Source organism: Rhizobium sp. 01T444 (assembly GCF_056398305.1).
In genome coordinates this window covers 1-56744 of the sequence record NZ_JBFTPD010000022.1, presented here as the reverse complement: position 1 = coordinate 56744, position 56744 = coordinate 1, and the positions used below count along the sequence as shown (strand labels likewise).

Here is a 56744-nt window from a genome sequence, read left to right as displayed (position 1 = left end):
CGTAATAGAGCCTGCGGATGCGGGCGAAGGAAATGGCCGCCGCACACATGGTGCAAGGCTCCAGCGTGACATAGAGGTCGGCGCCGGCAAGACGTTCCTGGCCAAGCTTTTCGCAGGCCATGCGAATGGCGGCGATCTCGGCATGGGCGGTGACGTCGTTGAGCTCCCGCGTACGGTTTCCGGAGGCGGCGACTGCCGAGCCCTCGACGACGACGACGGCGCCGATCGGCACTTCGCCGCGCTCCCCGGCAGCGCGGGCTTCCTCGAGCGCCATCTCCATAAATCGATTTGTCTTCACGTTCGCAAGAATTTCCACTTAACCGCAGGTGCATGACCTGATAGACAGGCCGAAAAGGCAGGCAAACAACAAATGACACCCAAAGACAAGCCAAAACGCCCCGGCACCAAGGCCCCCGCGCGCGAAGCCCGGTCCAGAAGCGGCCCGAAGACCGGCAGCGAGAAGCCGTTGAAGGCTGCTGCCGCGAAAGTCGCTGCTAACGAAGCGGATGGCGATGCCAAGGCGGAACGCATCTCCAAGGTGATGGCGCGCGCTGGCGTCGCCTCCCGTCGCGATATCGAACGCATGATCATGGACGGCCGCGTCACGCTGAACGGCAAGCTCCTGGACACGCCCGTCGTCAACGTCACGCTCGAAGACAAGATCGAAGTCGATGGCGTGCCGATCCGCGGCATCGAGCGCACCCGCCTGTGGCTCTACCACAAGCCGCAGGGACTTGTGACGACGAATTCCGATCCCGAGGGACGCCCGACCGTCTTCGACAATCTGCCGGAAGAACTTCCGCGTGTCATGTCGATCGGTCGTCTCGACATCAACACAGAAGGCCTGCTGCTGCTCACCAATGACGGCGGTCTGGCCCGTGCGCTGGAACTGCCGACCACCGGCTGGCTGCGTCGCTACCGCGTCCGCGCCCACGGCGATATCGATCAAGATGCGCTGGACAAGCTGAAGGATGGCATTGCCGTCGACGGCGTTCTCTACGGCTCCATCGAAGCGACGCTCGACCGCACCCAAGGCTCCAACGTCTGGATCACTATGGGCCTGCGCGAAGGCAAGAACCGCGAAATCAAGAACGTGCTCGGCGCGCTTGGTCTTGAGGTCAACCGCCTGATCCGCATCTCCTACGGCCCCTTCCAGCTTGGCGAATTGCCCGAAGGTCACGTGGTCGAGGTGCGCGGCCGCACGCTGCGCGACCAGCTCGGTCCGCGCCTCATCGAGGATGCCAAGGCGAATTTCGATGCGCCGCTCTACAATGCCCCGGCCGTTGCCGCCGAAGAGCCCGAGGAACCGGCGCCGGAGCGCCGCGAGCGTCCGCGTCGCGACGAAGACAAGCGCGAACGGGCGTTGAGCCGCCTCGATACCAAGCGCGACGACCGTCGTGATGATAAGCGGGACGAACGACGGGATGGCCGCCGCAACGAAGATGACCGGCCGAAGCGTCCGGCCCTCGGCAGCCGCCGCAACGCCAATGTGTGGATGGCGCCCGGCGCCCGTCCGCTCGGCGAGAAGGCCGCCGCCAAGGCTGCCAAGAATGCTCAGACCGCACGCCGTCGCGGTGAAACGGCCCCAGTGAAGGAGCAACGCTTCGATCCTGCAGCCGATCGCCTGCGCCCGCAGATCAATCGCGTCCACGAAGAGGATGGCGAGTGGATCCGTTCGAGCGAGACGCCCAGCAAGCGCGATGAGGATGAAGGTTTCGGCCGCAAGCGTTCCTTCGGCGACAAGCCGCATGGTGAACGTCGTCCTCGTACGGACGGAGAGGAGCGCCCGCGTTCCTTCCGCGACCGTCCGCGCGAAGCGGGGGGCGAGCGTTCTTCGCGTCCGGCCAGAAGCTTTGGCGGCGAAGGCCGCTCCGAACGCCCCCGCGGCGACAAGCCCTTTGGCGACAAGCCGCGCGGCGAGCGTCGTCCACGCACGGAAGGTGAAGAGAACTCGCGTCCTTTCCGCAGCCGTTCGCGCGAAGAGGGTGGCGAGCGTTCTGCGCGCCCAGCCAGAAGCTTCGGCGGCGAAAGCCGCTCCGATCGTCCTCGCGGCGATAAACCCTTTGGCGACAAGCCGCGTGGCGAACGTCGTCCGCGCACGGAAGGGGAAGAACGTCCGCGTTCCTTCCGCGATCGGCCGCGTGAGGACGGAGGCGAACGCGCTTCGCGTCCGGCCCGAAGTTTCGGCGGCGAAGGCCGCTCCGAGCGCCCGCGCGGCGACAAACCTTTCGGCGACAAGCCGCGTGGCGAACGTCGTCCGCGTACCGAGGGGGAAGAACGTCCGCGTTCCTTCCGCGATCGACCGCGCGAAGACGGAGGTGAACGTGCTTCACGTCCGGCCAGAAACTATGGCAGCGAGGGCCGCTCGGAACGTCCCCAAGGCGACAAGCCCTTCGGTGACAAACCCCGCGGGGCAAAGAATTTTTCCGGCAAGCCGAAGGGCGATCGACCGGGCGGTGGTGGCAAGCCTTCGGGCGGGCCGTCCAGAGGTGGTGCGAAAGGCAAGGGAATGACGCGCGGTGCGGATCGTCGGCGGTGAGTTTCGCGGACGGCCGCTTGCCGTACCAAAATCCAACGACATCCGGCCGACTGCGGACCGGACGCGTGAGAGCTTGTTCAACATTCTGAGCCATGCCTATCCGGAATGCATCGACGGCACCCGGATACTCGATCTTTTCGCCGGTACGGGCGCGGTCGGCCTCGAAGCCGTCTCGCGCGGCTGTCGCCATGCGCTGTTCGTTGAAAACAGCGTGGAGGGCAGGGCGCTTCTCTGGGAAAACATCGATGCGCTCGGCCTGCATGGTAGGACGCGAATCCTGCGCCGTGATGCGACCGATCTCGGCAGCATCGGCAATCTCGAGCCTTTCGACATGCTCTTTGCCGATCCGCCCTATGGCCGGGGACTCGGCGAAAAGGCGCTTGCGGCGGCGGCCGAAGGCGGCTGGCTCAAGCCTGGCGCGATTACCGTTCTGGAAGAACGCGCGGATGTTGCCGTTTCGGTTCATCCTTCCTATGTTTTCCTCGAAAGCCGAATATTCGGCGATACAAGAGTACATTTCTTCCGGTATCAGCCGCAGTAGCGGGCGCGTTGGGGGCAGATCGTGCAGGCGGAAATCATCAGTCCGAAATCGCCTGCGATCAGCGACCTACCGACGGTTGCCGTCGCCTTCGGCGGCGGTGGCGCACGCGGCCTCTCGCATATCCACATCATCGAAACGCTGGATGAACTCGGCATCCGCCCGGTGGCGATCTCTGGTTCCTCCATCGGCGCCATTATGGGCGCCGGTATGGCGGCCGGCATGTCGGGTGCGGAGATCCGCGAACATGCGCTGGCAACCGTCGGCAACAAGGCAGCTGTCGTCAGTCGTATCTGGGGGCTGCGCCCGACGACCGTACGCGATGCCGTGGCCAAGGGCATCCGCATTGGCCAGTTCAATCTCGAACGCATCCTGAAAGCCTTCCTGCCCTCAGAGCTTCCGGCGCGCTTCGAAGATCTGCTAGTGCCGATGAAAGTGATCACCACCGACTATTACGGCCAGGCCGAGGTCATCGTCGAAGAAGGCCAGCTTTTTCCGGCACTTGCCGCATCATCGGCTATTCCTGCGGTCTTCATGCCGGTCAGGCTGCACGGCCGGGTGATGATCGATGGCGGCATTGCCAATCCCGTTCCTTACGAATGCCTGATGGACATCGCCGATATCGTCATCGGCATCGATGTCGTCGGCGCGCCCGAAGGCGACGGCACCCATATCCCGAACCGGATGGAAAGCATCTTCGGCTCCGGCCAGCTGATGATGCAGGCGGCGATTTCCCTGAAGCTGAAGCTCCTGCGGCCGCATATCTTCCTGCGCCCTATCGTCGGCCGCACAGGCGTCATGGATTTCCTGAAGGCGCGCGATGTGCTTGCCATGTCGGTTGGCGTCAAGGACGAGCTGAAATATGCGCTCGATCGGGAAATCGAGGCGCAGCTGAAGCGATAAACCGGTATCGCTTCAGGCGTCCGCCGTCACATCGGCCGTATTTGCCAGCGGATCGTTGTCGAAGGGACCGGGCGCACGCTTGGGCTTGACCAGCGGCTCCGGATGGATCGGCTTCGAAAACAGCAGATCCTGTCCTGCTTGCAGGCCCTCCGAAACCTGCAGCACCAGCCGCGCCTCGTCGCGCTTGCGAATGTCCTCGCCGATCTCGTAGGCATCGACTTCGGCGACACCGAGCGCCTCCAGTGTGCGCCGGCCGAAGAGCAGACCGGATTCCAGCGTTTCGCGCAGCTCGTAATCGACGCCCTTGTTGCGCAGTTCGATGGAGTGAATGCGGTCATAGGAGCGCACGAAGAGCGTCGTCTGCGGGTAGTCGGCCTGGATCAGTTCGACGATCTTGTCGGTGATTTCCCTCTTCTGGGTGCAGACGAGCACGATCTTGGCCCTATCAATGCCGGCCGAACGCAGCACATCCTTGCGGGTGCCATCGCCGAAATAGATGCGAAAACCGAAGGAGGACGCCTGCCGGATGCGGTCGGCGGAGAAATCGATGACGGTGACGCTGCGGCCGCCGGCAAGCAGGATCTGCGCGGCGATCTGGCCGAAACGCGAGAAGCCGACCATCAGCACATCAGCACCCGCACCCTCGAAATCCTCGTCCAACTCTTCGTGATCCTCTCCCGTCAGCATTCGCTTGGAGAGGGCGGCACCAAGCGGTGTCAGCGCCATGGAAAGGGTGACGATCGCAACGAGCAGCGAAGCCGTGCTGCTCGACATCAGCCCGGCGACAGCAGCCGTGGTGAAGAGGACGAAACCGAATTCCCCGCCCTGCGGCAGCAGGAAGGCGATGCGAACGGCATCGTTATGCGAAGAACGCGCCACACGGCAGAGCACGTAGATGATGAGCGCTTTCACCGCCATAATGATCGGCACGGCAATGATGATGAAGAGCACATTGTCGAGCAGCACCTGAAGCTGCAACGACAGGCCGACGGCGATGAAGAAGATAGCGAGCAGCACGCCGCGGAAGGGTTCGATATCGGCTTCCAGCTCGTGCCGATAGGAAGATTCCGCCAGCATGACGCCGGACAGGAAAGCACCCATCGCCATCGAGAGCCCGGCAAACTGCATCAGGCTTGCCGATCCCATGACGACGAAGAGCGCGGCCGCGATCATCGCTTCGCGCGCGCCGGTGCGGGCGATGATCTGAAAGAGGGGCGTCAGCAGGTATCGGCCCATGATGATCATCGCACCGACCGCCGCAACGGAAATGCCGAAGTCGACGAGTGGGTTACCGCTGCCCTTGTCGCCGTCGAGGATGGTGACGACAGCCAGAAGCGGCACGATCGCCAGATCCTGAAACAGCAGCATGGAGAAGGAGCGCTGTCCGTAACGGGTATTGACGTCACCGTCACCTTCGAGGATCTGCATGGCGAACGCCGTGGAAGAAAGCGCCAGCCCGAAGCCGGCGACGATGCTGCCGCGCCATTCGAGCACGCCGGAAAACCAGGCAAGTGCTGTCAGCGCAAAGCCCGTCACCACCACCTGCGCGGTGCCGAGACCGAAGATGTCGCGCCGCATCTGCCAGAGGCGGGTGGGCTTCAGTTCAAGCCCGATGATGAACAGCAGGAAGACGACACCGAGCTCGGCGACATCGAGGATCTGCTCGCCATCGGTAATGCCATGAAAGATCGGCCCGATGACGATACCCGCCGCCAGATAGCCGAGAACCGTGCCGAGCCCGAGCTTCTTGAAGATCGGTGCGGCGACGACCGCGCCGCCGAGCAGCAGGATCGTTTCGGTGAAAAGAGCGTTGGGTGCGGACATGCTTCATTTCTTTCGATGGCGGGGCAAGCAGGCAGCGAGGAAAAGAATCGGCATCCACGGCCTTGATGCTTTCGGGAGTGCACAATAAATGGAACGGGAAGGAAAGGCCAAATCATGTCCTCTGAAATCGATTCCTCGACACTTCTTTCCCGTGCAAGTCAACTGATCGATCTGGCGAAAAAGGCAGGTGCTGATGCCGCCGACGCTGTCGTCGTTCGCTCGCGCGCTCAATCGGTCAGCGTACGCCTGGGCAAGGTCGAAGGCACGGAGTCCTCCGAGAGCGACGACTTTTCGCTCCGTGTCTTCGTTGGCAAGCGGGTGGCAAGCGTTTCCGCCAATCCGGGTTTCGACCTGCAGGCGCTGGCTGAACGCGCTGTCGCCATGGCCAAGGTCTCGCCGGAAGATCCGTTTGCCTGCCTCGCCGATGAGAACAGGCTCGCAAAAACCTATCCCGACCTGCAGCTTCTCGACACGACCGAAGTCGGCGCCGATCAGTTGCGGGAAGCGGCTCTTGCCGCCGAAGCGGCGGCTCTTGCAGTGAAAGGTGTCACCAATTCCTCCGGCGCTGGCGCCTCTGCCGGAATGGGCGGGCTGGTGCTCGCCACCTCGCATGGCTTCGAAGGCAGCTATATGGCATCGCGCTTTGGCAACTCCGTCAGCGTCATCGCCGGCGAAGGCACCAGGATGGAGCGCGACTATGATTTCGACAGCCGCCTCTATTATTCCGAACTGGACGATGCCGCCGAGATCGGCCGCAGGGCCGGCGAGCGCGCCATCAAACGCGTTAATCCCCGGCAGGTGCCGACCGGCAAGGGTATTACCGTCATCTTCGATCCCCGCATCGCTCGTGGTTTCGTCGGCCATATTGCCGGCGCCATCAATGGTGCGTCGGTTGCCCGCAAGACGAGTTTCCTGCGCGACAAGATGGGCCAGCAGGTGCTGAAAGCGGGCCTGTCGATCACCGACGACCCCCTGATCGTGCGCGGCCCGTCCTCCCGTCCCTTCGATGGTGAGGGCGTTTCCGGCGAGCGGCTGGTCATGATCGAGGACGGGGTACTCAAGCACTGGTTCCTGTCGACCTCCACCGCAAACGAGATCGGCGGTCTGGAAACCAATGGCCGCGGCGTGCGCGGCGGCACCTCTGTCACGCCTGCCTCGACCAATCTGGCGCTGGAGCCGGGCGACATTTCGCCCGAAGAGCTGATCCGCAGCGTTGGCAACGGTTTCTATGTGACCGAGCTGATCGGCCAGGGCGTCAACATGATAACCGGCGAATACAGCCGGGGCGCGACTGGTTTCTGGATCGAAAACGGCGAACTCACCTTCCCGGTATCGGAGGTGACGATCGCCTCCAACCTCAAGGACATGTTCATGCGGCTGACGCTCGCCAACGACATCGACCGTAAATTCGGTGTGGCGGCTCCGACCTTCGCCATTGAAGGCATGACGCTTGCCGGCCGCTGACGAACGGATCGACGCGATGAGCGACACGGACAACCGCTGGCAGAGCGATCTCGCACTGATCGCCGATGCTGCAAGACAGGCGGGCGCCGTCGCACTTGGCTTCTTCAACAAGTCACCGGAAGTCTGGTGGAAGAATGAGGAACGCTCGCCCGTCAGCGCCGCCGATTTTGCCGCCAATGAAACGCTTGAAACCATCCTGCGCGGGGCGCGGCCGGACTATGGCTGGCTGTCGGAAGAGACCGACGACGATGCCGGCCGTCTGGAACACGAGACGCTGTTCATCGTCGATCCGATCGATGGCACACGGGCATTCCTCGCCGGCAAGGATCTCTGGTGCGTCAGCGTCGGCATCGTCCATCGCGGCCGTCCCGTTGCGGGCGCGCTTTATGCGCCGGCGCTCGATGAACTCTACGAAGCGACGGAAGGCGGCCCTGCGCTGAAAAACGGCGAGCCGATTTCCGTCTCCACGCGCGGCGAAGCCGATCTTAGCCAGCTTGCTGTCAGCGAGGAGCTGTTCAAGATTCTGCCGGCGGCGGTTCGCGAACGCAGCGAGCGCGTCAAATATATCCCCTCGCTGGCCTACCGCATCGCCATGGTGGCCGATGGCCGGCTGGACACGACGTTTGTCGGGCGGAATGCCCACGACTGGGATATTGCGGCAGCCGATCTTATTCTCGAACGTGCCGGCGGTGGTCTCGTCGACCTCTCGGGTCACCCGACAACCTATAATAGAGAAAAAGTCAGCCACGAGGCGCTCTGCGCTTCGCCTGTCCCGCGTCTCCGTGAATATCTGGACTTGTTCACTCAGCTAAGAGACGGTTGACGTTTCCGTCAAAATCCCTCAGATGAAGGGCCGGAGGAGAATAGGCAGAAAGAGAATAAAAATGACGGACTCCGGCGGTAAAAAGCAGCTCCTGCACCTCGTCTTCGGTGGCGAACTCGAAAACCTTGAAGGCATCCAGTTCCGGGATCTTGGGGATCTCGATATTGTCGGTATTTTCCCCGACTATGCCACGGCACTGACGGCCTGGAAGGCCAAGGCGCAGCAGACGGTCGACAATGCGCATATGCGCTATTTCATCGTCCACATGCATCGTCTGCTCGATCCGCAGGATACGACTGGGAGCAAGTGAGCCCTAGCAGCAAGCCGCTGGCCCTCCGCTGTCCACAGCGGAGGCCTTTGCGCATCGGTTCCTTGCCCTTGATCGACGCATTCTGAACAAATTGATCGGTCATTGCGGCCGCAACGATAATTAGGGAATTGGATTGATGTCGATCTGCATAGGTCGGAGGTCTGCCGAATGAGCTCCCGGATGGCGCGGATCGGTCTGAACGCGTACCGTCTGGCGGGAACTGTGGCGTCGCCGGTCGTCGGCCTCTACATCACCTACCGCACGGCCAAGGGCAAGGAAGACCGCGCCCGCCGTTTGGAGCGCTTTGGCTATGCGAGCGCCAATCGGCCGCAAGGCCCGCTTGTCTGGTTTCATGCCGCAAGCGTTGGCGAAACCAACGCTGTCATTCCCCTGATCCGTGAAATCCGCCGCCGCGACATCCATGTCATCCTGACGACGGGCACCATCACCTCGGCAAGGCTTGCAGCTGAACGTCTCGGCAATGACGCGATCCATCAATATGTGCCGCTCGACCTGAAACCTGCTGTCGGCCGTTTCCTCGACTACTGGCAGCCGGATTGCGCCATCATTGCCGAATCCGAAATCTGGCCCGCGACCGTGCTTGAACTTGGTCGTCGCCGCATTCCGCAGATCCTCGTCAATGCCCGCATGTCCGACCGCTCGTTCGCCCGCTGGCGGCGCCGCCCGTCGCTTGCCGAGGCGCTCTTCGAAAATCTGGCGCTCGTCATTGCCCAGTCAGATCTGGATGCAGAGCGTTTCCGCGATCTCGGCGCTGTACCGGTCATCACCTCAGGCAACCTGAAGGTCGATACCGACGCTCCGCCCTATGACAGCGCTGTTTTCGCCCGCTATAAGAAGCAGATCGGCGACCGCAAGACATGGGCGGCGATCTCCACCTTCGACGGCGAGGAAAATGCCGCCGGCATCGTCCATCGGGCGCTGCGCGACCGTGACAAGCAGCTGACCATTATCGTGCCGCGCCATCCCGAGCGCGCTGACGAGATCGAGGCAGCCCTCGTCAAGCAGGGTCTGAAGGTCGCTCGCCGTACGCGTGACGATGTTCTGACCCCGGATGTCGATATCTTCCTTGGTGATACGATCGGCGAAATGGGCCTTTATCTGCGTCTGACAGAAGTCGCCTTCGTCGGCCGCTCGCTTTTTGCCGAAGGCGGCCAGAACCCGCTCGAGCCGGCCATGCTCGGCTGCGCCATCCTGTCGGGCGGCAATGTGCAGAATTTCCGCGAGGCCTATCAGAAGCTCGCCCGCAGCGGCAGCGCCCGCATGGTGCGTGATACCGAGATGCTGGCGAAGGGCGTGCATTACCTGCTGACCAATGACGAGGCGCGCGGCAAGATGATCCAGGCCGGTATTGCGGCCGTGCATGAAATGCGCGGCGCGCTCAGCGCCACGTTGAAGGGGCTGGAGCCCTATATCAATCCGCTGACGGTGAAGGCGCGTCTGCTGCCGAAGGCCGTGGCGCAGGCCTGAGGAGTGGTCATGTCGGCAGAGGCGAAGATCAGGGGCATCCTCTTCGACAAGGACGGTACGCTGCTCGACTATGATGAAAGCTGGCTGCCAGTAAACCGCGAGCTTGCCTGCATCGCCGCCGAAGGCGACGCGGCGCTCGCCGATCACCTGCTTGCCGCATGCGGCATGGACCCAGTCACGGGCCATATCGTTCCCGACAGCCTGCTTGCTGCCGGCAATACCCACCAGATCGCGGAAGGCCTCGTTGCCGCCGGCTCGAAGGTCGATGTGATCGAGCTGACGATCAAGCTCGACAATCTCTTTGCCAATGCCGCAGAATTCTCTGTGCCGGTCACCGATCTCGCAGCCTTCTTTGGCCGCCTGCACAAGCGCGGCTTCAAGCTCGGCATCGCCTCCAGCGACAATGAGCGCTCGATCCGCCAAACGGCCCAGCGCTTCGGCATTTCCGACTATGTCGACTACATCGCCGGCTACGACAGCGGCTTCGGCAGCAAGCCTGAGCCCGGCATGGTGCTCGGCTTCTGTGCTGCGACGGGTCTGCAGCCGGAAGAAATCGCCATGGTTGGTGATAACAACCACGATCTCCATATGGGCAGGAATGCAAAAACCGGCCTGACGATCGCGGTTCTGACCGGCACCGGCTCGCGTGAATCACTCTCCGCCGCCGCCGATCATGTTTTCGATGACATCACCCACATCGAAGCCCTGCTGCCGGATTTGCAACTGGCCTGACGCGCAAAGACTTGCATTTTCACGCGTTTTGGCTTCTCAATCCGCCCCGGTCGATTTTGTGAGACCTCGCCTGGGGGGTGAGGGCAAGGGAAACGGGACGGCATCATGATATCCGAAGCGCCGCCTTTCTGGTGGAGGCGGGCAGGTTGGCAGGCATGGGCTCTGTCGCCCCTTTCTTTCCTCTATGGTCGTGTGGCGGGCTACCGCATGGTCCATGCGCGCCGCGCCTCGGTTCCGATCCCCGTCATCTGCGTCGGTAATTTCACGGTCGGCGGCGCCGGTAAGACGCCGACGGCAATTGCCATTGCCCGTGCCGCCAAAGCCAAGGGTCTCAAGCCCGGTTTCTTAAGCCGCGGTCACGGCGGCTTGCTGGATGTCACCACCGTCGTCGATCCTACCCACCACCGCGCGGTCGCTGTCGGTGACGAGCCGCTGTTGCTGGCGCAGGAAGCCCTGACGGTGATCTCCCGCAGGCGTGTCGATGGTGCTGTGAGGCTCGTCGAAGAAGGTGCCGATTTCATTATCATGGACGATGGTTTCCAGAGTGCGCGGCTCGCAATCGACTACGCGCTTCTGGTGATCGATGCGACGCGCGGTCTCGGCAACGGTTATATCGTGCCGGGTGGCCCGGTGCGTGCGCCGGTTCGCCTGCAGCTGCGCCAGGCGAATGCGCTTCTGAAGGTCGGAGATGGCAATGCGGCCGACCGTATCGTCCGTATCGCGGCGCGCGCTGCCAAGCCCTATTTTACCGCCGCGCTGAAAGTGTCCGGCGAGAATTCTCTCGAAGGCCTCAAGGTACTCGCCTTTGCCGGTATTGCCGATCCGGAAAAATTCTTCCGCACGGTCCGTTCGCTTGGAGCGACCATCGAGGTCGCGACCTCCTTCGGCGATCACGAGCATTTAAGCGAGGAAGAGATCGACGGTCTTCTGATGACCGCAGACCAGCAGAACCTGACGATCGTCACGACGTCGAAGGATTTCGTGCGTCTCGCCGGCCATCACGGCAAGGCGGAGCAGCTTGCGGCCCGCTGCCATGTCATCGAGGTGGAAATGGCCTTCACCGACCCGCTCGCCCCCGGTCTCATCATCGACCGAGCCTTTGAAGCCTGCCGTGAGCGGCGGCTGAAGGAGGCAAAGGCAAAAACTTAGCGCTGGGTCGGCAGAACGCCGGCGCGCCGGTCGGCTTCCAGTGCGGAGGCGACATCGACATAGGGCTCCTGCCGCGCCACGCTCCAGTAGCGAAGTTCGTCGAGCGGGACCTGTTTGCCTGTCAGTGCGCAGACGACATAGGAGCCGGGCGACAGAATCTGGAAATCGCCGTCGAGATAACGGATCTTCGCCTCGCGGTTTCCATGTCCTTCGAACAAGTTCATGCGCTCCATTCCCTGCAGTCTGTCATCTGTCTGCCATACTCCCCGAGAGGCCGTTTTGCCAGCTTTTTCAGCTACGGCCGAACAGCCGCTCGATATCGGCAAGCTTGAGTTCGATATAGGTCGGGCGTCCGTGATTGCACTGGCCGGAGCCTGGGGTCATTTCCATTTGGCGCAAAAGCGCATTCATTTCTTCCGGCCGCAGCCGTCGCCCTGATCGCACCGAGCCATGGCAGGCCATGGTCGCCGCCACATATTCGAGCTTGGTGGTGAGACCGGAGGCCGTATCCCATTCGGCGATCTCATCGGCAAGCTGGCGGATGAGGCCCTGCGCATTCACTTCACCGAGCATGGCCGGCGTCTCGCGCACGGCAATGGCGCCCGGCCCGAAGCGTTCGATCGCAAGGCCAAGCTCGGAAAATTCCTCGGCATGCGCGATCAGCCGGTCGCAATCCTCTTCGGGAATGTCGACGATTTCGGGGATCAGCAGCACCTGCGAGGCGAGCCTCTTGGAGTGTAAGGCCTTACGCATGGCTTCGAAGACCAGCCGTTCGTGAGCCGCGTGCTGATCGACGATGACGATGCCGTCATCGGTCTGGGCGACGATATAGTTTTCGTGAATCTGCGCCCGGGCAGCGCCGAGCGGATAGCGCGCCAAAGGTTCGGCGGCAGCAGCGGCAAGAGGCTGTGGTGCGGGCTGGAAAGCCGGTTCGGAACGGGCCGTCGGATGGACGAGCCCGTCGAAGGAAGCTTGCGGCCTCTCGCCGAAACCGGCACTCGGCTGATACGGCCGGGATGGGGAGGTTGCCGCCGACCATGGTGCCTGCGGCCGCTGTGGTGCAGCCTGGAAACCGGGGCGGAAGGCGCGCAGCATGTCGCTTGCGCCGGTCGTTGCCGCCCGGCTGCCGTCACGGGCAAGTGCTTCGCGGATTGCGCCGACGACTAGCCCGCGCACCAGTCCCGGATCGCGGAAGCGGACGTCGGATTTCGCCGGATGCACATTGACGTCCACCAGCGCCGGATCGAGCGTGATCGAAAGCACCGCGACCGGATAACGGCCGGCCGGGATCGTTTCGGCATAGGCGCCGCGGATCGCTGAGAGGATGAGTTTGTCCTGCACGGGGCGGCCGTTGACGAAGGCATATTGATGGGCCGAATTGCCCCGGTTGAAGGTCGGCACGCCGGCAAAGCCGGTCAGCTGTACATCCTCGCGTTCGGCGTCGATGGCGATGGCATTGTCGCGGAAGTCCTTGCCGAGTATCTGCGCCATGCGCGCCAGATGATCCTCGCCGGTTGCCGGAAATTCCAGCGTCGAACGGTCGGGGCCTGACAGCACGAAGCGCACACCCGGAAAGGCGATCGCCATGCGCTTGACGATCTCGGTGATTGCCGCCGCTTCCGCCTTCTCCGTCTTCAGGAATTTCAGCCGCGCCGGCGTCGCGAAAAACAGGTCGCGCACTTCGACGATCGTTCCCGGATTGCCAGCTGCCGGGCGCAGATGCACGATCTTGCCGCCGGCAACGGAAATTTCGTTGCCGGCCGCGCTATCACGCCTGCGGCTTGCGATGCTGAGCCGCGCCACCGAACCGATGGACGGCAATGCTTCGCCGCGAAAACCGAGCGTGCGAATGTCGTCGAGCGTCTCCGATATTTTCGAGGTGCAGTGCCGCTTGACGGCAAGTTCCAGATCGGCGGCATCCATGCCGGCACCGTTGTCGCTTACGCGCAGCAGCGCCTTGCCGCCGCCGGCGGTTGCGATTTCGATACGGGTGGCGCCTGCGTCGAGCGCGTTTTCGATCAATTCTTTTGCAGCACTCGCCGGCCGTTCGATGACTTCACCGGCGGCGATCTGGTTGATGAGCGTTTCGGAGAGCTGTCTGATGGCCATATCCCTATTTTCGAGGATTCGCGGCCCGGAGGAAAGGGTTTTCATTAGCCTGTGAGAGGACACCGGAGGCTTCTCCCCCAAATTTGGGGGTCATTACCGTTAAGCGGCTCTTAAGACAAAAACGGCATTTTATTCATACACCTGCGAAACTGCGAAAATCGGATAGATGTGGGACGTGAAGGAATGAGTGCCGGCTTCGAAAAGGCGGACACATCATCTGCGAGTGACGCACTGCCGCCTGAGGCTGACCTTCAGACGGTGCTTTTCGATGCGGTATGCGATAGTCTTTCTGCTGCGTTCGTCATCTATGATCGCAACGATCTTCTTATCTTTGCCAGCCATCAGGTCATGGAATTCTTTCCGGTGCCTGAGGATGTGCTTCGACCGGGCACCCGGCTTCGTGATTTCCTGGGTGCGGTCTACGACACAGGCTTTCGCGAGCAGACCCTCGTGCAACAACCGGGTTCGCTCAGTCGCGAGGACTGGTTGTCTCAGCGCATCGCCTCCCATTGGCGCGAACGTTTCGAATCCGTCGAGCGCCACGGCGCCGACCGCTGGGTGCGCTTTTTGAAGCGCCGCCTGCCGAACGGCTACGGCGTGACTATCGTCTCCGATATTTCTGAGGCGCGGAAGCGAGAGGAACAGTGGCGCTACGACCTGGAGCGCGTACAGCTCACCGAGGACATTCTCGACCATCTGCCGTTCCCGCTCTTCGTCAAGGATCGCAACCTCGCCTACGTCGCCGTCAACAAGGCCTTCCGCGAGAAGTACCAGACGACGGCGGACGAGGTTCTTGGCCGCAAGAGCGGTGATCTGTTTTCGCCTGACATTGCCAAGCGCTTCGAGGAAAGCGATCGTCACGTACTGGAAACCGGTGAAATGTCGGTCTCCCGCCAGCGCCAAATTGCCCGCGACGGCACCGAGCGCGACATCGTCAGCCGCAAGCACAGGATCGGCAAGCCTGGACGTTATTTTCTCGTCTCGACCATGCAAGACCTGCCGCGCGACGGCGACGATCTCGATGAATTTAATCAGGCCTCCGAGATCACCACCTCCAGCAACCAGACCTACCGCCGCGCCTATGTGCCGGTGCCGAGCGCATCGCAGCGTCGCGAGCCTGCGGCGATGGAGGCGATCGTTCCGGAAAACTTCTCCGGCCGAAAGATCCTCGTCGTTACCTCGGATCTCGCCGCCGAGGCTGCCGCGCTGCGCACGCTCGCCAAATACGGCTTCGAGGCCTGCTCGGTCCGTGGCGAGGATGAGGAGGAACGTTTCCTCGAGATTGCCAGCTCCTCCGGCATCTCGCTCGATCTTATGATCATCGATAACCAGATGGGCATGCGCTGCCTGGAGCTCACCGAACAATACGGCATTCCCGCTCTCGTCATGGATGGCTTCCAGATCGCCAACGAGCTGACCTTCCAGATCGCCCGCCACTTCAACCGCAGCGGACGTGGCGGCGGCACTGAAGGCGATTGGGAAATCACCACGACAGAAGAAACCGTAGGCTTGCAGGTTCTCGTCGCCGAGGACAACGACATCAACCAGATCGTCTTCACGCAAATCCTCGAAGGTCTCGGTTACCGCCATCGGATCGCAGCGACCGGCGAAGAGGTCGTTCGTCTCTGGGCCGAACACAGGCCGCAGATCGTGCTGATGGATATTTCGCTTCCGGTCTTCAACGGCTTTGAAGCCTCGCGCCTCATTCGCCAGATGGAAGAGGGACAGGGCACGCGGACCCCGATTATCGGTGTGCTGACACAGGCCTTCGAGCGCGATCGAGCGGAATGCGCCAAGGCCGGTATGGATGACGTCATCATGAAGCCGGTCAGCCCTGACATTCTGGAAACGGTATTTCAGAAGTACCTGCTAGATGAGCCGCTCAAGGCGCAGATCTAAATAAAATATCCGTCAACTCCCCAGAATTTGGGAATGCTTCGGGTTGTAGTTCCGTCGATCTACTATCGAATTGTTAAGATTTGGCCGTCATCTTCACCGGGGTGTGGAGGAAAATCTTGGGTTTGGAGTGATGGTGTCGGCGGAAGTACCATTCATGACTGTGAGTCAAAACGAACTCCAGTCTATGGCCTATACCGATCCGCTGACCGGATTGGGAAACCGCAATCGCATGCGGGACAAGGTGATACAGATTTCTGCCGAGCGGGCCAGCGATCCGGCGCCCTTCACCATCGGCATCGCCAATCTCGACAGCTTCAAGCCGATCAACGATCTCTTCGGCTCCACCGCCGGTGACGAAATCCTGTGCCAGGTCGCTCATCGTCTGAAAGCCTGCATTCCGGATGGTGCGGTGGTCACCCGTCATGACGGCGACGAGTTCGCCTTCGTCCTGCCGCTGATCTTCGAGCGCGCCAGTGCGGAAAAGTTCGGCCAGATGATCCGCGAGGTGCTGTCGGCGCCCTACGATCTCGGCGACCGCAATGTGCGCCTTTCCGCCTCCTTCGGCTTTGCGATCTATCCCTTTGCCGGCGAGGATTGCGAGGAACTGCTGAAGAGTGCCGAAACAGCACTCTATCGTTCCAAGCGCCGCGGCCGTGGGCAGATCACCGTTTATTCGCGCGAGATCGCGCAGGAGATGAAACGGGCGACCCAACTCGAACAAGCGCTTCGAAACGCCATCATTTCCGATGCGATCGACGTGCATTTCCAGCCGATCGTCTCGCTCGCCAACAATCAGGTGGTGGGCTTCGAGGCACTTGCCCGTTGGAACGATCCCGACCTCGGCTTCGTCTCCCCCGGCGTCTTCGTGCCCCTCGCCGAAGAGCGCGGTTTCATCGATGCCCTGTCGGAAGCATTGCTGCGCAAGGCTGCGGAAGCGGCGCTCTCCTGGCCGCGAGAACTCTTCTTGTCCTTTAATCTGTCTTCAGCCCAGCTCATGGATCCGGGCACGAGCAGCAGCATTCTGTCGATCCTCGGCCGCGTCGGCTTCGACCCGCATCGTCTTGAGCTTGAGATCACCGAGACGGCTGTCATGAGCTCTGCCGACACAGCGCACCGGATCATTGCCGATCTGAGAGCTGCGGGCGTACGCATCTCGCTTGACGATTTCGGCACGGGCCAGTCAAGCCTCGGGCGCCTGCGCGATTTCATCTTCGACAAGATCAAGATCGACCGCGCCTTCGTCTCGCGCATCAATTCCGACCGTGCCTCCGAGCACATCATCAAGGCGATCCTGGCCATGTGCGAAGGTCTCGACCTGGAAGTCGTGGCCGAGGGCATCGAGGATTATTCGGAAGCGGTCAAGCTGCGCATGCTTGGCTGCGGCATGGGCCAGGGCTACCATTTCGGCCGGCCGGCCGATGGCATCGCTACACTGCGCTTCCTGCACGAGAACTATTATTACGACACAAGCGCAACCGAACGCGCGAGCGCATAGCGGCAGAAGCAAAGAAACGATGGCGCCCATGGGACGCCATCGCTTACGCTCTACTCTCCGTACGGATTACTTGTTGGTCGTCGAACCTGTCGACGTATTGTCCGTCGGCAGGGCAGTGCCGGTTGCTGCCGGAGCCTTTTCAGCTGACTGCATGGCCAGCGTCTTGAATTCCGGAGCTGCCTTCAGGGATTCGGCGGTTTCTGTGGTCGTCAGCTTGACGGAGCCGTCCTGCGTATTCTGCGCAACGGTTACCTTCTCCATCGGAACGGCGACATTTTTTTCGCCAATGCCCAGGAAGCCGCCGACACCGATCACGGCTGCAACAAGGCCGCCGTCCTTCTTCATGATCAGGTCATTGACGCTGCCGATGCTCTCATTGTTGCCGTTATAGACCGATTGGCCGATATACGTGTTGGCGCTGATCTGGTCCGCGGCCTGCTGCGTCAGATAGCTGTCGCCATCTGCCTGAGCCGTATCAGTGCTCGGTGCCGAGGCCGGAGCCTGTGCGGCATCACCTGCGGGCGCCATCGGCTTGACCGGCTCTGCCGGGGCCGGGGCGGCCGGGTCGGCGGGCGCAGACTGGGTCGGGGCAGCAGGGTTCGCCGGCTGCGGAGCCGTCTGCGAAAATGCCGCCGGTGCGAAAGCCGTGGCAAACAGTGCGCCAGCGGCAACGGTCGTCAGAAGTTTGCGTGTCATTTCGAACCTACCTTCGTTCCTTGAGTGATCCCTGGCGTGGCAGCGCCCGTTTTTCAGGCATTCCTGCCGCGCCGGTTCAAGAGTGAAATGACCGATTTGCTTATTGGTTCCGGACGAAGACACGGAAAATTTTACGGTTTTTACGGAACCTTTACCGGGAGATAGGCCCGCAAAAGCAAAAAGGCGCCCCGGATTGGAGCGCCCTCGAGACTGCCGGCTCTGCCCGCAGTTCGTGCTTCAGATCACATAGGCGGGATCGAAAACGCCCTTCACGGCAACGCCGAGTTCGAGCAGGGCGCCGGCGCTCGGCTGCGTGGAGCGGGCATCCTCATCCAGCCCTTCCCAGGCGGTGGTCACCGCCAGCCGGTCGGCATTGGCGCCGATGAAGGCTGGGCATGAGGGCTGTGCGGCCGGTACCTTGTAGCGGGCAATGCGCAAGCCATCCGGGCTGTAGCGATCGACGACGCCAGCGCCCCAGCGGGCGTTCCAGATATAGCCGTCGGCATCGCAGACCGATCCGTCCAGGCCGCCCGGCTCATCCATGCTGTCGACCATGACGATCGGCTCGCCGGAGGGAAGGCCGGTCTGCGGATCGACCATCACACGCATCAGGCGGCTGAGGCGCGTGTCGGTGAAATAGCCGATCGTGCCGTCGGGCGAAAAGCAGATGGAGTTCGGGATGCTGATGCCGCTGAAGAGCTTCGTCACCTTGCCGGCAGCTACGTGATAGATCGCGCCGGCCTGGTTCTCGGCGCGCTTGCTCATCGTGCCGATCCAGAGTGCGCCCGAGGGATGCGTGCGTCCGTCATTTGAGCGGTTTTCCGGTCTATCGTTTTCGAGCGCCGCATAGAAAGTCAGGTTGCCGCTGGCGACGTCGCGCACGAACAGCCCCTCTTCGGTCGCCAGCAACTGGCGGCCGGCATCGATGCGGGCGAGCACGCTTGCCATCATCGGCAGCGAATGTACTTTCTTTTCATCGGTCGAAAGATCGAGTTCGTGCAGTTCCTTGCCAAGAATATTGAACCACCAGACCGTGCTGGTGCCGGGGTCGTAGGTGGGGCCTTCACCGAGAACCGAATTGGTATTACAAAGTGTTTTGCCCTCGAATTCATAAATATCAGTCATATGCCTATGCTCCTATGGCTGCGTCATAGGCTAAGATGGTTGCCTTGGCGCGCTCGGCAACCTCTGCATCAGTCATTCCCGGCTTGTAGATGCTGGTGCCGAGGCCGAAGGAGAAAATGCCGGCCTTGGTATAGTCGGAGAAGTTCTTGTCCGAGACGCCGCCGACAGCCGCAATCACCAGTTCCGGCGGCAGGATGGCGCGGATCGCCGTGATGCCTGACGGTCCCAAAACGCTGGCGGGGAAGAACTTGAGGCCGGTCGCACCCGCGCGAGCTGCCTGCAGCGCTTCTGTGGGCGTGAAGACGCCGGGCATGGTCACCATGCCATAGTCGCGGGCGCGAATGATGACGTCGGGCTCGACATTCGGTGTCACCAGCAGCTTGCCGCCGGCCGCATGCAGGCTGTCGACGGCCCCGGTGGTCAGCACGGTGCCGGCGCCTATCAGCACATTGTCAGGTGCCATCTTGGCGGCGATCTCGATAGACTTGAAGGGCTCGGGCGAATTCAGCGGGATTTCGATTGCCGTCAGACCGTTTTCGATCAGCGCGCCGACCACGGCTTGGGTCTCCTCGGGCTTGATGCCGCGCAGAATGGCAATGAGCGGACGCTTCATGTCGGGGAAGGGGATACGGTTCATGGGAGGTATCTTTCTCAGTTCGGCCAGATGGCTCAGTTTGGCCAAATGGCTTGGGCAGCGGCCGAAAGCCCGCCGCGAACGGCGACATCGGCATCGATGGCGGTGAAGGAAAGGGAGAGCGTGCGGAAGGCCTGCTCGTAAAGCGCCTGCAGGCGTCCGGAAGCGACAAGGGTAATGGCCGTATCCTTTCCGGCATTCTGCAGCGCGCCGGCGATTTCGAGGCCGATCAGCGTACCCGAGAGTTTGGCTTGGGCAGCGGCAGCCGAAATACCGTGCAGAAGCTGGCCGGAGCGGGCGGTGAAAATCAGGTTCGACGCGAGCGCCGGCCGCTGGAAGGCGGCTGCAACCGTCGCTTCGAAGGCGTCGGTGTCGGCCGGCTGGTCCTCGGCGCCGGCAACGGCATGCATGAGGATCGTATGTTTGGTGATGGCGTCGAACAGCTCACCGGTCATGAAAGTGGAGAAACCGGTGACCTTGCCATTCTTGACATGCACCCATTTGGAATGCGTGCCCGGCATGCAGACGGCCTGCGTACCCTGACTGTCAGGCCCGAGCGCGCCGAGAAGCTGCGTTTCCTCGCCGCGCATGACATCCGGCGTCGCTACATCGCGCTGGGCAAGGCCCGGCAGGATGCGTATGTCACGGCTTTCGCCGGGCACGGAGACCGCAGCTGATAGAATAGAGGAAAGCGAAGCCGGCACGTCTATATAACCCGCCTCCACCCAGCCCTGCCGCGCGCCTGCCATGCCGCAGACGATGACCGGCAGGTTGGCCAGCGCTTCAACTGCTGCAAGATGTCCTTCGAGTACCTGGGAAAAACCGGTCTTGGCGGCCGTCGTCATGCCTTCGCCGCTGCGACGCTCGGCAAGAATGCTGCCGTCGGCAGCGATAAGCCAAAGCCGGAAACTGCTGGTGCCCCAGTCCACCGCGACATAAGCGGGATTTGCCATTAGAGAACACCTCCATCGACGATAAGGGACTGCGCGGTCATGCCGGCTGCGCAGTCGGATGCAAGAAACAGAGCCGGACCGACAATCGCGTCAGGCTTCAATACGATCTTAAGGCATTGCCCCTGTACGGAGCGGGCAATGCTTTCCTCTGTCAGCCATAGCTGCATCTGCCGCTCGGTCACAACCATGCCCGGTAGGATGCAGTTGACGCGGATATTCTCAGGGCCAAGCCTTCCGGCCATGCCCTTCGTCAGGCCGACGACTGCCGCCTTGGCGGCGGCATAGGCGGGAAAGACGCCCATGTTCAGTTTGAAGGCAATCGACGACATATTGATGATCGCTCCGCCGCCCGCTGCCCGCATCGAAGGGGCAACCGCCTGCGAGGTAAAGAAGACATGGCGCAGATTGACCGCCTGATTATTGTCCCAATAGTCCTCGGTCACATCGTCGAATTCGTGCCGGTCATCCCAGGCGGCGTTGTTGACGAGCACCCGGATCGGCCCGGACTTTTCGACAACCTCGTTCACCGCGCGCCTGATGGCATCGATATCGCGCAGGTCGGTGTGGTAGAAGCTGACGGGATGCGCGGTCTCTCCAGAAAGCCGTTCCGCCAATTCCCGGCTTTCCGCCTTGGCGATGTCCAGGAAGGAAACCTTTGCACCCTGCCTTGCGAAACCTTCGACGAGGGCAGCGCCGATGCCGGAACCTCCGCCGCTCACCAACACCGTGCGATCCCGGAATTCGGGGAATTGTGCAGACATAGCGCTCATCGTCTCTCCTCCGGGCATGCTAATTATTCCATTATTTGGAACTTAATTTGACTATATGGAATTATCCGACTAGGCTGCCTTTCCTGTCAAGAGTAGGAAAGGCAATGAGCTCCAGCGGCGACAGCATGGCGCAGGCGGATGACAAAGGCGCGTCGGTTGATACTAGCGTGCCGCGTGACACCGGCACACTCGGCAAGCTTATGGTGCTGCTCGATCTCGTCACCCATGCCGATGCTCCCTTGCGTTTCACCGATATCCTCGCACTTGCCAATCAGCCGCGTGGCACGCTGCACCGACAGCTCGGCCATCTCGTGGAGGAAGGGCTCCTTGAACTTGACGCCGAAGGCCGTTATGCGCCGGGCCTCCGGCTGCTCGACTTCGCCTCACGAAGCTGGGCGCGCAACGAATTCCGCTTGATTGCCGCGCCGCATCTGGCCGCCCTTCATCGGGAGACGGGAGAGACCGTCCATCTCGGCGTGCTGCGCGGCTCCTCCATCATCTATCTCGACAAGGTCGAAGGACACCAGCCGGTGCGTATGTATTCACAGATCGGCAATGCCTCGCCCTGTTATTGCACCGGTGTCGGCAAGGCGGCCCTTTCAGTGCTGCCACTCGACAAAATCGAGGAACTGCTACCCGGTCTGCATTTCAACCGCTTTACCTCGGCGACGCATGTGAGCGCTGAAAGCCTGCTGGCGGAGATCGGAGAAATCGCCGCGACCGGTCATGCTTTCGATCGCGAGGAGCACGAGGCGGGCATCCGCTGTGTTGCCGCCCCCATCTGGTCGGACGACCGCTCCTTCATCGGCGGGGTCTCTGTCACCGGTCCCGCTTACCGGCTGTCGATGGAACTTCTTCAGGAATGGGCCGTTCCGGTTCAGATGACAGCACGGAAAATCATGGACGAAATGCGCATCCGCCTCGGGCCGAGGCGTTGAAACCGATTTGACCGTGGTCATTGCTGGACGTCGTATACATAGCATGCTTATGATGAGTGCGTTATTGAGATTTGACGGCGAATCACGCCAACTGGGGTCGTCCGCGAAATCATCGACAATTCACCGGCCGAACGCGCTGCACGCCGAGGCTGAATCCTATTGATCTGACGGGCGTTGTGTAACCCACCCTGTACCTGACCTTTTTTCCACACAGGCTGCCAGAGGTTTACCCAAAGCCCGGTTGAAGGCGAAAAAATCTGATGGCAAGCTTACCGCAAACTTCGGTGGAGGACGCCTATGTCCAGGAGGTCGCCAGTCTAAAGACGCAGTTCGACATTTTCCGCTTCATGAAGCGGGTGACGGAGGCCTATCGCAGCCGGGCGTTCATGGTTTTGAACCTGCCGCCGATTACCTCCTTCGATCTTCAGGGCAATACGATCATCACCAGCTGGCCCGCCGAACTGCTGTCCATCTACGATCAGGAAGGATTGATGGTAAACAGCCCGGTCCTGCGGCGGCTGCGCACGTCGACCCTGCCTTTCTTCTACGATACGTCGCGCACCAACTGGCCCCGCGACGACGGCAAGACAGGTGTCGTTGCAACCCTTTTCGAACGCTTCAAGATGATGCGCTGCGCCTATTTTCCGACACATGAACCGTCAGGCGCGCGCGGTGCAGTCTCCTTCGCCGGTGATCGCGAGCCTTTCACCCCGGTAGAGATGCGCGAGCTCAGCTACATCGCGATCCATGTCTTCGACCGGCTGGCCGAGATCCGCAATCTCGATACGCGCATGACCGACACGCTGACCGACCGCGAGATTGATTGCCTCAACTGGACTGCCGCCGGCAAGACCAGTGCCGAGATTGCCGAAATCCTCGATCTCTCGGAGCATACGGTCAATCACTACCTGAACCGCGCCACCAAGAAGCTTGATACGGTCAACCGCACGCAGGCCGTCGCCAAGGCGCTACGCATCGGCCTCATCAAGTAGTCCCGATTAGTAGGCATTGCCGGCCTAAAATATCGTCAGTCGCTGCCGCCGTGCTCAATATGTGAGCGCCATTCCCTTTGCTGGTGGCCCTGGACTGAACAATTATCATCCTTTTCACCGGATTCCGCAGTTGGCATGCTTCGTGCATCGTTATCAGCAGAGGTCCAGAGGGGACTTTGAAAACAGCGCCAGCTCAACGGCGCGACCGACACGCCGCCGTCTGATATCGCTGCCGCTTTTCTCCCGGCGTTCCGATATCGGCGGCGGTTGTTGCGTTTGGGCAACCACCTTTTGCCCTGTTCCGAAACCGGACGATATCGTTCATTTTTTCTGGCCTTTTTTCCGCTTGCTCTACTTCGCCCCGAATTGCGCCGGTTCTCGGGGAGTCCGTTGCGGTCATCAGGGCGAGAGCCCAGCGGACTTGATGACCGCAACGGAGAGAGAACGCGCTGCCTTTCCTTTAACGCAAGATGTGCCTGCCGCCCGATTTTGTTTGGCGAAGCTGCTGGCCTCCACTATTTACTGAAGACGAAAAAGCAGTGAGGGTGGAATGACCGAGGTCACCAAGGAACAGGTTCTGGAAACGCTGAAGACCGTGCGCGGGCCGGATCTGGAGCACAACATCGTCGAACTCGGCATGGTTTCCGATGTCTTCATCTCCGATGGCAAGGTCTATTTCTCGATCACCGTGCCGGCGGAACGCGCCAAGGAACTGGAGCCGCTGCGGCTGGCTGCCGAGCGTGTGATCAAGGAAATGCCAGGCGTGAAAGGCGCGCTCGTGGCGCTGACGGCAGACAAGAAGGCCGCCGCAAATGCGCCCGCAGCGCGCCCCGCTCCGCAGGCTGACCACGCCCATCACGGCCACTCCCACGCCCCGCAACAGCAGCCGCGCACCGCCAAGATCGGCGTTCCCGGCATCGGCGCCATTATCGCCGTCGCATCGGGCAAGGGCGGCGTCGGCAAGTCGACGACGGCGGTCAATCTGGCACTCGGCCTGCAGGCGAATGGTCTTCGCGTCGGCATTCTCGATGCCGATATCTACGGCCCCTCGATGCCACGCCTCCTGAAGATTTCCGGCCGCCCGACCCAGATCGACGGCCGCATCATCAATCCCATGGAGAATTACGGCCTCAAGGTCATGTCCATGGGCTTCCTCGTCGATGAGGAAACCGCGATGATCTGGCGCGGACCGATGGTCCAGTCCGCCCTCCTGCAGATGCTGCGCGAAGTCGCCTGGGGCGAGCTCGACGTTCTCGTCGTCGACATGCCGCCCGGCACCGGTGACGCTCAGCTCACCATGGCCCAGCAGGTACCGCTCGCCGGCGCCGTGATCGTCTCCACGCCGCAGGATCTGGCGCTGATCGATGCCCGCAAGGGCCTCAACATGTTCCGCAAGGTCGAAGTGCCGGTTCTCGGCATCGTCGAGAACATGAGCTATTTCGTCGCGCCCGATACCGGTACGCGCTACGACATCTTCGGCCACGGCGGCGCCCGCAGGGAGGCCGAGCGCATCGGTGTACCCTTTCTCGGCGAAGTGCCGCTGACCATGAATATCCGCGAGACTTCGGATGCCGGAACGCCGCTTGTCGCCTCCGATCCGAATGGCGTCGTTGCCGGCATCTACCGCTCTATCGCTGCCAAGGTCTGGGAACAGCTCGGCGAAAAGCCGCAGCGCGCAGCACCTGCGATCGTCTTCGAATAGCGCGAATCACTTGGCCGCTCACCTCGAATTGTGAGGGAAATGAGATGAAAGGGCGCAGTTCACGTAAGATGTCTTGATTATTTTCCGGCTTTGCTTCATATGCGCGCCGGCGTCATGATGGCGCGTCTGCAAATGCTCTGTGATGGCCGCCTGTCGATGAAGGTTCCGGCCTCCCTGCGTATTCGGAGTTGACTTGTCGATCGAAGGATTGGTGACTGCGATGCGGTGGAGCAACCCGGCCGATAAGGCCGGACATGACCGGAGTTGTATGAACTTTCTTTATCCGCTTCCGTTACGATCGATGGCAAGTGCGCCCTGGCGTCACCGCGCTCGCGTGGGCATGGAAGGACTTTCGATGAAAAGGGCTACGACGGCTGGGCGCTGCCGGCGCCGGAGATGCGGGCTGTGATCACCGCATACTGTTCCAACTGCAAGTCGGTCGAGATCCGTGATCTTGCCAATCCTCCGGAGTTTCCGGCGGATGTGGTATGGATCGACATGGTCGAGCCGACTCGCGAGGAGGAACTGCATGTCGAAACGATCCTTGGCATCGAAGTGCCGACCCGCGACGATCTCAGGGCGATTGAGCCGTCAGCCCGCCTCTATGTCGAAAATAACGCCGTATACATGACCGCTTCGCTGATATGGAAAGCGGAAACGGAAGCGCCGACCCTGACGGATGTCGCCTTCATTCTTGCCGGCGACAAGCTAGTGACCATCCGCTACGCTCATCCGAAGTCCTTCGCACTCTTCATCGCCGCCCTGCATCGCATACCGGAGCAGTGGCGCAGCGGCGCCGCCCTTCTTGCCAAGCTCCTGGAAACCATCGTCGATCGCACCGCCGAAGTTCTGGAAATGTCGGTGTCCCGCCTGGACATCCTGTCGGTGCACGTGTTCGGTGACCGCGCCAAGAAGGTGCGCAAGCCGTCGAACTATCTGGAAGAGAAGCTGAAGGACATTGCCGGCCATCACCGCATGATCAGCAAGCTGCGCGACAGTCTCGGCTCGCTCTCGCGCCTTCTCACCTTCTTCTATACGATCCCTGTCGTGCAGCACGATCAGGAAACCAAGGAACTTTGCCGGACGATTTCGCGCGACATCCAGTCCCTTTCGGAACATGCGTCCTTCGTTGCCGGCAACATTACCTTTCTGCTCGACGCCTCGCTCGGCCTCATCAACATTGAGCAGAATGCCATCATCAAGATTTTCTCGATTGCTTCGGTCGTGTTCTTGCCGCCGACGCTGGTCGCCTCCATCTATGGCATGAATTTCGAGTTCATGCCGGAGTTGCACCTGGCCGCGGGTTATCCTTACTCGCTGGGCCTCATGGTGATCTCCGCCGTCATTCCCTTCTTCTTTTTCCGCTGGAAAGGCTGGCTCTGAGGAGCCTGTAATTACTTCATGTCTGAAGAAAGCCATTCTCAAGAACGCAACCTTACGCCGCGCAAGCTCTTTTATCTTGCGCTAGGCTCCGTAGGTGTCGTTTACGGGGATATCGGCACGAGCCCGCTTTATGCCTTCCGCGAAGCGCTGAAGCCGGTCGCCCATGATGGTCTCACCCGTTTCGAGGTCATCAGCCTCATTTCTCTGATGATCTGGGCGCTGACGATCATCGTCACCATCAAATACGTGCTCTTTCTGCTGCGCGCCGACAACGACGGCGAAGGTGGCACGCTGTCGCTGCTTGCCCTCCTGATGAAGACCGCCAATGGCCACACAGCGCTTTTGATGCTGCTCGGCCTGATGGGCGCGGCACTCTTCCTCGGCGACGCGATGATCACCCCGGCGCTCTCGGTTCTGTCAGCGGTCGAAGGTATCAAGCTCGTCACGCCGCAGCTGTCGGAATATATCGTGCCCATATCGGTGGCGATTCTGGCACTGCTCTTCGTCGTGCAGTCGCATGGCACGGGGGCGGTCGCACGATTCTTCGGCCCCATCACGGCGCTTTGGTTCCTCGTCATGGCCGCCGCCGGCATCGCTCATATTTCCGATGACTACGGCATCCTCGCCGCCTTCAACCCTTATTATGCCATCAGCTTCCTGCTGCACGAGGGTTTCTATGGCGTCGTCGTTCTCGGCGCTGTCTTCCTGACGGTGACAGGCGCGGAAGCCCTCTACGCAGACCTCGGCCATTTCGGCCGCCGCCCGATCCAGTGGGCATGGTTCGCGCTGGTCTTCCCGTCGCTCACGCTGAACTATCTGGGGCAGGGCGCACTCGTTCTCGGCAATCCGGCAACGATGTCCGACCCCTTCTATCTCATGTATCCGCAGTGGGCGCTGTTGCCGGTCGTTATCCTCGCGACCTGCGCCACGATCATCGCCAGCCAGGCCGTCATTACGGGCGCCTTCTCGCTCGTACGCCAGGGAATCAACCTCGGCTTCCTGCCGCGCATGGAAATTCTCTTCACGTCAGAGACCAATACCGGGCAGATCTTTGTGCCTTCGGTCAACGCGGTGCTGTTCTTCGGCGTCATCTTCCTCGTGCTCGGCTTCAAGACCTCGGATTCGCTGGCGACCGCCTACGGCATCTCGGTCACCGGCGCGATGGTCGTCACCTCGATCATGGCCTTCGAATTCGTCCGCGTCCGTTGGAACTGGTCGCTTCCGGTTGCCATCATTGCGCTGCTGCCGCTCGTCCTTCTCGAACTGATCTTCTTGGGCGCCAACCTCCTGAAGATCCATGACGGCGGCTATATCCCGATCCTGATTGCGACGGCCTTCACCGTCATTATGTGGACCTGGCGTCGCGGCACGGCGATCCTGACGGAAAAGACCCGTCATACGGATATTCCGCTTGCCTCGTTCGTGAGCTCAATCGAGCGCAAGAGCGAGCATTCGCCGGCCCATGTTCCGGGTACCGCGATCTTCCTGACCAGCGATCCGGATTCGGCACCCGCCGCACTGTTGCACAATCTCAAGCACAATCACGTGCTCCATGATCGCAACGTCATTCTGACAATCCGCACGGTCAACAAGCCGCGCGTCTCGCCGCAGGAACGCTACAAGGTTGAGCAGATCTCCGAACGCTTCTCGCGCGTGGAACTGCTCTTCGGCTTCATGGAATCGCAGAACGTCTCTCAGGCGCTGGCGGCGCTGCGCAAGACCGGCCTGAAGTTCGACATCATGACGACCTCCTTTTATCTCGGCCGCCGCAAGCTGGTGCCTGATGCCAAGTCCGGCATGCCCTACTGGCAGGACCGCCTCTACATCGCGCTCGCCAATGCGGCCGCCAACCCCTCCGACTACTTCCGCCTGCCGGCCAACCGCGTGGTGGAATTGGGTTCGCACGTCATCATTTGACGGGAAGCAAGGAGAGGGCGCCATCTCGTCCTCTCCCATTTCTGTGACCGGCCGGGAATGAACGGGGCGAGATGCTCCATCTCACGAAAATGTCAGTCGCATTGGAATATGCTGAAATCCTCATGGGCATATTCCGGGACAGGTCGTTAACCAGCTATCAAGGTTAATGCGAGATTTTCTTGGGACTGTTCCCGCGTCCCATGCCCGGAGTCCGCGTTGCGTCGAAATGGCCGCTTCCGCAGCAAGCTGCGTCTCTTGCCCCAGAATTGGGTCTCTCCCGCGATCTTCGGCGTGGCCGGATGGCTGATCTTCCCGAGCGTCGCCTCCCATGCCGATCTTGCCACCATGCTCGCCGGTCTCGACAATGATCGCGAAAGCTGGCGCATGGTTCTGACCAATTCGCCCGCAGGCTCCATCCACCAGGTAGAACTCGCCTTTGCCGATCCCGCTGCTACCGGCTCGATCGCCGCCGGTGGGGGCATGGTGCTGCCCGACGGCCGCAAGGTTGCTTTCGTCTCTGGTGAGAAGGGCAATGACGGCATCCCGGACGAGGATCGCGTCAATCGCAATGCGAAGAAGGGCCGCGTCGTTGCCGTCGAAAGGGTGCAGCCGCCGAAGGATTTCTCCGCAGGCTCCATCCTTGAGCGCACCAGGCTCCTCTTCCGCCCGGTCTTCGATCTCAAGGACAAGTCTGCCTTCGTGAAGCCGACGATCAAGGGCAAGGAGATCGAGATCGCCACGGCCTTCTACAAGACGCAGCCGGTGCCACAGCAAAACAACGCCGTACCGGCAATGCTGGCAAGCCTCGTGACCAGCAATAAGGCGGATGTGCTGGCGACGGCCTATGCACCTGCAGCACCGGATTATTCGCGCCAGTCGCCTTTCGATTCGATCCTGACCGACAGGGATGAAGGCCGTTTCGTGCCGCAGATCGGCCCGAAGGACCATGCTTGGGCGGCCAGTATCCTGCCGCCAAGTGTCTTTTCCGCCGGCGAGCAGCAGTGCCTGGCTTCAGGTATCTATTTCGAGGCGCGCGGCGAATCCGTGAAGGGGCAGGCGGCCGTCGCGCAGGTCATCCTCAACCGCGTCCGCAATCCAGCCTATCCCAAGACCATTTGCGGCGTCGTCTACCAGAACGAAGACTGGCGCAATCGCTGCCAGTTTTCCTTCGCCTGCGACAACATCAGAGACCGTGTGAATTCGCAATATCATTGGCGCGTCGCCCGCGATGTTGCCATGGCCGTGACCGCCGGCACGATCTGGCTGCCGCAAGTGGGGTCGGCCACGCATTACCATGCCGTCTACGTCCGGCCGAATTGGGCCAGGACCATGGAAAAGGTCGGCCGTATCGGCATGCATGTCTTCTAYCGCACTTATGGTGGTGGCTGGAGYTGAGGCAAAAGGGCGGCCGATTGCCGATTTTTCGCTGCCCGGCGCCGTTCGAAGACGGATTCTTTCGATGAAATCGGGCGGGAGTGGCCAAATTCCGCTTAAATCTTTGATTTTTTGCGGTTATTTTATGGCTGGACACAAGCTCTCTACGCCTTGACTATGCTAATCCCTAAAACTATGTTGCGCGCGACTTCAGAACGGGCCGGAGGGTTCTTTAACCTTTGCGTCCGTGGTTCGGAAAACCGGGGTAGCGGGATTGCGGGCGACGGGAGCGGAGGAGAGCACGATGGCGGATGACCGCGAAGAAAGTCTTGAGCAGCGCCGTCGGCAGCTGGAAGCGGAACTAGCCTCCAGACATGTCGATGACAGGAAGGAAGAGGCGCGAGAGGCCAGTGCCGAGCAGAGCCGTAAAGGTTATGCCCAGGCGATGAAGCTCTCGAGCGAATTCATTTCCGCCATCGTCGTCGGTGCTGTACTCGGCTGGCTCTTCGACCATTTTGTTGGCACGACGCCTTGGGGGTTGATTGTTCTTCTGCTTCTTGGATTCTGTGCCGGCGTTTTGAATGTTTTGCGCGCTGCGGGGAAGGTCGCCCAACCCCTGGATCGCCAAAACGCTGATAAATAGGGCCGTCTGGCCCAGTGCAATTTCCGCCTCTTGGGCGGGCCAAAGAGAGAGAGCAACCGGTGTCAAACGATCCGACCCATCAGTTCCAGATCTTCAAGATTGTGCCGATCGAGATCGGCGGGATTGATTTCTCGTTCACCAACGCATCTCTCTTCATGGTGGCTTCGGCTGCCGTCGCTGCTGGCTTCCTTTATTTCTCGACCACGAATCGCGCCATTGTTCCGGGCCGTTCGCAGTCACTCGCCGAAATGTCCTACGAGTTCATTGCCGGCATGCTGAAGGAAGGTGCGGGCACCAAGGGAATGCAGTTCTTCCCGCTGGTCTTTTCGCTCTTCATGTTCGTGCTGACGGCAAACCTGCTCGGCATGTTCCCGTATTTCTTCACGATTACCAGCCAGATCATCGTCACCTTCGCGCTGGCGATCCTCGTCATCGGCACGGTTCTGGTCTACGGCTTCTATAAGCACGGCTTCCACTTCTTTAATGTCTTCGTGCCCTCGGGCGTGCCGGGCATTCTGTTGCCGCTGGTTGTCTCGATCGAGATCATTTCCTTCCTGTCTCGTCCGATTTCATTGTCGGTTCGTCTTTTCGCAAACATGCTCGCTGGTCACATCACGCTGAAGGTGTTCGCAGGCTTCGTCGCCTCGCTTGGAGCCCTCGGTGCTGTCGGTGTCGGCGGAGCCGTTCTTCCTCTCATCATGACCGTCGCCCTGACCGGTCTCGAGTTCCTCGTTGCCTTCCTCCAGGCTTACGTCTTTGCGGTGCTGACTTGCATGTACCTCAATGACGCGATCCATCCGGGCGGGCACTAAGGATAACGACATCGACGTCAAAGGGCGTCAGTCATTCGCCGCAACAACCATTTCAAAGGAGTTCAACATGGAAGCGGAAGCAGCAAAGTTCATCGGTGCAGGCCTGGCTTGCTTTGGTATGGCCGGTACGGCTCTCGGCCTCGGCAATATCTTCGGCAGCTACCTCTCCGGCGCTCTGCGCAATCCGTCTGCTGCTGACAGCCAGTTCGGCCGTCTGGTATTCGGCTTCGCCGTTACGGAAGCTCTGGGCATCTTCTCGCTGCTCGTCGCTCTTCTCCTCCTCTTCGCCGTTTAATATCGGTGGATTGATGGATCACGGCCTGCGAACAGCGAGCCGTGATCCTTTGCATTTGCAGTACACCTGGAGGTGAGCATGTACTTTGTGACCCCGGCCTACGCTGAAGAGGCACCGGCGGGAACCGCGACGGATGCGCATGCCGCTCCGGCTGCCGGCGAGGTCCATACCGAGACCGGCGTTGCCGAAGGCGGCCACGCGCGTGGGCCTTTCCCGCCTTTCGATTCGTCGACCTACGCATCCCAGCTTCTCTGGCTGGTGATTACGTTCGTCATTTTCTACCTGCTCATGCAAAAGGTCATCGCACCGCGCATCGGCGCGATCCTCGAGCAGCGTCACAATCGCATCTCGCAGGATGTCGAAGAAGCTGGCCGCCTGAAGGCTGAGGCCGATGCCGCTGTCACAACTTACGAAGGCGAACTCGCCGCTGCCCGTGCCAAGGCAAACTCGATCGGCACCGCCGCTCGCGATGCTGCCAAGGTAAAGGCCGAGGGTGATCGTCGCGCAGTCGAGGCTAGCCTCAACGAAAAGCTGAAGGCTGCCGAGGCCCGTATCGCCGATGTGAAGGCAAAGGCTTTTGCCGATGTGGGTGCCATCGCCGAGGAAACTGCAGCAGCTGTTGTCGAACAGCTCATCGGCGGCTCCACTGCCCAGTCTGATGTCGCCGCTGCCGTTGCAGCCGCCAAAAAGGAGGCTTGATCGATGGAATTTGCTTTTGATGCAACTTTCTTCGCCTTCGTTGGCCTCGTTCTCTTCCTAGCGCTGATCGTCTACCTGAAGGTTCCGGGCATGATGGCGAAGTCGCTTGACGACCGCGCCGACCAGATCCGCAACGAGCTGGCGGAAGCCAAGCGTCTGCGCGAGGAAGCCCAGCACCTGCTCGCGGAATATCAGCGCAAGCGCAAGGAAGCTGAAGCTGAAGCAGCGCACATCGTGGCCGCTGCCGAGCGCGAAGCTGAAATGCTGACCGTCGAGGCGAAGAAGAAGACGGAAGAATTCGTCTCTAACCGCACGGCTCTTTCCGAGCAGAAGATCAAGCAGGCCGAAGCCGACGCGATAAAGGCTGTTCGCTCTGCTGCCGTCGATCTCGCCATCGCAGCCGCCGAAGCCGTCATCGGCAAGCAGGCGGATGCCAAGGTCCAGTCCGAACTTTTCGGCCAGGCCGTCGGCGAAGTGAAGAYCCGCCTGAACTGAGCTGCTGCTCTATAGGATTAGAAAAGCCCTGCCTCAGCGGGGCTTTTCGGTTTTCGGCGGATGCTGTTGTGCTTAGTGTGATGTCTGAAACTGTGATGGGCTGCGCCGAAAACAACGGATCACCCTTTCGGAAGCTGCTGCAGAAACCCTCGATGCCGGTACAGCAATCGAGTGTCTCTGACACTTTCCCATCCCCAGGGCTTGCAGGGAAACGGAGCGGATCCCGCGCTGGAGCTTACTCCTCCAGCATCTCCCCATTCAGCTCTTCCACGACGCCGTCCTTGCGGAGTGGCCGGAAGCTCATCCGGTGCAGCGAGCACGGCCCGTGCTTCTCGATGCCGGAGCGATGCTGCGCCGTGCCATATCCGACATGGGCGGCAAAACCATATTCGGGAAACACCAGATGCGCGCGCGCCATCATTCGGTCGCGCGTCACCTTTGCCACGATGGAGGCGGCGGCAATCGAAACAGATCGCGCGTCGCCCTTCACCACGGCATGCCCGGGGCAGTCGAGGCCAACAGGCACGTCCAGTCCGTCCGTCAGCACATAGCTTGCCGGGATGGAAAGGCCGCAGATTGCGCGGCGCATGGCGTCGAGGCTTGCTTTGCGGATATCGGTTTCGTCGATGCGTGTGGAACTGGACGAGGCGATGGAGACTGTGGCGGTCGCAAGAATTTGGACGAACAGCTCCTCGCGTCTCTGCGCCGAAAGCTGCTTGGAATCGTTGAGGCCCTCGGGAATGCGCTTGGGATCGAGGATCACGGCTGCAGCCACGACAGGGCCTGCAAGCGGTCCGCGCCCTGCCTCGTCGGCACCCGCGACAGGCCAGTGGCCAGCCTTGCGGGCTTGCAGCTCCAGCCGGAAATCCGGCACGAGGGGTACCTCTTCAAAGAGCAGAGGAGAATCGGGTGACGTGCGACGTTTCATGCGGTTGAAACTCGCACGCCAACCCGATTTCCTGCAAGCCCCCGGATCAGGGCGGCGACGACCGGGGGCGGTCCGGCGGATGGTGCGGTCAGGGCCATCCGCAGGAATTGCGCAAGACAGAAGACGCAGGGCAGGTCTTCTTCACGCCTCACGCAAGCTCGTTAACAAAAGCAATTCCAGCAAAAGTGCGCAGCGGCTTTGCGTCCGGACTTGCGTAAAACAACCAGTCAGAGCAACGAAAGCTGCACGCCGCTGCCATTTGGCGGTACGAAGAGATCGTCGCGCAGGGCAAGGCTTCGCCTAGTTAGCCCTAACCGCTTTGCTGCCATCTCGAAGCGGCGGGCGATCTGCCAGGCGTAAGGCCCGGCGCCCTTCATGCGCTTGCCGAACTCGGCATCATAATCCTTACCGCCGCGCATTGAGCGCACCAGCGACATGACGTGGCGATAACGGTCAGGATAGTTCTGCAGCAGCCAGTCGCGGAACAGCGGGCTCACCTCCAGCGGCAGCCGCAGCAGCACATAACTTGCCTCTTCTGCGCCTGCCGCCTTTGCGGCATCCAGAATGCGCTCCAGCTCGTGATCGTTGAGCGCCGGGATGATCGGCGCCGCCATCACTGACGTGCGCACACCGGCCTCGGAAAGCCCGCGGACCGCCTCCAGCCTGCGCGTCGGCGTCGAGGCGCGTGGTTCCATCAGGCGCGCAAGCTTGCGGTCAAGCGTCGTGACCGAAATGCCGACGCGGACGAGGTTCTTCGCCGCCATCTCCGTGAGGATATCGAGATCGCGCAGGATCATCGCCGACTTGGTGACGATCGCAACGGGGTGGTTCGCCTTGTTCAGCACTTCGAGGATCTGCCGCATGATGCGCCACTCCTTCTCGATCGGCTGGTAGGGATCGGTGTTGGTGCCGATCGCGATGACGCGGACCTTGTAACCAGGCTTGGCGAGCTCGCGCTCCAGAAGCTTCGGCGCGTCCGGCTTGGCAAACAGCTTGCTTTCGAAATCCAGTCCCGCCGAGAGGCCCATATAGGCATGCGTCGGCCGGGCGAAACAATAGATGCAGCCATGCTCGCAGCCGCGATAGGGATTGATCGACCGATCGAAGGAAAGGTCGGGGGACTCGTTGCGGGTGATCGCCGTGCGCGGCTTCTCGATCTGCACATCCGTCTTGAAGGGCGGCAGTTCCTCGAGCGTCTGCCAGCCATCATCGAAGGTCTCGCGCTGCGTTGGCTCGAAGCGGCCGCTGGGATTAAGCCCCGCGCCGCGGCCACGCCGCCGGTCAACCTCAATGCGCAGCCCCGAGGCTGCGATCATCGCGTCGGCAATATCTGCCGTATTGGCAGGCGCAAATGCGGCCTGCCCTGCAAGGGACTGTGGTCTCATCGGATTCTCCAGCGGCGGAAAACGCTCGATCCCGCTCGTTTTGATGATTATATTCCTATCCGCAAAAAGAGAACAATGCAAGAACAAAATGGGGAAAGTGGTGCTGGCAAAATTTTGTGCGGCGCTCTATAAACAGGCAATGTTGACTGTCGTTCTTGAATGCCAGGATCAGGAACCTGAGCTGGCCCAGACTCTATCGGTATTGGTGGCGGGCGCCGTCGAGGGCCTCGTCAGTGACGTGGTCGTGCTCGATCACGGCTCCCGCGACGGCACCTCGCGGGTGGCGGATGCCGCCGGCTGCCGTTTCCATTCGCAATGGGATATCAAGGACATCATCCGTTCCGCTCGCGGCGAATGGCTGCTTTTCGTCGAACCGGGCGCAAGACCGCAGGCAGGCTGGATCGACGAAGTCGCGGAATACGTAGCCTTGAATAAGGTGCCTGCGCGCTTCACCGCCTCACGCGGCTATCGGCGCCCCTTTTTCCAGCGCGTCGGCCGTGCCAGGCCGCCGCTGGAACTCGGCCTGCTTATGCCGAAGAAACTCGCCATTTCAGCTGCAAAGAGCGGCATGCGCCTTACCGAATTCGTCAAGGCACAGAAGCCGCGCCAACTCTCCAGCGAATTGATTCCCTCCTGGGTCGCCCGCGCCGCGCGATAGCTGCACTCCTCGACATTGCGAAAAGATGGCGCCCAATAGGATTTCGCGCTATAATTCGGCTATGGCGCCGCCGAAGCGCCTCGCTTCGTAACGGATGGCCATGGAATGCCGGTGAACGGCAGAACAGGTCAGCGAAAATCTCCTCTTCTGCCGGGTTTCCGGCGAAAGGAGGTGCGTCATGCTACGCAATATGGTCCACGGCCTGCTGGCCGTCATATTGACGACATTGGTGATCGCGCATCCGCATCCGGCAGCATCGCAGATGATGCGCAGTTGCGCAGGCCGATCCGAGATCGTCAATTTCCTGGACAGCAACTTTGGCGAAAAGCTCACTGCAGTCGGACTGATTAACCAGAACGCCATTCTCGAAGTCTATGCCGCCGAAAGCGGCACATGGACGCTCGTCGTCACGGACGTTCACGGGATAAGCTGCGTGCTGCTGTCCGGTGATAGCTGGGAAACGATGCCCGCCCTGCCGGGCCTCGCGACATAGCGATGCTGCTATTGTAACCAGTCTATTTCGTCGCGCCGCGCTTGAGGTGTTCGTCCAGCCGCGGCATGATCTCCACGAAATTGCAGGGCATATGGCGATAGTCGAGCTGCGCCTTCAAGATACCGTCCCACGCGTCCTTGCAGGCGCCGGGCGAGCCCGGCAGCACGAAGATGAAGGTGGCGTTGGCAACACCTGCCGTAGCGCGCGACTGGATCGTCGAGGTGCCGATCTTGTCGTAGGAAATGCGGTGGAACACGGCCGAAAACCCGTCCATCCTCTTTTCGAAGAGCGGTTCCAGTGCGTCGGGCGTCACGTCGCGGCCGGTGAAGCCGGTCCCGCCCGTGGTGATGACGACGTCGATCTCCTTGGCTTCAGTCCAGGCGCGCACGCGCGCGGTAATCCTCTCGCGGTCGTCAGGCACGATGTCGCGGTCGACCAGATGATGGCCGGCTTCCACAATCCGTGCCACCAGCGTGTCGCCGGATTTGTCGTCGGCCAGCGTACGCGTATCCGAAACGGTCAGAACCGCAATGCCGAGGGGGATAAAAGCTCGTTTTTCGTCCAGGCCTGCCATCATGCACCTCCTGCGAAAGTCTCCGTCGACTGGAAATACCAGTCCGGGCGGGCCGCGTGAAGACGCTCAGCGGCGCGCAGCGCAGCAACGGGTGTCTCGAAGATGCCGAAGCAGGTCGCGCCAGAGCCGGACATGCGCGTGAAAAGCGCGCCTTCTGCCGCGAGCATGCCTGAAATCTCGGCGATTTCGGGAACCAGTTCCCGCGCCGGCATCTCCAGATCATTGCGTGTCGCCCGTATGGCTTCCATCCAGTGCGGCGTCTTCTTCAGGACCAATGAAGGATTATTCTTGGTGACAAGCCGCTGGAAGATCTCGGGCGTGGAAACGCCTTTCAGCGGATTGGCGAGCACCATGGCGAAGGAGGGCAGGGCATCGGCCGTCTCTATCTTTTCGCCGATACCGCGTGCGATCAGCGGCGTGCTTTTCAGGCACATCGGCACGTCGGCCCCAAGCTTCAGTGCGAGGGCGGCAACGGTCTCAGTGGGAAGCGTCACGTCCCATAGACGCATCAGCCCGCGCAGCGTCGCTGCCGCATCGGCAGAGCCGCCGCCGATTCCGGAAGCGACCGGCAGATTCTTTTCCAGATGGATGCGCACGGGCGGAGCGCCGCCTGCCGCTTCCCGCAGCAGGTCACGCGCCTTCAGCACCAGATTGGTGCCGGGGTCATCGGCAAGCACATCGGCGAATTGGCCGGAAAGCGTGAAATCATCCGCATCGGCAGGCGCAAAGCCCAGCCGGTCGCAGTGGCGAGCAAATGTCACCAGCATTTCAAGAAGGTGGTAACCGTCAGGCCTCTGGCCCGTCACATGCAGGGCCAGATTGATTTTTGCGCACGCATCTTCGGTGACCGCGAAATCGCCGAGCCCGTCAGGCATGCGGCCTCAGGATTTCTTGTCGACCGGCGGCGGCGGCGTCACCGGCTGCGGGTCCGGCTGCTTCTTGTCGACGGTCTTGGAGTCGTCGTCCTGCGCAGGCAGGCCGTTGGCGACTTTTTCCTTTATCTTCGGGATCTGGGTTTCCTCGGGTTCGGAGGCGAGCGCCCGGTTCCACTGATAGACGGCTTCCAGCTTGCGGCCGACCCGCCAGTAGGCATCGCCGAGATGGTCGTTGATCGTCGCGTCGCCGGCCTTGATCTGCGCCGCGCGTTCCAGCTCATCGACAGCATCGTTGTAACGGTTGAGGCGGAAATAGGCCCAGCCGAGCGAGTCGATGATATAACCGTCGTCAGGACGCAGCTCGACGGCCTTCTTGATCATCCCAAGGCCTTCGTCGAGGTTGCGGTTCATGTCGATCCAGGAATAACCGAGATAATTCAGAACCTGCGGCTGGTCCGGATTGAGGTCGAGCGCCTTGCGGAAGTTAGGCTCCGCCTGGTCCCACTTCTTCAGCCGCTCATAGGCGATGCCGCGCTGGAAGAAGACGCTCCAGTCCGAGCGGCCCGGCAGCGGCCCGATCACTTCGACAGCCTTGTCGTAATTATCGGCCATCGCCTGATAATCCTTGGCGTCGGAAAGCACGCTGCCATAGGCGAGGTAGCTTCTGATATCGGTCGGGTCGGAAGCGATCAGCGACTGCAGGTGCTTGCGGGCTTCGTCCACCTTGCCGCCCTGCGCGAGCGCGAGACCCAGTTGCAGTTCGGAGATGCGACGCATCGGCGAATTCGCCGGCACCTTCTGGTAAAGCGCGATGGCGCGATCCATCTGGTTCTGCTTTTCCGCAATGCCGCCAAGCAGCACCAGCGTGTCGGCACTATTCGGATCGAGTGCATTGGCCGTTTGCAGATAGAGCGAGACAATGTCCTCGGCGCCATCGCGGTTCAGCGCGCCGCCGACCGAGAAGAGCACGCCAGCCGCACCCTCTTCGGCGCTCTTGACCTGCTGTTCCTGCTTCTCGCCCTTTTCGATGCTGTCGCGCAGCGCGTTCAGCGGCGTGTAGTTCGGCAGCAGATTGTCGCCGACGGAAACGGCGTCGAGCGCCTTCTGCTTGTTGCCCTGCGAGGCTTCGAGGCGGGCCAGCGCCATGATGGCGCGCATGAAGGTATCGGGTGCAGTTGCGCCGCCTTCCTTGTCCAGCACGGCATCGTTGAGATGCTGGCGGGCAGATTTGACGTCGCCGTTGACGATCGCGATCGCACCGGCATTGTAGTTCTGGAAGATGCGGACCCAATCCGGTCCCTTCATCTTCTCGACCATGGTTAGCCCTTCCTTGCCGCGGCCGGCGCCGACACGCGCCCAGGCCAGCAGCAGGTCGTTCATCATGCGGTCGAGATCGTTCGGCCCGTCATATTTCAGGATCGATTCAGCCGTCTTGAACTCGCCGCGGCGCATCGCGTCCATGCCGCGCACGATCGTGGTGATCCGCTCGACGGTCGGGTCGCCCTTGAGGTCGTTGGCATATTTCACGCCATCCTTGATGTCGCCGTTGAGCAGCAGCGAGATCATCAGGCGTTGGCGGATTTCCGGATTGCCCGGCTCGATCTGCAAGGCTTTCTTGTAGAGCTCGATCGCCGTCGGATAATCGTGATCCACATCGGCCGTGCGGGCAGCGAGAAACGCGCCCGAGAAGGTGGAAACGCTGTCCGGATCGAAAGTCACGGTCGTGCCGGCATCATCCGCCTTGGCCGCGTCCTCGGCGTTCACACCGCCGATCCCGCCGAGCGAAAGCACCGCCGCCAGGGCTGCGCTCGAAAGGAGACGGGTGACAAATCTCTGCCGCATTAGAAAACCTTTCTTCAGGGACGGTCGACTCAATGGGCCAACCGCAAAATCAGTTGCAAACACTGATTCACAACAGGATGGCTTTTTTGAAGCGGCCCTGCAAGAAATTCAGCCCACGTTCAAGGACGTTTGATTAGAGCGCCGCCGCGCAAAGGCGTGCGGCGGCTTTGCTGCAAAGACATGGCCCTCGCGGAGGCACGCGTCAGTTCACGCGCTCGATGCAGAAATCGATGACTTCTATCAGGGCCGATTTCCAGGGGCTGTCCGGCAGCGGCGCCAGCGCATCCCGTGCGATCGTGCCGTAGTGGACGGCCCGCTGGATCGTGTCGTTCAGCGTGCCGTATTTGGTGATCAGGCCGAGCGCCTTTTCCAGATTGGCATCGCTGCTGTTACCGCCTTCGATCGCATCGCGCCAGAAAGCGCGCTCGTCCTGCGTGCCACGGCGATAGGCCAGGATGACCGGAAGGGTGATCTTGCCTTCGCGGAAGTCGTCGCCGACATTCTTGCCGAGATCGGCAGCCTTGCCGCCGTAATCGAGCGCGTCGTCGACGAGCTGGAAAGCGAGGCCGAGATTCATGCCGTAGGATTTCAGCGCGTTGCGGTTGGATTTGCTGGTCTCGGCAACGATGGGTCCGACTTCTGCAGCAGCGGCAAAGAGAGCGGCCGTCTTGGCGCGGATGACAGAGAGGTAATCGTCCTCGGTCGTTTCCATGTTCTTGGCGACGGAAAGCTGCAGCACCTCGCCTTCGGCGATGACGCAAGCGGCAGAGGAAAGCACGTCGAGCGCCTCCAGCGAGCCGACTTCGACCATCATGCGGAAGGCCTGGCCAAGCAGGAAGTCGCCGACAAGAACGCTTGCCTGGTTACCCCAGATCGTCCGCGCGGTCGACTTGCCGCGGCGCAGGTCGCTTTCATCCACCACGTCGTCATGCAACAGCGTTGCCGTGTGCATGAACTCGACTGATGTGGCGAGCTTGATGTGGTTCTCGCCTCTGTAGCTGAAGAGCGAGGCCGCAGCGAGCGTCAGCATCGGCCGCAGGCGCTTGCCGCCGGAGGAGATGAGATGGTTCGCCACCTCCGGGATCATCTGGACATCGGAGCCGGCCTTGGAAAGGATAAGCTGGTTCACCCGCTCCATGTCAGCCTTGGTGAGGTCCACCAGCGGCTTGATGGAAGCCAGTTTGTTTTTGTTTTCTTCAAGCGGTATGACCACGCCCAACGACCCGGACTCCTGTTCATTCGTTGCCTTTGACAATAGAAAGGGGCGATGGAGGCGGCAAGGGGTGAATTGTCGCTGCCAGCAAATTCGGAAGGGAAAATGACGGTAAATGCATGAGCTTATCCGCGCAAACGATCCCGTTCTGCTCTCATTTGCGGAGAGCCTCATGAAGGATGCGGGAATTGCGTGCTTCATCGCCGATCAGGGGATGAGCGTGCTGGAGGGCTCGCTCGGCATGCTGCCGCGCCGCCTGTTGGTCGATGACGCGATGGCCGATCAAGCCCGTCGCATCCTTACCGATGCGGGTCTCGGCGGCGAATTGCGCGAGCGGAAGTGAAAAGATGACGCAGGCGGTGACTGACACCATAGACGCCTTTCATCGCGGCCTCTTCCATATCGTCCAGCCGAAGGGCAGGGGGCATCGTGCCGGCATGGATGCCATGCTGCTGGCGGCCCTCGTTGCTGACGATCGCCCCATAAGAGTGGCCGATCTCGGTGCCGGAGCGGGTGCAGCCGGCCTTGCCGTCGCCTCCCGCCTTCCGAAGGCCGAGGTCGTGCTTTTCGAGCGATCGGCGGAGATGGCAAACTACGCTCGCCGCAGCACGGCACTCCCGGACAATGCCCACATGGCGGGCCGCGTCTCGGTGGTCGAAGTCGATGTCACGCTGACCGCCAAGGCACGCAATGACGCAGGCCTGATCGACGAAAGCTTCGATCACGTTATTATGAACCCGCCTTTCAATGATGCCGGCGACCGCAAGACGCCGGATGCGCTGAAGGCCGAGGCGCATGCCATGACCGATGGCCTTTTCGAGAGCTGGATACGCACGGCCGGCGCCATCATGATACCGGGCGGGCAATTGTCGCTGATCGCGAGGCCGCAATCGATCGCCGAGATCATCGATGGCTGCGGCAGGCGCTTCGGCGGCATCGAGATCACCGCCATTCATCCGCGTGAGGGGGAAAACGCCGTCCGCATCCTCGTGACGGCGATCAAGGGTTCGCGCGCGCGGCTATCGCTGCGTGCGCCCCTCATCATGCACGAAGAGGGGAGCCACAAGTTCTCCCCTCTCGTCGATGATTTCAACAATGGCCGTGCGGCCTATGCCAGGCTTTAAAGCAGTTCCAGGAAAACTGTGCAGCGGTTTTCCGTTCGGAATTGCGTAAGAACAAAAGCAATTCCGGGAAACTAGCCGCCAGTTATGAAGTCGAGGAGCAACTTGACGTTCAGTCCGGCGATCACGATAGCAACCACATAGGCGATGGCGCTCAGCCACTTCGGCGCCACCAGTTCGCCCATCTTCGCCTTGCTGGCCGTGAACATCACGAGCGGGAAGACAGCGAAGGAAAGCTGCAGGCTGAGCACCACCTGGGTCAGGATCAGCAGTTCCGCCGTGCCCTGATCGCCGTACCAGATCGTCACGAAAGCCGCGGGAACGATGGCGATGGCGCGGGTGATCAGGCGGCGTACCCAGGGCTTCAGCTTGATTTTCAGGAAGCCTTCCATGACGATCTGCCCGGCAAGCGTGGCGGTGACCGTGGAATTCAAGCCGCAGCAAAGCAGCGCAATGCCGAAGAGCGTGGGGGCAATGGCAAGGCCGAGCAGCGGCGACAGCAGCGAATGCGCCTCACCAAGTTCCACTACATCCGTCTTGCCGTTGGCATTGAAGGCGGCTGCGGCAAGGATCAGGATCGAGGCGTTGATCAGGAGCGCGAAGCAGAGCGCCACGGTGGAGTCGAGGGTCGCAAAGGTCAGCGCCTCCTTCTTCTCCGGCACGGTATGACCGTAGGAGCGCGTCTGCACGATGCCGGAATGAAGGTAGAGATTGTGCGGCATCACGGTCGCGCCGAGAATACCGAGCGCCAGGTAGAGCATTTCCGGATTGGTGACGACCTCAGGCGTGGGCAGGAAGCCCCTGATGACGGCGCCCCATTGCGGGTCGGCAAGGAAGATCTGGATCGAAAAGCAGATTGCGATCACGCCGAGCAGCGTGATGATGAAGGCCTCCATCCAGCGGAAGCCGAGCCTCTGCAACAGAAGGATGACGAAGACGTCGAGCGCGGTGATCAGCACGCCGATTTCGAGCGGAATGCCGAAAAGCAGATTGAGGCCAATCGCCGTGCCGATCACCTCGGCAATATCGGTGGCAATGATGGCGATTTCCGCAAAGGCCCAGAGCGGCACCGCAACATAGCCCGGATAGGCATCGCGACAGGCCTGCGCCAGGTCGCGGCCGGAGCCGATCGCAAGACGCGCGCAAAGCGATTGCAGCACGATTGCCATGATGTTCGAAAGCAGTGCAACGGTCAGCAGCGCATAGCCGAACTTCGATCCGCCGGCGAGCGAGGTCGCCCAGTTGCCAGGGTCCATGTAGCCGACCGCCACCATGTAGCCGGGGCCGAGGAAGGCTGCCGCCCGCCGCCACGTGGAGCTGTGCCGTCCCGTACCAACTGTACGGTAGACGTCGGAGAGCGAAGCTTCGCCGCGCTCGGTCCGCCAGCCGCCCTTTGCATTCGGATTTATGATGTCCATGCCACTTTCACCTGATTACCCATGCCGGCACTATGCCTGATTAGAATGATAATGCAAGTCATTCGCAACAAGATAATGGAAGGCCATGTTTTGGGAACGTAGCCATTGCGTTTGTCGTTGCAGCGCATACATGCAATGCCCTTGTAATGTGCACATGCATGCTGGCGCCGCCGATCATGTTGAGGAAGAGAAATGGCTGGATTTTTGAGAAAGCTGATGCCGAAGCGGTTTCGTAAGGATGGGCTCGTCATCCCCGTCGTCAGGCTGCAGGGCGCGATCATCAGCGGCGGCGGTCAGTTCCGCCCGACCCTCAATCTCGCCAATGTTGCGCCGGTGCTGGAAAAGGCCTTCTCCATGAAGGATACACCGGCTGTTGCCATCTCTATCAATTCGCCGGGCGGCTCGCCCGTCCAGTCCCGCCTTATCTTCACGCGTATCCGCGAGCTTGCGCGGGAAAAGCAGAAGAAGGTTCTGGTCTTCGTGGAGGATGTGGCAGCCTCCGGCGGCTACATGATCGCGCTGGCGGGCGATGAAATCATCGCCGACCCGACATCCATCGTCGGTTCGATCGGCGTCGTCTCGGGTGGTTTCGGTTTTCCGGAACTCCTGAAGAAGATCGGTGTCGAGCGTCGCGTCTATACGGCAGGCGAAAACAAGGTGATCCTCGATCCCTTCCAGCCCGAGAAGGAAAAGGACATCGAATATCTGAAGAGCCTGCAGTTGGAGATCCATCAGGTCTTCATCTCGATGGTGCGCGAGCGCCGTGCCGGCAAGCTGACGGACGATGCGGCTGTTTTCTCCGGTCTCTTCTGGAGCGGCACGCGCGGCCTGGAGCTCGGCCTGATTGACGGGCTCGGCGACATGCGCCAGGAACTGAAGAAACGCTACGGCCAGAAAACGAAGCTGCAGCTCGTCACGGCTACCCGCGGGCTGCTCGGCCGCCGCATTCCCGGTGTCTCGCCGGTCTCGCTTGAAGGTGCGGCGTCCGGTCTTGCATCGGGGCTTGTCGAAGCGGCAGAGGAAAGGGCATTGTGGAGCCGCTACGGGCTTTGACGGGAGATACGAGGGGACATGGCACAGCTTATCACGTTATTGATCCTCGTCTGCGCGGGCTGGTGGCTCTACCGTCGCTTTGTTTCTGATGCGCAGAGGCTTGCTGAAAAATCCCGCCGCGCCGAGAAGGAGCGCCAGACGGGGGCCATCGGTACACTGGTGAAGGATCCGGCGACGGGTGAATATCGCCTGAAACGGGAAGACGAATAGGCCGAAGCGTGTGTGTTGAGCGTTGCCGATCGGCGATCGAGATCGCTGACCGGCTGGCCGTTTGTGAGGTTTGTCGGGACGCGGTGCAAAAGTCTTGACCCCTGCGGCCCTCCGTGGCACCTGTCGCGCTCATATTCCAAGCAATCGGTGCCCTTCCATGTCTGCTGCCATTCCTGACCATATGAACCCGAAGCGCTCTTTCCAGGCGCTGATCCTGACCCTGCATAACTACTGGGCGGACAAGGGTTGTGCGGTTCTGCAGCCCTATGACATGGAAGTGGGTGCGGGTACCTTCCATCCGGCCACCACGCTGCGCGCGCTTGGGCCCAAGCCGTGGAAGGCCGCCTATGTGCAACCGTCCCGCCGCCCCTCCGACGGCCGTTACGGCGAAAACCCGAACCGCCTGCAGCATTATTACCAGTATCAGGTCATCCTGAAGCCGAACCCGCCGAACCTGCAGGAACTTTACCTCGGCTCGCTCGCTGCCATCGGCCTCGATCCTTTGCTGCACGATATCCGCTTCGTCGAGGATGACTGGGAAAGCCCGACGCTCGGCGCCTGGGGCCTCGGCTGGGAATGCTGGTGCGACGGCATGGAAGTCTCGCAATTCACCTATTTCCAGCAGATCTGCGGCATTGAATGCTCGCCTGTTGCCGGCGAGCTGACCTATGGCCTGGAGCGCCTCGCCATGTATGTGCAGGGCGTCGATAACGTCTACGACCTGAACTTCAACGGCCGCGAAGGCGACGAGAAGATCAGCTACGGCGATGTCTTCCTGCAGGCCGAGCAGGAGTATTCCCGCCACAACTTCGAATTCGCCAATACCGAAATGCTGCATCGCCACTTCATCGATGCCGAGAAGGAATGCCAGGCGCTACTCGCCGCCGGCGCACCTGGTAATAACGCCAACCAGCGCCTGCACAAATGCGTCTTCCCCGCCTACGATCAGTGCATCAAGGCTAGCCACGTCTTCAACCTGCTCGACGCCCGCGGCGTGATCTCCGTCACCGAACGCCAGAGCTACATCCTGCGCGTGCGCACGCTCGCCAAAGCCTGCGGCGAAGCGTTTTTGCTGACGGATGCGGGTGGCCTAAATCTCCCGAAAGAGGCGGCGTAAAAGCAGCCCCGAAAAATTCTCTGCTTCTTGAGCCACGCTTCTTTTACGTTGCATGGACCGCTCCTATATTGTCTTTTTCACTGTAAAATTGAAGTATAGATTTGGGATGCCCTTTGAAGAGCAAGCTTCTTTATTTTAAGATTTCATTTGTGAGTTGTCCGAGCGGAACGCTCCGATTGCTCTCGTCGTGGATTATCTTATGTACTTTTTCTGCATTGCTGACGTCATGCGGTAACTTTGACGCAGAGTTCCTTGTCAAATCCGTAAAGACGACAGTTGAAGTGTCCGATGACGGCAGTGCCGTCGTGTCGGAAAACTTTGCCATCGCGGTCAAGAAGTCGACCAATTACGGTGGCGTCTACGTTGATATACCGCAACGTTTCAAGGATGCGTCAGGTAACGTTCACCGGCGAGATTTCGAGCTGTTTTCCACCCGACACGACGGGCGCGAGGAACACCATTTTGTAGAACAGAATGTGCCGGGCTACTCGATTTATATCGGCAGGGAGCATTGTAAGCGCTGCCCTACTAACATTCCCGTCGGCGTCAGCTATATCAAGATCATCTACAGGCTAGGCCGTCTGGTGCGTGAAGAGGGCGATCGCGAGGTTCTTGTCCTGCCTGCTTATATGGGCCGTGTTCATGACTGGAGCGCCGAGAAGACTGTTGTTCTGACGGTTCCGCCCGGGGGGGTGCTGCGCCCTTCGAAGCTTGACCCTGCAGCTTATGAAATGACGCAGAATGCACCCAGCGAGATCGAAGTATCCGTTGCTGCAGGTGAGCCCGACCGGGTGCTACCTGATATTGAGATCGAATATCCGAAAGGAACTTTTCGGCAGGCGACGATCGGGATGCAAGCGCGCTGGTGGCTCTCCGACCATTTTTTGACCTTCATAAGCATTGCGGGGCCGTTGATTGCAGGCCTGTTCGTCGCATTGAGATTGCGATCCAAGTGGCAGTTGCCTGAGAACTTGGCGGACGTCGATACCAAAGTCGTACGAACCACATCTCCTGCTCTGGCCGCCTATCTGTTCTGGAACTGGAAGGAGGACGCGGCAAAGACCGCGTTTCTGGCTTCTGTCTGCCATCTCGCTGTCAAGGGAAAGTTCCGCATTTCCGGCCTGAATGAAGACGCCGAGGCTTCGGAACTGTCGGCCAAGAAAGCACGAAAAGGCAAAGTGACTGGTGTCAGGTGGTATAGTCTTCCGGCCGCCAGCCGTCTGGTCTTCGAGCAGATTGAGAAAGAAAATCCTATCGATGATCGGCGCAGAATTATGCGCGCTTGGAACAATTCGAACGGCGAGTTGCACAAGAAGGTTGTCGAGGAATACGGGCGCTTAAGCAGCGGGATAGATCGCAGTAAATTGGTGACTGCACTTTCTGTCCTGGTTCTTAGCGTTGGGGTTGCGTATTTTGCGGGTCTATTGCTCTATTCTGTGGCCGTATGCGGAATATTGCTAATGTCGCTTTTTGTCGCGATGGGAATCCAGCGCCCGGAGCGGATCAATTGGCCCAACAATTTTAAGGACGCGTTCGGTTTATATGTAGGTCTACCGGTGTTAGCGGTTATTGCGCTGTACTACATCACCACGGCCGAGCTTGTCAGCGAACAGTGGCCATATGTGCTGGCCATTCTCGTTGATATTGCCGCACTTGTTGTCGCTCTCAAGATGAAGCGCATGCCAACACCGACACAACGTCAGCTCCGTAACAATCTGTTGGCGCTAAATCGTTATTTTCTCGGGAAGATAGATGGGCCGAAAATGTCGGTAGAAAGCTACGAGCGCTGCCTTCCATTCGCTATAGCATTTGGGGCAGAGCAACGCTGGACCGAGCGCTTCAATCAGTGGCTGGCGAGCGAGAACATGGATGCCTACGCTCCTGATTGGCTGAAAAAATCCTAGATTGGCTCCCAGCCTTCCAAGTCTTACGAAATCGGTAAAAGCATTCCTGTGCCATCATGACTTTGGAGCATCGAATCGTTAACGTGCGGTCATCGGAGCTGGGAGCGCATTCGTATGTACATAATACTCGCTGTTGTCGTCATCGTCGCACTCTACGTCATCTTCATCTACAACGGTCTCGTACGCTCCCGGCAGATGGCCGAGGAGGCCTGGTCTGGCATCGATGTGCAGCTGAAGCGGCGCGCCGATCTGATCCCGAACCTGATCGAGACCGTCAAGGGCTATGCCGCCCATGAAAAGACCACGCTCGAAGAGGTCGTTGAGCTCCGCAACAAGGCGCAGGCGGTTCCTGCTGGCGATGTGGCCGGCAGGGCGCAGGCGGAAGGTCTGCTCGGGCAGGCGCTCGGCCGGGTGATGGCGCTCGCCGAAGCCTATCCCGATCTCAAGGCCAACCAGAATTTCTCCGAGCTTCAGGCTTCGCTGGAAACGATGGAAAGCGAAATCCAGATGGCGCGGCGCTATTACAATGGCGCTGCCCGCGATCTGAACGTCAAGGTCGAGAGCTTCCCCTCGAACCTCGTTGCCGGCCAGTTCGGATTCTCCAAGCGCGAATATTTCGAAATCGCCAACGAGGCCGATCGCACTGTGCCGACCGTCAAGTTCTGACCTTTGTCTTTGCACAAAAACTGCTATGAGCAGTCCGACAAGGCCGCTCGCGGCCGCTGCAATGGACAGAAGAGACAAGCGCAATGAGTAAAGCCAAGCTCACCATCATCCCGCCGGGCAAGCCGCTGGCCGGTCGTGCCGTGCCGCCGGGCTCCAAGTCGATCACCAACCGTGCCTTGCTGCTGGCCGGTCTTGCCAAGGGCACGAGCCGGCTGACCGGCGCGCTGAAGAGCGACGACACGAAATATATGGCCGAGGCGCTGCGGGCCATGGGCGTGCAGATCGACGAGCCCGACGAGACGACCTTTGTGGTGACCGGCAGCGGCAAGCTTCATCAGCCGAAAGCTCCGCTCTTCCTCGGCAATGCCGGCACGGCGACGCGCTTCCTGACGGCTGCGGTTGCTTCCGTGGAGGGCACGGTCGTGGTGGACGGCGATGAGCATATGCGCAAGCGGCCGATCGGCCCGCTCGTTGCAGCCCTGAAGTCGCTGGGATTGAACGCCGAGGCGCCAACCGGCTGCCCGCCGGTGACGGTGCGCGGCAACGGACATTTCGCGTCCGGCCGTGTCGAAATCGATGCCGGTCTGTCTAGCCAATATGTGTCGGCCCTTCTGATGGCAGCACCGCTCGCCAAGCAGGGCGCCAACGCGCCTGTGACGATTGCGCTTGCCGGTACCGATATCGGTGCCCGCGGTTATGTCGATCTCACACTCGCCGCCATGGAGGCCTTCGGCGCCAAGGTGGAGCAGCTCGACGCCGCGACCTGGCGCGTCGAGCCGACCGGTTATACCGCAGCCGATTTCGTCATCGAGCCGGATGCGTCGGCGGCGACATACCTCTGGGCCGCTGAAGTGCTGAGCGGCGGTAAGATCGATCTTGGCGTGGCGAACGATGCCTTCACCCAGCCGGACGCCAAGGCCTATGAAACGATCGCCAAGTTCCCGCACCTGCCGGCTGAAATCGACGGCTCGCAGATGCAGGATGCCATCCCGACGATCGCCGTTCTCGCCGCTTTCAACGAGACGCCGGTCCGCTTCGTCGGCATCGCCAACCTGCGGGTGAAGGAATGCGATCGCATCCGCGCTCTGTCCACGGGGCTCAACAACATTCGCGAAGGCCTGGCGGTCGAGGAAGGCGACGATCTGATCGTCCATTCCGATCCTGATCTCGCCGGCCAGACGCTGCCGGCCGATATCGATACCTTTGTCGATCACCGCGTCGCCATGAGCTTTGCGCTTGCCGGCCTGAAGATCAACGGCATCACTATTCTCGACCCTGATTGTGTCGGCAAGACTTTCCCGGCTTACTGGCGGACGCTTGCGGGGCTGGGGGTTGCCTATCAGGACGAAGCCTAAGGATTGCGACACGCATTAGGCTGAACCGCAACCGGGGGAGGGGATATGATCCGGCGGTTTTTCGGCATTTGCTTCGCATTGCTGCTGGTGCTGTCTGCACGAGCAGCAATGGCTGAGGAATTCATCGCCTCCTTCGATTCCGCCATCCAGCTGGAAAAGAGCGGAGCGATGACGGTGGCGGAAACGATCACTGTCAATGCCGAAGGCGACCGCATCCGGCGGGGCATCTTCCGCGATTTTCCGCTGACCTTCAGGGATGCGCGCGGCCGACGCCGCAGCGTCGATTTCAGCGTCGTCTCGGTCAAGCGCGACGGCAGGGACGAGCCCTGGCATACGGAATCCGTCACTGGCGGCATCCGCATCTATGCGGGCTCCGAAGACGTGACGATCTCTCCCGGCCGTCATCAATATGTCTTCACCTACAAAACGAACCGTCAGATCCGTTACTTCGACGATCATGACGAGCTCTATTGGAACGTTACCGGCAACGGCTGGATATTTCCGATCCGCTCGGCGGTAGCGACGGTCACCTTTCCGCGGGGCGTTGTGCCCGAAGATGTCGCCGTCTTCACTGGCCCCGTCGGTGCCACCGGCAAGGATGCTCGAGCGAACGTAGACGACGGCCGACTGATCGTCGCGACCACCGCGCCCCTCGGCGCGGAGGAGGGGCTGACCTTTGCCGCGAAACTGCCGAAGGGTGCGATCGATCCGCCGAGCGCCGATCAGGAGAGCAGTTGGTGGTTCAGCGATAACCGTGACTATTTCATCGGCTTCGGCGGCCTCATCCTCGTCTTCCTCTATTACACGCGCTCCTGGCTGAAGGTTGGCCGTGATCCGGCGCAAGAGATCGTTGTGCCGCGCTGGGATCCGCCTGCTGGCATCTCGCCTGCGCTTGTCAATTACATCGACAATAGAGGCTTTTCCGGCCAGGGCTGGACGGCGCTTTCGGCAACCGCGCTCGATCTTGCCGTGCGCGGCTATGTCACGCTGGAAGATCTCAAGGACTCGATCGTCATCCGTCGCACCGACAAGCCGCTCGGCAAGGAGAAGCTCCAGGCCGGCGAGGCCGAGCTCCTGAAGGCGGTCGGCAGAGCCGGTGATACGCTCACCATCGACAAGGCCAACGGCGAAAAGGTCAAATCGGTCGGCCAGAGCTTCCGCTCGTCGATCGAACGGGAACACCGCGGCAAATATTACAATTCCAATGCCGGTTATATCACCGGCGGCGTGATTTTAAGCGCTGCGGCCCTGGTGGCGCTCTTTGTCTTCGGCTCGCTGGAGCCGGATACGATCGCGCTGATGATCATCCCCATCGGCATTTCCGTCTTCCTGTCTGTCTTTGTGGCAGGTTTTGCGAAGGCGCTGCATCGTGGCCGTTCGCTCGTCGGCAAGATTTTCGCAGTCATCGCCATCGCCATCGCCGTTTTTGTGGGCTTGAGCATTCTCTCTGCCGTCGTGCTGGCGCTCGGCTCTTCGCTGATGGAATTCCACGAAACGCCCATGCTCTTTGCGGTCGGCGGCATCGTGCTCTTCAACATCCTCTATTTCTTCATCATGGGGGCACCGACGCCGCTCGGTGCCAAGATGACCGCCGGCGTTGATGGCCTGCGGCAATATCTGACGCTCGCCGAAAAGGACCGGATGAACATGGCCGGCGCGCCGCAAATGTCGCCGCAACATTTCGAGACCCTGTTGCCCTATGCCGTGGCGCTCGGTGTCGAAAAGCCATGGTCGCGCACGTTCGAAACTTGGCTGGCGGCTGCTGCAGCCGGAGCCGCCGCGGCTGCCTATAGCCCCGCTTGGTATTCCGGCAATTTCAACAGCGGCAGCTTTTCCGATCGTATCGGCGGCTTCTCGTCGTCGATGGCCTCGACGATCGCGTCCACTATTCCTTCACCGCCGCCCTCCAGTTCGTCCTCGGGTTTCTCCGGCGGCGGCTCGTCCGGCGGAGGTGGCGGAGGCGGCGGAGGCGGGGGCTGGTGAGCTTTCGCGCTTGACCTTTCGGGCCTTCCCGCTTAACCGCCAGACACAAAAGGCCAGGCCCACAGGCCAGACCAGCAGGAAAGGGATCAGGCATGAAGGTTCTGTTGATCGGATCGGGCGGACGCGAACACGCACTCGCCTGGAAGCTGGCGCAATCGCCGCTGATGACGGAATTCTATGCCGCGCCTGGCAATCCCGGCATCGCAGAACATGCGACACTGGCCGTGCTTGATGTCGACGACCACGATGCGGTCGTCGCCTTCTGCCGGCAAAAGGCGATCGATTTCATCGTCGTCGGACCGGAAGCCCCATTGGTTGCCGGCATCGCCGATGCGCTGCGTGCCGCAGGCTTTGCGGTCTTCGGCCCGTCTGCGGCGGCGGCCCAACTCGAGGGTTCCAAGGGTTTCACCAAGGATATCTGCGCACGCTACAACATCCCGACCGGCGCCTATCAGCGTTTCAACAACGCTCCGAAGGCCAAAGCCTATATCCGTGAGCAGGGCGCGCCGATCGTCGTGAAGGCCGATGGTCTTGCCGCCGGCAAGGGTGTCACGGTTGCCATGACACTGGACGAGGCACTGGCCGCGGTGGACGATTGTTTCGAAGGTGCTTTCGGCGAGGCCGGGGCCGAAGTCGTCGTCGAAGCCTATCTCGATGGCGAGGAAGCAAGCTTCTTCTGCCTCTGCGATGGAAAGACCGCCCTTCCTCTCGCGACGGCGCAGGACCACAAGCGCGTCGGCGAGGGCGATATCGGTCCCAATACCGGCGGCATGGGTGCCTATTCACCCGCACCCGTCATGACGGCCGCGATGATCGAGCGTACGATGAAGGAGATCATCGAGCCGACCATTCACGGCATGGCAGAAAGTGGCCATCCCTTCAGTGGTGTCTTCTTCGCAGGCCTGATGATGACCGCCAAGGGGCCGGAACTCATCGAATACAATGTCCGCTTCGGTGATCCGGAATGCCAGGTGCTGATGATGCGGCTTAAGAGCGATCTCCTGCCGCTGCTGCTTGCCTGCGCTCATGGTACGCTGGACCAGGTCGAGGCCGAATGGACCGACGACCCTGCGCTGACCGTCGTCATGGCCTCGAAAGGCTATCCCGGCTCCTATGAGAAGAATACCCCGATCCTCGCACTGCCGGCAGCCGGCGATGGCGAGAAGGTGTTTCATGCCGGCACATCGCTGAAGGATGGTGCTCTGGTGGCCACCGGCGGCCGCGTCCTGAACGTGACAGCGACGGGCCGCACGGTCGGTGAGGCAAAGGACCGCACCTATGCCCTGCTCGACGGGGTGAAATGGGAAAACGGCTTCTGCCGCCGCGATATCGGCTGGCGCGCGGTCGAACGCGAAAAGACATAAGTACCGGGCGGACAACGGCCCGTTTCGCTAAATTTTTACCCTTTCTTCTGACGGGATGGAAACAAAACTGCGCTAATCTGGCTCTTAATGTGAGACGGAGTAGTGTTGATGCGTCAGATTTTCCTCAGTGCAGTATTTCTGCTGGCGGCTGGGTCCGCCATGGCCGCCTCGATCGAAGTGGTCGGGCCGAGCAAGCCGAGGGAAGCCGGCAGCATCATTACCGAGACCTGCGACCATTGCCCGCCGCTTCAGACGGAAGCCTCCAAGAAGGATTACTCCGTGCCGGAACTGCGTCCCGGCGCTTTCCAGCACGCCGAGGTCCGTGATGTTGATGGAGAAAAAAAGATCTATCGCACCGAAAACTGGATGGGTGGTTCCCCCGTCCTCTTTGTGAGCAAGGCAACGCCTGAGCAGATGCTTGCGCTGGCTCCACCGGTGCCCAGCGAGGGTATCGACAATGAGGCGACGGCTGCCGTGATCGGCGGTGAGGCGAAGCCGGTAGCGGCAGGCATGAGTGGAACCACGCCTCTCGACGCTTCCGCGTTTGAGCTCCGTTTCTAATCGGATCTCTTTGCCACTCGGATCAAAGTTTCGATCGTCGCGAACGCACTCTGAAGAGAAGCAGGGTGCGTTTTGTCTATTCAAGATAAGTATATTCTAATTTACCTGATTGTATTCATGAGTGGGCCGCAACCTATACAAGTCTGCAAGAAGACACCCATCAATTTTACTAGTCCGCCCGAGTAGAAGTCCTGCCTTTGTTAAAAGATAATTTAATCATTCACATTAATTTTACTTACGAGGGCCGGAGGACGCATGATTGCGCTAGCTGAGCGCGCGATTTCTCGCGCGCAGGTCGGGAGTTGACCGATCCGGGATACTGCATTTCACCTTTTCTGTGAGGCCAATCATGAAGAAACTCAAGATTGCTCATCAGCTTTTTGCGCTGGTCGGTGTTTTGATGGCTGCATTTGCAGTCGCAACCTATTTTGAAATCCGTACATCCGAGCAGGCGATCTATGATGAGCGTTTCGACATGCTGCGCACGCAGGTCGAATCAGGCATCTCCGTCCTCAACACCTTCTACGAACGCGAGAAGGCCGGCCAGATGACGCATGAGGCTGCCCAGGCCGAAGCCTTCGACATCCTGAAGCGCGTGACCTTCCAGCCATCAGGATATCTCTTCGGCATGGACTACAACGTCGTCCAGCTCTTCCATCCGAATCCGACCAATATCGGTAAGGACATGAGCGGTCAGGTCGACAAGGCGGGCACGAAATTCAGCCAGGCGCTGGTCGACCACGGCAAGGCCGGCGGCGGCCGCACCTTCTACTACTGGGGCAAGCCCGGCCAGCCGGAAGACCAGGTCTTCCTCAAGGGCGCCTATTCCAAGGCCTTCGAACCCTGGAAGATCGTCGTCGGTACCGGCGTCTATCTCGATGACCTCCAGCAGAAGGTCAATGCGACGATCTGGAAGGCGCTAACCGCCTCGCTGATCGTCTTTGTCGGCGGCATCGCCGTTGCGGCCTATTTCATCCGTGGCATCTCCAGCCCTCTGAAGGACGTGCACAACGCTCTGCAGGCGGTTGCCGAGGAAGATGTGTCGCTGAAGATCCCGCATACCGGCATGAACAACGAAGTCGGCATGATGGCGAAGGCGACGCAGTCGCTGCAGGAAAAGATCAGGGAACGTCACGCGATGTCCGATCGCGAGGCTGCCCAGCAGCTGGCTCTCGAAAGCGAGCGCGAAAGCAACCTGCGCCATCAGCAGGATGAAGCCTCGCTGCAGGCCCGTGTCGTCAGCACCATCGGCCAGGCGCTGGAGCAGATCGCCCACGGCGACCTGACGGTGCGTTGCGCCGACATCGGCCAGAAATACGCGGCCCTGCGCGACAACTTCAACGATGCACTCTCGCATCTCGAGGCCGCGATGGCCCAGGTCAGCGCCAAGGGCGGTGATATCGGTGTTGCCAAGGAAGAGATCCGCCGCGCCTCCAACGAGCTTTCGCAGCGCACCGAGCGTCAGGCCGCAAGCCTGGAAGAAACCTCGGCTGCTCTCGACGAGCTGACCGTTGCCGTCCGCCAGACGGCCGATGGTGCCCATGAAGCCAGCAAGCGGGTTCACTCGGTCTCGACCGAAGCAACCCACAGCGATGCGATCGTCACCCAGGCGATCGAAGCCATGAGCGGCATCGAAAAGTCCTCGTCGGAAATCACCAAGATCATCGGCGTCATCGACGAGATCGCCTTCCAGACGAACCTGCTGGCGCTCAACGCCGGTGTCGAGGCAGCCCGTGCCGGCGAAAGCGGCAAGGGTTTTGCCGTCGTCGCCCAGGAAGTGCGTGAACTGGCCCAGCGCTCGGCTGCTGCCGCCAAGGAGATCAAGGATCAGATCGCCCGCTCCTCCAGCCAGGTCGACCATGGTGTCCGCCTCGTCGGCGAGGCAGGCGAAGCGCTGAAGCGCATCTCCGACCAGATCAAGGCTGCCAAYGAGATCGTCGCCAAGATCGCCCACAGCGCCTCCGAACAGGATACGACGCTGCGTTCGATCTCGTCCTCGATGAACCAGCTCGAYGCCGCCACCCAGCAGAACGCCGCCATGGCCGAAGAGACCACGGCATCGGCCGAAACGCTGGCTGCCGACACCGATGAACTACTCGGTCTCATCCGTGGCTTCCGCGTCGGCAATGCTGCCGCAGCTCCTGCCATRCATCAGGGTCGCCGCGCCGCWTAAAGACGGGCGAGACATCAAGCCTTTTCATCACCAAAATATTAGCGGCCGCCGGATGAAGATCCGGCGGTTTTGCTTTTGGCGCACCCCCGGATTTGTAGGGAAATTTTGTCCAAAATCTAATAAAATTAAAGCTTTATTATAGGATGAATGCCAATCGTAACTAACCGGTCGCAGCATGTTCCTTTAGCAGCGGTAGATGCGTCGCCTTTATCCGGCGCGCTCGCACAGGCGGTAGAAAACCGCACCGGAATGCAGCCACTCATTCCCGTTGCGAGGCATCATGAAAAATTTGAAAATATCGAAGCAGCTTATCTTGCTGGTCATCGGCCTGATGGTAGCGTTTGCGATTGCAACCACCCTCCAGGTCCGCTCCTCGGTCAATGCGATCTACAAGGAACGCTATGACATGCTGCGTTCGGAGGTCCAGTCTGCGGTCTCCGTTCTCAAGCTCTATCAGGCAAAGGTGACTTCAGGCGAAATGAAGCTGGAAGACGCCCAGAAGCAGGCCTACACCACGCTCAACGCCATGAAATACGACCCTGATGGTTATTTCTTCGGCTATAGCTACGACATCCAGATGATGTTCCACTATGACGCCTCGAAAATCGGCCAGACCAACAAGGGGCAACCGGACAGCAAGGGCAAGCTCTATCGCGAAGAGCTGGTCAAGGTCGGGCAGCAGGGCGGTGGTCTCGTCGAATATTATTCCACAGCCAAACCGGGCCAGCCCGTTGGCGATTATCGCAAGACGGCCTATGCACTGGCCTTCGATCCCTGGAAGGTCGTCGTCGTCACCGGCGTCTACATGGACGATCTCGATGCTCAGGTGAACGACAAGATTCTGTCCGCGCTGTCTGGCAGCATCGTCCTGTTCTTCTTTGCCATTGTCGCCGCCTATCTGGTCATCCGCGGTATTTCGAACCCTCTGAAGGACGTGCACAACGCTCTGCAGGCGGTTGCCGAGGAAGATGTGTCGCTGAAGATCCCGCATACCGGCATGAACAACGAAGTCGGCATGATGGCGAAGGCGACGCAGTCGCTGCAGGAAAAGATCAGGGAACGTCACGCGATGTCCGATCGCGAGGCTGCCCAGCAGCTGGCTCTCGAAAGCGAGCGCGAAAGCAACCTGCGCCATCAGCAGGATGAAGCC

The 56744-nt window shown here is 60.7% G+C and carries 53 protein-coding genes (1 of these 53 running past the window's edge); 37 read left to right on the top strand and 16 right to left on the bottom strand.

The window, feature by feature from the left end; all coding sequences use genetic code 11:
• A protein-coding gene (locus AC1DTN_RS25515) for a nucleoside deaminase (protein WP_477923209.1) crosses the window boundary here: on the bottom strand, positions 1-280 show its 5' portion. 158 nt of this gene lie to the left of the window's left edge; 280 of the gene's 438 nt are visible here — the first part of the coding sequence; its start codon is at positions 278-280; the stop codon falls past the left edge of the window.
• Positions 281-370: 90 nt separating this feature from the next.
• Between AC1DTN_RS25515 and AC1DTN_RS25510 the strand changes: the two genes are divergently transcribed.
• The 3 genes from AC1DTN_RS25510 to AC1DTN_RS25500 are packed head-to-tail and all read left to right on the top strand — an operon-like array spanning position 371 to position 3980.
• Complete coding sequence (locus AC1DTN_RS25510) at positions 371-2539, top strand: pseudouridine synthase (RefSeq protein WP_477923141.1); 2169 nt, start codon at positions 371-373, stop codon at positions 2537-2539.
• The gene (rsmD, locus tag AC1DTN_RS25505; protein ID WP_037105838.1) at positions 2520-3080 is read left to right on the top strand and encodes a 16S rRNA (guanine(966)-N(2))-methyltransferase RsmD; all 561 of its coding nucleotides are present in this window, start codon (positions 2520-2522) and stop codon (positions 3078-3080) included. Before AC1DTN_RS25510 ends, rsmD begins: the two co-directional genes overlap by 20 nt.
• An 18-nt stretch (positions 3081-3098) precedes the next feature.
• The gene (locus AC1DTN_RS25500) at positions 3099-3980 is read left to right on the top strand and encodes a patatin-like phospholipase family protein (RefSeq protein WP_439017174.1); all 882 of its coding nucleotides are present in this window, start codon (positions 3099-3101) and stop codon (positions 3978-3980) included.
• A gap of 12 nt (positions 3981-3992) precedes the next feature.
• Here the strand turns inward: AC1DTN_RS25500 and AC1DTN_RS25495 are convergent, their stop codons facing one another.
• Positions 3993-5804: a monovalent cation:proton antiporter-2 (CPA2) family protein gene (locus AC1DTN_RS25495; RefSeq protein WP_439014187.1), complete on the bottom strand. Its 1812-nt coding sequence runs from the start codon at positions 5802-5804 to the stop codon at positions 3993-3995.
• A 114-nt stretch (positions 5805-5918) separates the two neighbouring features.
• Here AC1DTN_RS25495 and AC1DTN_RS25490 point away from each other — a divergent pair, with 114 nt between their 5' ends.
• From AC1DTN_RS25490 to lpxK, 6 genes are all read left to right on the top strand, one after another.
• Entirely contained in the window at positions 5919-7268 is a 1350-nt protein-coding gene (locus tag AC1DTN_RS25490; RefSeq protein WP_477923139.1) for a TldD/PmbA family protein, read from the top strand.
• 16 nt (positions 7269-7284) lie between these two features.
• Positions 7285-8091: a 3'(2'),5'-bisphosphate nucleotidase CysQ gene (locus AC1DTN_RS25485; protein WP_310378569.1), complete on the top strand. Its 807-nt coding sequence runs from the start codon at positions 7285-7287 to the stop codon at positions 8089-8091.
• Positions 8092-8152: 61 nt separating this feature from the next.
• Positions 8153-8401 (top strand): DUF4170 domain-containing protein, encoded by a 249-nt coding sequence (locus AC1DTN_RS25480; RefSeq protein WP_007814234.1) that lies wholly within the window; start codon positions 8153-8155, stop codon positions 8399-8401.
• A 168-nt stretch (positions 8402-8569) separates the two neighbouring features.
• Positions 8570-9889: a lipid IV(A) 3-deoxy-D-manno-octulosonic acid transferase gene (gene waaA / locus AC1DTN_RS25475; RefSeq protein ID WP_310378567.1), complete on the top strand. Its 1320-nt coding sequence runs from the start codon at positions 8570-8572 to the stop codon at positions 9887-9889.
• Between the two features lie 9 nt (positions 9890-9898).
• Positions 9899-10621, top strand: coding sequence for an HAD family hydrolase (locus tag AC1DTN_RS25470; RefSeq protein WP_477923136.1), 723 nt, complete (start codon positions 9899-9901; stop codon positions 10619-10621).
• Between the two features lie 105 nt (positions 10622-10726).
• Entirely contained in the window at positions 10727-11770 is a 1044-nt protein-coding gene (gene lpxK, locus AC1DTN_RS25465; RefSeq protein WP_477923134.1) for a tetraacyldisaccharide 4'-kinase, read from the top strand.
• Here lpxK and AC1DTN_RS25460 read toward each other — a convergent pair.
• Both AC1DTN_RS25460 and mutL read right to left on the bottom strand, forming a co-directional pair.
• On the bottom strand, positions 11767-11994 hold the full coding sequence (locus tag AC1DTN_RS25460) for a DUF2093 domain-containing protein (RefSeq protein WP_439014191.1): 228 nt from the start codon (positions 11992-11994) through the stop codon (positions 11767-11769). The genes lpxK and AC1DTN_RS25460 overlap by 4 nt on opposite strands.
• A 67-nt stretch (positions 11995-12061) precedes the next feature.
• Entirely contained in the window at positions 12062-13879 is a 1818-nt protein-coding gene (mutL, locus tag AC1DTN_RS25455; RefSeq protein ID WP_477923132.1) for a DNA mismatch repair endonuclease MutL, read from the bottom strand.
• 183 nt (positions 13880-14062) lie between these two features.
• Here mutL and AC1DTN_RS25450 point away from each other — a divergent pair, with 183 nt between their 5' ends.
• Together AC1DTN_RS25450 and AC1DTN_RS25445 are read left to right on the top strand one after the other, a co-directional pair.
• The gene (locus AC1DTN_RS25450; RefSeq protein ID WP_477923130.1) at positions 14063-15778 is read left to right on the top strand and encodes a response regulator; all 1716 of its coding nucleotides are present in this window, start codon (positions 14063-14065) and stop codon (positions 15776-15778) included.
• Between the two features lie 127 nt (positions 15779-15905).
• Entirely contained in the window at positions 15906-17273 is a 1368-nt protein-coding gene (locus tag AC1DTN_RS25445; RefSeq protein WP_477923128.1) for a putative bifunctional diguanylate cyclase/phosphodiesterase, read from the top strand.
• Between the two features lie 66 nt (positions 17274-17339).
• Here AC1DTN_RS25445 and AC1DTN_RS25440 read toward each other — a convergent pair whose 3' ends face one another.
• The 5 genes from AC1DTN_RS25440 to AC1DTN_RS25420 all read right to left on the bottom strand — a co-directional run bounded on the left by AC1DTN_RS25440 (position 17340) and on the right by AC1DTN_RS25420 (position 21451).
• Entirely contained in the window at positions 17340-17969 is a 630-nt protein-coding gene (locus AC1DTN_RS25440; protein ID WP_477923126.1) for a PRC-barrel domain-containing protein, read from the bottom strand.
• A 237-nt stretch (positions 17970-18206) separates the two neighbouring features.
• Positions 18207-19094 carry an SMP-30/gluconolactonase/LRE family protein gene (locus tag AC1DTN_RS25435; protein ID WP_477923124.1) on the bottom strand — a complete coding sequence of 296 codons (888 nt, stop codon included), beginning with the start codon at positions 19092-19094 and terminating at the stop codon, positions 18207-18209.
• Positions 19095-19098: 4 nt separating this feature from the next.
• Positions 19099-19731: a 2-dehydro-3-deoxy-6-phosphogalactonate aldolase gene (locus tag AC1DTN_RS25430; RefSeq protein WP_477923122.1), complete on the bottom strand. Its 633-nt coding sequence runs from the start codon at positions 19729-19731 to the stop codon at positions 19099-19101.
• Positions 19732-19763: 32 nt separating this feature from the next.
• Entirely contained in the window at positions 19764-20681 is a 918-nt protein-coding gene (locus tag AC1DTN_RS25425) for a 2-dehydro-3-deoxygalactonokinase (protein ID WP_477923120.1), read from the bottom strand.
• Positions 20681-21451 carry an SDR family NAD(P)-dependent oxidoreductase gene (locus AC1DTN_RS25420; RefSeq protein WP_477923118.1) on the bottom strand — a complete coding sequence of 257 codons (771 nt, stop codon included), beginning with the start codon at positions 21449-21451 and terminating at the stop codon, positions 20681-20683. The genes AC1DTN_RS25425 and AC1DTN_RS25420 overlap by 1 nt, the downstream gene beginning before the upstream one ends.
• 104 nt (positions 21452-21555) lie before the next feature.
• Here AC1DTN_RS25420 and AC1DTN_RS25415 point away from each other — a divergent pair, with 104 nt between their 5' ends.
• The 11 genes from AC1DTN_RS25415 (at position 21556) to AC1DTN_RS25365 (ending at position 32701) form a co-directional block, all read left to right on the top strand.
• Entirely contained in the window at positions 21556-22389 is an 834-nt protein-coding gene (locus AC1DTN_RS25415) for an IclR family transcriptional regulator (RefSeq protein ID WP_477923116.1), read from the top strand.
• A 260-nt stretch (positions 22390-22649) separates the two neighbouring features.
• A complete protein-coding gene (locus AC1DTN_RS25410) occupies positions 22650-23381 on the top strand; it encodes a LuxR family transcriptional regulator (RefSeq protein ID WP_477923114.1) in 732 nt (243 codons plus the stop codon).
• A 550-nt stretch (positions 23382-23931) separates the two neighbouring features.
• Positions 23932-25083, top strand: coding sequence for an Mrp/NBP35 family ATP-binding protein (locus AC1DTN_RS25405; RefSeq protein WP_477923112.1), 1152 nt, complete (start codon positions 23932-23934; stop codon positions 25081-25083).
• Positions 25084-25488: 405 nt separating this feature from the next.
• Entirely contained in the window at positions 25489-26466 is a 978-nt protein-coding gene (locus tag AC1DTN_RS25400; RefSeq protein WP_113321888.1) for a magnesium transporter CorA family protein, read from the top strand.
• 18 nt (positions 26467-26484) lie between these two features.
• Positions 26485-28383: a potassium transporter Kup gene (locus AC1DTN_RS25395; protein ID WP_113321865.1), complete on the top strand. Its 1899-nt coding sequence runs from the start codon at positions 26485-26487 to the stop codon at positions 28381-28383.
• Between the two features lie 216 nt (positions 28384-28599).
• Positions 28600-29778, top strand: coding sequence for a cell wall hydrolase (locus AC1DTN_RS25390; protein WP_477923110.1), 1179 nt, complete (start codon positions 28600-28602; stop codon positions 29776-29778).
• Between the two features lie 283 nt (positions 29779-30061).
• A complete protein-coding gene (locus AC1DTN_RS25385) occupies positions 30062-30400 on the top strand; it encodes an AtpZ/AtpI family protein (RefSeq protein ID WP_113321863.1) in 339 nt (112 codons plus the stop codon).
• A gap of 59 nt (positions 30401-30459) precedes the next feature.
• Entirely contained in the window at positions 30460-31212 is a 753-nt protein-coding gene (locus AC1DTN_RS25380) for a F0F1 ATP synthase subunit A (RefSeq protein WP_037105789.1), read from the top strand.
• A 67-nt stretch (positions 31213-31279) separates the two neighbouring features.
• A complete protein-coding gene (locus tag AC1DTN_RS25375; protein ID WP_003588243.1) occupies positions 31280-31507 on the top strand; it encodes a F0F1 ATP synthase subunit C in 228 nt (75 codons plus the stop codon).
• A 78-nt stretch (positions 31508-31585) separates the two neighbouring features.
• A complete protein-coding gene (locus AC1DTN_RS25370) occupies positions 31586-32206 on the top strand; it encodes a F0F1 ATP synthase subunit B (RefSeq protein ID WP_310378538.1) in 621 nt (206 codons plus the stop codon).
• Positions 32207-32209: 3 nt separating this feature from the next.
• A complete protein-coding gene (locus AC1DTN_RS25365; RefSeq protein WP_477923108.1) occupies positions 32210-32701 on the top strand; it encodes a F0F1 ATP synthase subunit B in 492 nt (163 codons plus the stop codon).
• Positions 32702-32936: 235 nt separating this feature from the next.
• On the opposite strand, the gene AC1DTN_RS25360 is transcribed toward AC1DTN_RS25365, so the two are convergent.
• Positions 32937-33629: a ribonuclease HII gene (locus AC1DTN_RS25360; protein ID WP_477923106.1), complete on the bottom strand. Its 693-nt coding sequence runs from the start codon at positions 33627-33629 to the stop codon at positions 32937-32939.
• 227 nt (positions 33630-33856) lie between these two features.
• Positions 33857-35014, bottom strand: a complete 1158-nt coding sequence (locus tag AC1DTN_RS25355) for a PA0069 family radical SAM protein (RefSeq protein WP_113321859.1) — start codon at positions 35012-35014, stop codon at positions 33857-33859.
• Between the two features lie 139 nt (positions 35015-35153).
• Here AC1DTN_RS25355 and AC1DTN_RS25350 point away from each other — a divergent pair, with 139 nt between their 5' ends.
• The gene (locus AC1DTN_RS25350; RefSeq protein WP_113321887.1) at positions 35154-35672 is read left to right on the top strand and encodes a glycosyltransferase family 2 protein; all 519 of its coding nucleotides are present in this window, start codon (positions 35154-35156) and stop codon (positions 35670-35672) included.
• Positions 35673-35850: 178 nt separating this feature from the next.
• Entirely contained in the window at positions 35851-36165 is a 315-nt protein-coding gene (locus AC1DTN_RS25345) for a hypothetical protein (RefSeq protein WP_113321858.1), read from the top strand.
• Between the two features lie 22 nt (positions 36166-36187).
• On the opposite strand, the gene moaB is transcribed toward AC1DTN_RS25345, so the two are convergent.
• The 4 genes from moaB to AC1DTN_RS25325 form a co-directional block, all read right to left on the bottom strand.
• Entirely contained in the window at positions 36188-36739 is a 552-nt protein-coding gene (gene moaB, locus AC1DTN_RS25340; protein WP_439014202.1) for a molybdenum cofactor biosynthesis protein B, read from the bottom strand.
• Positions 36739-37614 carry a 4-(cytidine 5'-diphospho)-2-C-methyl-D-erythritol kinase gene (locus tag AC1DTN_RS25335; RefSeq protein ID WP_439014203.1) on the bottom strand — a complete coding sequence of 292 codons (876 nt, stop codon included), beginning with the start codon at positions 37612-37614 and terminating at the stop codon, positions 36739-36741. Before AC1DTN_RS25335 ends, moaB begins: the two co-directional genes overlap by 1 nt.
• 6 nt (positions 37615-37620) lie before the next feature.
• Entirely contained in the window at positions 37621-39456 is a 1836-nt protein-coding gene (locus AC1DTN_RS25330) for a tetratricopeptide repeat protein (RefSeq protein ID WP_113321855.1), read from the bottom strand.
• 202 nt (positions 39457-39658) lie between these two features.
• Positions 39659-40675 (bottom strand): polyprenyl synthetase family protein, encoded by a 1017-nt coding sequence (locus AC1DTN_RS25325; RefSeq protein ID WP_477923103.1) that lies wholly within the window; start codon positions 40673-40675, stop codon positions 39659-39661.
• 109 nt (positions 40676-40784) lie between these two features.
• On the opposite strand from AC1DTN_RS25325, the gene AC1DTN_RS25320 reads away from it, so the two are divergent.
• On the top strand, positions 40785-41012 hold the full coding sequence (locus AC1DTN_RS25320; RefSeq protein WP_477923101.1) for a putative signal transducing protein: 228 nt from the start codon (positions 40785-40787) through the stop codon (positions 41010-41012).
• Between the two features lie 4 nt (positions 41013-41016).
• Entirely contained in the window at positions 41017-41793 is a 777-nt protein-coding gene (locus tag AC1DTN_RS25315) for a tRNA1(Val) (adenine(37)-N6)-methyltransferase (RefSeq protein WP_477923099.1), read from the top strand.
• 71 nt (positions 41794-41864) lie between these two features.
• On the opposite strand, the gene AC1DTN_RS25310 is transcribed toward AC1DTN_RS25315, so the two are convergent.
• On the bottom strand, positions 41865-43208 hold the full coding sequence (locus AC1DTN_RS25310; RefSeq protein WP_477923098.1) for an Nramp family divalent metal transporter: 1344 nt from the start codon (positions 43206-43208) through the stop codon (positions 41865-41867).
• A 192-nt stretch (positions 43209-43400) separates the two neighbouring features.
• Between AC1DTN_RS25310 and AC1DTN_RS25305 the strand changes: the two genes are divergently transcribed.
• The 11 genes from AC1DTN_RS25305 to AC1DTN_RS25255 all read left to right on the top strand — a co-directional run.
• The gene (locus AC1DTN_RS25305) at positions 43401-44261 is read left to right on the top strand and encodes a S49 family peptidase (RefSeq protein WP_477923096.1); all 861 of its coding nucleotides are present in this window, start codon (positions 43401-43403) and stop codon (positions 44259-44261) included.
• An 18-nt stretch (positions 44262-44279) separates the two neighbouring features.
• Positions 44280-44471: a hypothetical protein gene (locus AC1DTN_RS25300; protein ID WP_113321850.1), complete on the top strand. Its 192-nt coding sequence runs from the start codon at positions 44280-44282 to the stop codon at positions 44469-44471.
• A gap of 157 nt (positions 44472-44628) precedes the next feature.
• Positions 44629-45588 carry a glycine--tRNA ligase subunit alpha gene (locus AC1DTN_RS25295; RefSeq protein WP_477923094.1) on the top strand — a complete coding sequence of 320 codons (960 nt, stop codon included), beginning with the start codon at positions 44629-44631 and terminating at the stop codon, positions 45586-45588.
• A gap of 113 nt (positions 45589-45701) precedes the next feature.
• Positions 45702-47492, top strand: coding sequence for a DUF2207 family protein (locus AC1DTN_RS25290; RefSeq protein ID WP_477923093.1), 1791 nt, complete (start codon positions 45702-45704; stop codon positions 47490-47492).
• A gap of 114 nt (positions 47493-47606) precedes the next feature.
• Complete coding sequence (locus tag AC1DTN_RS25285; RefSeq protein WP_477923091.1) at positions 47607-48158, top strand: LemA family protein; 552 nt, start codon at positions 47607-47609, stop codon at positions 48156-48158.
• Between the two features lie 83 nt (positions 48159-48241).
• Complete coding sequence (gene aroA, locus AC1DTN_RS25280; RefSeq protein ID WP_477923089.1) at positions 48242-49513, top strand: 3-phosphoshikimate 1-carboxyvinyltransferase; 1272 nt, start codon at positions 48242-48244, stop codon at positions 49511-49513.
• A 45-nt stretch (positions 49514-49558) separates the two neighbouring features.
• On the top strand, positions 49559-51496 hold the full coding sequence (locus AC1DTN_RS25275) for a DUF2207 domain-containing protein (protein ID WP_477923087.1): 1938 nt from the start codon (positions 49559-49561) through the stop codon (positions 51494-51496).
• A gap of 92 nt (positions 51497-51588) precedes the next feature.
• Complete coding sequence (gene purD / locus AC1DTN_RS25270) at positions 51589-52860, top strand: phosphoribosylamine--glycine ligase (protein ID WP_477923085.1); 1272 nt, start codon at positions 51589-51591, stop codon at positions 52858-52860.
• A 108-nt stretch (positions 52861-52968) separates the two neighbouring features.
• Positions 52969-53421, top strand: a complete 453-nt coding sequence (locus AC1DTN_RS25265) for a plant virulence effector HPE1-like domain-containing protein (protein ID WP_477923083.1) — start codon at positions 52969-52971, stop codon at positions 53419-53421.
• A gap of 349 nt (positions 53422-53770) precedes the next feature.
• A complete protein-coding gene (locus AC1DTN_RS25260) occupies positions 53771-55594 on the top strand; it encodes a methyl-accepting chemotaxis protein (protein ID WP_477923081.1) in 1824 nt (607 codons plus the stop codon).
• A 280-nt stretch (positions 55595-55874) separates the two neighbouring features.
• The coding region (locus AC1DTN_RS25255) for a cache domain-containing protein (protein ID WP_477923079.1) at positions 55875-56744 on the top strand (870 nt) is incomplete at its 3' end.

What these genes read in the sequence shown, in the direction of transcription:
- AC1DTN_RS25510 (WP_477923141.1), top strand. Translation starts at nt 371, where the DNA reads ATGACACCCAAAGACAAGCCAAAACGCCCCGGCACCAAGGCCCCCGCG.
- AC1DTN_RS25495 (WP_439014187.1), bottom strand. Translation starts at nt 5,804, where the DNA reads ATGTCCGCACCCAACGCTCTTTTCACCGAAACGATCCTGCTGCTCGGC.
- AC1DTN_RS25490 (WP_477923139.1), top strand. Translation starts at nt 5,919, where the DNA reads ATGTCCTCTGAAATCGATTCCTCGACACTTCTTTCCCGTGCAAGTCAA.
- AC1DTN_RS25485 (WP_310378569.1), top strand. Translation starts at nt 7,285, where the DNA reads ATGAGCGACACGGACAACCGCTGGCAGAGCGATCTCGCACTGATCGCC.
- AC1DTN_RS25480 (WP_007814234.1), top strand. Translation starts at nt 8,153, where the DNA reads ATGACGGACTCCGGCGGTAAAAAGCAGCTCCTGCACCTCGTCTTCGGT.
- waaA (WP_310378567.1), top strand. Translation starts at nt 8,570, where the DNA reads ATGAGCTCCCGGATGGCGCGGATCGGTCTGAACGCGTACCGTCTGGCG.
- AC1DTN_RS25470 (WP_477923136.1), top strand. Translation starts at nt 9,899, where the DNA reads ATGTCGGCAGAGGCGAAGATCAGGGGCATCCTCTTCGACAAGGACGGT.
- lpxK (WP_477923134.1), top strand. Translation starts at nt 10,727, where the DNA reads ATGATATCCGAAGCGCCGCCTTTCTGGTGGAGGCGGGCAGGTTGGCAG.
- AC1DTN_RS25460 (WP_439014191.1), bottom strand. Translation starts at nt 11,994, where the DNA reads ATGAACTTGTTCGAAGGACATGGAAACCGCGAGGCGAAGATCCGTTAT.
- mutL (WP_477923132.1), bottom strand. Translation starts at nt 13,879, where the DNA reads ATGGCCATCAGACAGCTCTCCGAAACGCTCATCAACCAGATCGCCGCC.
- AC1DTN_RS25450 (WP_477923130.1), top strand. Translation starts at nt 14,063, where the DNA reads ATGAGTGCCGGCTTCGAAAAGGCGGACACATCATCTGCGAGTGACGCA.
- AC1DTN_RS25440 (WP_477923126.1), bottom strand. Translation starts at nt 17,969, where the DNA reads ATGACACGCAAACTTCTGACGACCGTTGCCGCTGGCGCACTGTTTGCC.
- AC1DTN_RS25435 (WP_477923124.1), bottom strand. Translation starts at nt 19,094, where the DNA reads ATGACTGATATTTATGAATTCGAGGGCAAAACACTTTGTAATACCAAT.
- AC1DTN_RS25430 (WP_477923122.1), bottom strand. Translation starts at nt 19,731, where the DNA reads ATGAACCGTATCCCCTTCCCCGACATGAAGCGTCCGCTCATTGCCATT.
- AC1DTN_RS25425 (WP_477923120.1), bottom strand. Translation starts at nt 20,681, where the DNA reads ATGGCAAATCCCGCTTATGTCGCGGTGGACTGGGGCACCAGCAGTTTC.
- AC1DTN_RS25420 (WP_477923118.1), bottom strand. Translation starts at nt 21,451, where the DNA reads ATGAGCGCTATGTCTGCACAATTCCCCGAATTCCGGGATCGCACGGTG.
- AC1DTN_RS25415 (WP_477923116.1), top strand. Translation starts at nt 21,556, where the DNA reads ATGAGCTCCAGCGGCGACAGCATGGCGCAGGCGGATGACAAAGGCGCG.
- AC1DTN_RS25410 (WP_477923114.1), top strand. Translation starts at nt 22,650, where the DNA reads ATGGCAAGCTTACCGCAAACTTCGGTGGAGGACGCCTATGTCCAGGAG.
- AC1DTN_RS25405 (WP_477923112.1), top strand. Translation starts at nt 23,932, where the DNA reads ATGACCGAGGTCACCAAGGAACAGGTTCTGGAAACGCTGAAGACCGTG.
- AC1DTN_RS25395 (WP_113321865.1), top strand. Translation starts at nt 26,485, where the DNA reads ATGTCTGAAGAAAGCCATTCTCAAGAACGCAACCTTACGCCGCGCAAG.
- AC1DTN_RS25385 (WP_113321863.1), top strand. Translation starts at nt 30,062, where the DNA reads ATGGCGGATGACCGCGAAGAAAGTCTTGAGCAGCGCCGTCGGCAGCTG.
- AC1DTN_RS25375 (WP_003588243.1), top strand. Translation starts at nt 31,280, where the DNA reads ATGGAAGCGGAAGCAGCAAAGTTCATCGGTGCAGGCCTGGCTTGCTTT.
- AC1DTN_RS25370 (WP_310378538.1), top strand. Translation starts at nt 31,586, where the DNA reads ATGTACTTTGTGACCCCGGCCTACGCTGAAGAGGCACCGGCGGGAACC.
- AC1DTN_RS25360 (WP_477923106.1), bottom strand. Translation starts at nt 33,629, where the DNA reads ATGAAACGTCGCACGTCACCCGATTCTCCTCTGCTCTTTGAAGAGGTA.
- AC1DTN_RS25355 (WP_113321859.1), bottom strand. Translation starts at nt 35,014, where the DNA reads ATGAGACCACAGTCCCTTGCAGGGCAGGCCGCATTTGCGCCTGCCAAT.
- AC1DTN_RS25350 (WP_113321887.1), top strand. Translation starts at nt 35,154, where the DNA reads ATGTTGACTGTCGTTCTTGAATGCCAGGATCAGGAACCTGAGCTGGCC.
- AC1DTN_RS25345 (WP_113321858.1), top strand. Translation starts at nt 35,851, where the DNA reads ATGCTACGCAATATGGTCCACGGCCTGCTGGCCGTCATATTGACGACA.
- moaB (WP_439014202.1), bottom strand. Translation starts at nt 36,739, where the DNA reads ATGGCAGGCCTGGACGAAAAACGAGCTTTTATCCCCCTCGGCATTGCG.
- AC1DTN_RS25335 (WP_439014203.1), bottom strand. Translation starts at nt 37,614, where the DNA reads ATGCCTGACGGGCTCGGCGATTTCGCGGTCACCGAAGATGCGTGCGCA.
- AC1DTN_RS25330 (WP_113321855.1), bottom strand. Translation starts at nt 39,456, where the DNA reads ATGCGGCAGAGATTTGTCACCCGTCTCCTTTCGAGCGCAGCCCTGGCG.
- AC1DTN_RS25320 (WP_477923101.1), top strand. Translation starts at nt 40,785, where the DNA reads ATGCATGAGCTTATCCGCGCAAACGATCCCGTTCTGCTCTCATTTGCG.
- AC1DTN_RS25315 (WP_477923099.1), top strand. Translation starts at nt 41,017, where the DNA reads ATGACGCAGGCGGTGACTGACACCATAGACGCCTTTCATCGCGGCCTC.
- AC1DTN_RS25310 (WP_477923098.1), bottom strand. Translation starts at nt 43,208, where the DNA reads ATGGACATCATAAATCCGAATGCAAAGGGCGGCTGGCGGACCGAGCGC.
- AC1DTN_RS25305 (WP_477923096.1), top strand. Translation starts at nt 43,401, where the DNA reads ATGGCTGGATTTTTGAGAAAGCTGATGCCGAAGCGGTTTCGTAAGGAT.
- AC1DTN_RS25300 (WP_113321850.1), top strand. Translation starts at nt 44,280, where the DNA reads ATGGCACAGCTTATCACGTTATTGATCCTCGTCTGCGCGGGCTGGTGG.
- AC1DTN_RS25295 (WP_477923094.1), top strand. Translation starts at nt 44,629, where the DNA reads ATGTCTGCTGCCATTCCTGACCATATGAACCCGAAGCGCTCTTTCCAG.
- AC1DTN_RS25285 (WP_477923091.1), top strand. Translation starts at nt 47,607, where the DNA reads ATGTACATAATACTCGCTGTTGTCGTCATCGTCGCACTCTACGTCATC.
- aroA (WP_477923089.1), top strand. Translation starts at nt 48,242, where the DNA reads ATGAGTAAAGCCAAGCTCACCATCATCCCGCCGGGCAAGCCGCTGGCC.
- AC1DTN_RS25275 (WP_477923087.1), top strand. Translation starts at nt 49,559, where the DNA reads ATGATCCGGCGGTTTTTCGGCATTTGCTTCGCATTGCTGCTGGTGCTG.
- purD (WP_477923085.1), top strand. Translation starts at nt 51,589, where the DNA reads ATGAAGGTTCTGTTGATCGGATCGGGCGGACGCGAACACGCACTCGCC.
- AC1DTN_RS25265 (WP_477923083.1), top strand. Translation starts at nt 52,969, where the DNA reads ATGCGTCAGATTTTCCTCAGTGCAGTATTTCTGCTGGCGGCTGGGTCC.